General features: G+C 40.0%; 21 protein-coding genes. 9 read left to right on the top strand and 12 right to left on the bottom strand.

All coding sequences use genetic code 11. The annotated features are described in order from the left end of the window. Positions 1–110: 110 nt before the first annotated feature. A complete protein-coding gene (locus tag IEX65_RS27425) occupies positions 111–1,484 on the bottom strand; it encodes an aminopeptidase P family protein (protein ID WP_188771522.1) in 1,374 nt (457 codons plus the stop codon). A gap of 390 nt (positions 1,485–1,874) precedes the next feature. Between IEX65_RS27425 and IEX65_RS27420 the strand changes: the two genes are divergently transcribed. Beyond that, positions 1,875–2,381: a GbsR/MarR family transcriptional regulator gene (locus tag IEX65_RS27420; RefSeq protein WP_188771520.1), complete on the top strand. Its 507-nt coding sequence runs from the start codon at positions 1,875–1,877 to the stop codon at positions 2,379–2,381. A gap of 339 nt (positions 2,382–2,720) precedes the next feature. Here IEX65_RS27420 and IEX65_RS27415 read toward each other — a convergent pair whose 3' ends face one another. Both IEX65_RS27415 and arsN2 read right to left on the bottom strand, forming a co-directional pair. Next, on the bottom strand, positions 2,721–3,233 hold the full coding sequence (locus IEX65_RS27415) for a SixA phosphatase family protein (protein WP_188771518.1): 513 nt from the start codon (positions 3,231–3,233) through the stop codon (positions 2,721–2,723). A gap of 123 nt (positions 3,234–3,356) precedes the next feature. Continuing rightward, complete coding sequence (gene arsN2, locus IEX65_RS27410) at positions 3,357–3,791, bottom strand: arsenic resistance N-acetyltransferase ArsN2 (protein WP_188771516.1); 435 nt, start codon at positions 3,789–3,791, stop codon at positions 3,357–3,359. Between the two features lie 254 nt (positions 3,792–4,045). Between arsN2 and IEX65_RS27405 the strand changes: the two genes are divergently transcribed. Together IEX65_RS27405 and IEX65_RS27400 are read left to right on the top strand one after the other, a co-directional pair. Further along, positions 4,046–4,918, top strand: a complete 873-nt coding sequence (locus IEX65_RS27405) for a bestrophin family protein (RefSeq protein ID WP_188771514.1) — start codon at positions 4,046–4,048, stop codon at positions 4,916–4,918. 88 nt (positions 4,919–5,006) lie between these two features. Beyond that, positions 5,007–6,461: a S41 family peptidase gene (locus IEX65_RS27400; protein ID WP_188771512.1), complete on the top strand. Its 1,455-nt coding sequence runs from the start codon at positions 5,007–5,009 to the stop codon at positions 6,459–6,461. Positions 6,462–6,505: 44 nt separating this feature from the next. On the opposite strand, the gene IEX65_RS27395 is transcribed toward IEX65_RS27400, so the two are convergent. From IEX65_RS27395 to IEX65_RS27375, 5 genes are all read right to left on the bottom strand, one after another. Continuing rightward, positions 6,506–8,047 (bottom strand): T9SS type B sorting domain-containing protein, encoded by a 1,542-nt coding sequence (locus tag IEX65_RS27395; protein ID WP_188771510.1) that lies wholly within the window; start codon positions 8,045–8,047, stop codon positions 6,506–6,508. Between the two features lie 213 nt (positions 8,048–8,260). Further along, a complete protein-coding gene (locus tag IEX65_RS27390) occupies positions 8,261–9,097 on the bottom strand; it encodes a T9SS type A sorting domain-containing protein (protein ID WP_188771508.1) in 837 nt (278 codons plus the stop codon). A 158-nt stretch (positions 9,098–9,255) separates the two neighbouring features. Continuing rightward, positions 9,256–17,928 carry a beta strand repeat-containing protein gene (locus IEX65_RS27385; protein WP_188771506.1) on the bottom strand — a complete coding sequence of 2,891 codons (8,673 nt, stop codon included), beginning with the start codon at positions 17,926–17,928 and terminating at the stop codon, positions 9,256–9,258. 100 nt (positions 17,929–18,028) lie between these two features. Next, positions 18,029–29,023 carry a beta strand repeat-containing protein gene (locus IEX65_RS27380; RefSeq protein ID WP_188771504.1) on the bottom strand — a complete coding sequence of 3,665 codons (10,995 nt, stop codon included), beginning with the start codon at positions 29,021–29,023 and terminating at the stop codon, positions 18,029–18,031. A gap of 197 nt (positions 29,024–29,220) precedes the next feature. Further along, positions 29,221–34,386 carry a beta strand repeat-containing protein gene (locus IEX65_RS27375; protein ID WP_188771502.1) on the bottom strand — a complete coding sequence of 1,722 codons (5,166 nt, stop codon included), beginning with the start codon at positions 34,384–34,386 and terminating at the stop codon, positions 29,221–29,223. 831 nt (positions 34,387–35,217) lie between these two features. Between IEX65_RS27375 and IEX65_RS27370 the strand changes: the two genes are divergently transcribed. Then, positions 35,218–36,462, top strand: coding sequence for an MFS transporter (locus IEX65_RS27370; protein ID WP_188771500.1), 1,245 nt, complete (start codon positions 35,218–35,220; stop codon positions 36,460–36,462). A gap of 64 nt (positions 36,463–36,526) precedes the next feature. On the opposite strand, the gene IEX65_RS27365 is transcribed toward IEX65_RS27370, so the two are convergent. The 3 genes from IEX65_RS27365 to IEX65_RS27355 form a co-directional block, all read right to left on the bottom strand. Then, positions 36,527–37,372: a sugar phosphate nucleotidyltransferase gene (locus tag IEX65_RS27365; protein WP_188771497.1), complete on the bottom strand. Its 846-nt coding sequence runs from the start codon at positions 37,370–37,372 to the stop codon at positions 36,527–36,529. A 106-nt stretch (positions 37,373–37,478) separates the two neighbouring features. Then, entirely contained in the window at positions 37,479–39,452 is a 1,974-nt protein-coding gene (locus IEX65_RS27360; protein WP_188771496.1) for a M1 family metallopeptidase, read from the bottom strand. Between the two features lie 59 nt (positions 39,453–39,511). Continuing rightward, positions 39,512–41,854 (bottom strand): TonB-dependent receptor, encoded by a 2,343-nt coding sequence (locus IEX65_RS27355; protein WP_188771494.1) that lies wholly within the window; start codon positions 41,852–41,854, stop codon positions 39,512–39,514. 88 nt (positions 41,855–41,942) lie between these two features. Here IEX65_RS27355 and IEX65_RS27350 point away from each other — a divergent pair, with 88 nt between their 5' ends. Further along, positions 41,943–42,581, top strand: a complete 639-nt coding sequence (locus IEX65_RS27350; RefSeq protein ID WP_188771492.1) for a hypothetical protein — start codon at positions 41,943–41,945, stop codon at positions 42,579–42,581. Positions 42,582–42,664: 83 nt separating this feature from the next. Here the strand turns inward: IEX65_RS27350 and IEX65_RS27345 are convergent, their stop codons facing one another. Continuing rightward, positions 42,665–43,384 carry a head GIN domain-containing protein gene (locus IEX65_RS27345; RefSeq protein ID WP_188771491.1) on the bottom strand — a complete coding sequence of 240 codons (720 nt, stop codon included), beginning with the start codon at positions 43,382–43,384 and terminating at the stop codon, positions 42,665–42,667. A 267-nt stretch (positions 43,385–43,651) separates the two neighbouring features. Here IEX65_RS27345 and IEX65_RS27340 point away from each other — a divergent pair, with 267 nt between their 5' ends. The 4 genes from IEX65_RS27340 (at position 43,652) to IEX65_RS27325 (ending at position 47,692) form a co-directional block, all read left to right on the top strand. Beyond that, positions 43,652–44,218: an RNA polymerase sigma-70 factor gene (locus IEX65_RS27340; RefSeq protein ID WP_188771490.1), complete on the top strand. Its 567-nt coding sequence runs from the start codon at positions 43,652–43,654 to the stop codon at positions 44,216–44,218. After that, entirely contained in the window at positions 44,219–44,581 is a 363-nt protein-coding gene (locus tag IEX65_RS27335; RefSeq protein ID WP_188771488.1) for a YybH family protein, read from the top strand. 3 nt (positions 44,582–44,584) lie between these two features. Beyond that, entirely contained in the window at positions 44,585–45,598 is a 1,014-nt protein-coding gene (locus tag IEX65_RS27330) for a FecR family protein (RefSeq protein ID WP_188771486.1), read from the top strand. A 108-nt stretch (positions 45,599–45,706) separates the two neighbouring features. After that, complete coding sequence (locus IEX65_RS27325; protein WP_188771485.1) at positions 45,707–47,692, top strand: STN and carboxypeptidase regulatory-like domain-containing protein; 1,986 nt, start codon at positions 45,707–45,709, stop codon at positions 47,690–47,692. Positions 47,693–47,768: the final 76 nt, after the last annotated feature.

The raw sequence follows: 47,768 nt of genomic DNA, 5'->3' as shown, positions 1-47,768 counted from the left end.
AAAGGACAACTCCATTTCGCCTTAATAGGGTTCAACCCTACTTCGCTCGGCACATGAAACGTCTCTACTTTTTTTATCGAGAAGATACAGTCAATGGCAAACTATTACCACTACCCTCTCAAAGCCTCAACTTCCTCAACAGTTTTCGGAATTGGATTTCCGAGCGTTTTGCTACCCGTTTCCGTAACCAAACAGTTATCTTCAATTCTGACTCCGCCAAAATCACGATAAGCATCGAGTTTTGAGTAGTTGACAAAATTCGTAAACTTGTTCTCTGATTTCCATTTATCTATTAATTCTGGAATAAAATAAATACCTGGCTCAACCGTCAGTACAAAACCCGCTTCGAGTTCTTTTGCCATACGAAGCGATTTAAGTCCCAGTTGCGTGCTTCGTTCCAGCCCATCACGATAACCCACATATTTTTCGCCCAAATCTTCCATATCATGCACATCAAGGCCGATTGCGTGGCCTAAACCATGTGGCATGAAAAGTCCTTGTACGCCTAAAGTGAGCATTTCTTCCACATCGCCATTCAAAAAGCCTAAATCTTTCATACCTTCAAGCATAATTCTATTGGCAGAAAGGTGGATTTCTCGGTATTGAATATTTGGTCGGAGTGCTGCAATCGACTCCGTTTCCATTTTCAAAACCAAATTATAGATTTCCTTTTGTTTTTCGGTAAAGCGTTTGCTGACTGGAATCGTGCGAGTAATGTCACCAGCATAAAACATCGTATTTTCAGCTCCCGAATCGTTGATAGCCAAACGTCCTTCGGTCATTGTGTTTCCGTGATAATGGTTGTGTAGCGTTTGCCCATTTACCGAAAAGATAATCGGATAAGCCAAATCTCCGCCACCTTCACGAGCCTTGGCATGAATAGCCGCCGCAATTTTGTATTCTTTTTTGCCAGCCGCAGTGAGTTGCATGGCCGTAATGTGCATTTCACGCGTGATATTCACGGCATCTTCCATCTGCACGATTTCCTCTTCGGTCTTGATTGAGCGTATAGCCACAATTCCCTTTATCAACTCAACCGATGCTTTTTCTTTTAATTGGGTAGTCGGAATACTCAGCCACTCACTCATACGAATCATATTATCGAAGCGATACGGTGGCGTAAAGTGTACTTTTGAAGATTTCTTGAGTCTTTCTGGCAATTTTGAAGGCTCTTCTGTGCGATATACCCCCACCATACGGGCTTGCTCGGCCAATGTTGGCTGCGGTCCTACCCAAATAATATCATCCATCGTAAATTCATGTCCGAAGATAATTTCTTCACCCGAATCTACATCAATGATGGCAGCTAACCCAGCTTGGCTAATACCAAAAAAATATAAAAAATTGCTATCTTGACGAAAACGATAAGTATTGTCGTGGTAATTCATGGGAGCTTCTTCATTGCCCATTATCAAAATTAAGCCACTTCCAACTGCTTTTTTTAGTGCGTTACGACGCTCGGTGTAGGTCTGTACTGAAAACATGGTTTGTTGATTTTTTTATACCACGAAATAAAGAAAAGATAGGCAATTTGTCATTATAAATTTAGGTTTATTATTCATTTTTGTGTCAAAACAAACTTATTTTTTTAATACTCCAAAAAACCTTTTTATGATATTTTTAAGTTTTTTTTATCTTTTTCGACAGGTTTATTTCCATCCAAATTACACACAAAATGTATTGATGATTAGGCTGTTATACTCTAAATAACTATAAATCAAAGAGTTACCTTTTGATGCCACTCAATAAGTTCAAGAAAATAAATACAAAAAAACTTTCAGAATATTTTGAAAATTCAAAAAGGTTATTTTACTTTGGGGTACAAATACACTTACGTGCTTATATATAAAAGTTAAAAAACTAAAATGTCATTAATGGAATTAAAAGAAGCAAAAGACAAGTTTATCCATACATGGGGTACGCTGGCCACGCAGTGGGGTATAAACCGCACGATGGCTCAGATACACGCATTGCTTTTGCTTTCGTCTAAGTCTATGAATGCTGATGAAATCATGGCCGACCTACAAATTTCGAGAGGGAATGTGAACATGAACCTCAGAGATTTGATGGATTGGGGTTTGATTTACAAACAACTCCTACCAGGCGAAAGAAAGGAGTACTTCATAGCAGAGAAGGACATTTGGAAAGTTGCCAAGCAAATTGCTAAAGAGCGACGACGCCGAGAAATCGGACCATTAATCGAGGCAATGGAAGATATCAAGGAGGGAATTCAACCCGATACTGCCGAGAAAGAAGAATTCCTGAAGATAGTAAACGACATCAGTAAGGTTTCGGTGTTTGCCGATAATACTATGACTTCTTTGCTAAAATCAGATGAAAATTGGTTGATAAATAATTTTATAAAAATCTTTAATAAATAGTAACATGACTATCACGGTCATGGTTTTTTGGAGTTTTTGGGGTCAAGCAGTAATTTTCTCATAGATAGAGAATTACTGCTTTTTTTTACATCAAAAAAAGAAACGTTGGTACGTTCCCTTTTTAAAATGACTTCTCAATATTCTTTTTCTTATTCCACGGTGCGGTGGTTTGGCGAGACATATCATACAAAAAATATATGACTATCGCCAAAAAAATCAGGAAAATGATGCGAAAAAGGCTTCGATTTCGATTATTTGAACTATTATTTTGTGACATGATAAATACTTTTTTCTGAACTCTTTTAAAACACTACTTCGACTAAAAGAGTTTTGGATATTTTATGAATGAGTGATATTTTGTGGCGAATGATAACCCAAAAACTTAGCCATTTTGCTTGATACCTCAGCCCATTTGATGTCATCAAACTCCAAAATCACTACGCTTGCTTTATCCATTGAGCCACCAATATCTGCACGAGTAAGATACTCAGCAAAAAAAGTAATATCAGGATTATGACCAAAAACGGCCACGAAGCTAACCGATTCGTCTAATTGATTGACAGCGGCCAAATAACTGCGTGGACCACCGCCATAAATGGCATCATCAATTACAATGGCATCGGCATCGTAGTGTAGTTGTTCAGCAAAAATCTTTGCGGTGGCTTTTGCACGTTCGGCGGCACTACTCACAATAAGGTCGAACTTAATGCCCTTCGCTTCTAAAAACTTACCCATACGAGCCGACTCAATGATGCCCGTCGAGGTTAGTTCACGGTCAAAATCACGAAACATTGGAGTGTTTCCGCCATCTTCAGCAGTAGCATGACGAATTAAGTAAAGGGTTTTGTTCATATTTTCGATGGTTTTGGCACGAATATACAAGCATTGCTGAAAAAAAACTTAATTTTTACTGAAATTTTATTGAACTTACTTTCAAAACTTTCATCCCAAAAACTAAATTATTGAATACCAATACTATATGTTTTTTTTCATCACTACCGCTGATGCCGGGCATACTGATGAAAATTGTTGGCTATGCTGAATTTCAAGCGGAACATTCATTCGTTCAACCACTTCATAATTACACTTTTGTTCAAAAAATTCTTTTGCACTTGTTGTTAAAAGGTAAAGTTGTTTGATATGCTGGGTTTTGGCATAAGCTTCCAGCTCTTGGGCTATCAACTGCCCATACCCTTTTCCTTTTTGATTTTGAAGTACGCTAACCGAACGTAATAGCCCAAACTTATCTTTTATTTCTAAGCCTGCTGTTGCTATCACTTGTTCGTTTGCTTCTAAAAAAAATAATTCGACGCCTTCATCAATATCATTCGTTGGCAAATTTGCGGCTGTCAGGAGAGCCAAAACTTCCGAAACTTTTTCGGAAGTTACTTTTTTTAATAGGACATTCATTATTAGTAATCTAAGAATAAGTACATTATCAAGAATCTCTCATTCTACAATAATGCAATGAATATTTTATACTCCATAAAGAAATTATAAAAAGTTTATCTTTGTTGTTTCAAAATCAAAAAATAGTCAATAGTCGAAAAGTCCACAGTAAGGCAATTAACTAATAAACAGTTATTTAGCTGTATGCAAAATTGTTGATTATATTTATCCAATTACCTAAAAGCCAAGCTAAAAGCACTTCTAACATCAATTTTATGCTCATTTATAACCCAAAAGATTGGTGGAAACTTATTTTTTATTTCCACAAAGCCGATACATTCCGTAAACTTTTACCTGCTATGCTGGGCGTAATGGCCTATACGGCATTCATATCGTATCTCGAAAATGATATTTTTCATTTTTTACCTCTTAAAAATCCACTGGCTATACACTCTTTGGTAGGTTTTGTGCTTTCACTTTTATTAGTTTTCCGAACCAATAGTTCGTATGACCGCTGGTGGGAAGGCCGCAAGATTTGGGGAGGTTTCACAAATAATTCTCGAAATTTAGCCTTAAAACTTAGTGCAATACTACCAGAAGGACATGACAGTAAAGAAATTTTTAGAGTTTTGATTGGAAACTACATTCATGCCGTAAAAGACCACCTCCGAGGAAATGTCAATCATAAACATTTAGAGTATATAGCCAACTATGATGAAGCTTTTTACGTAAATTATAAACACACCCCCAACCGAATTGGACAAGCCATTTATTTGGAAATCAATCGTTTGTATAAATCTGGTGTTATCAATGCCGAGCAATTATTGATTTTGAATAATGAATTAAGCTCGTTTACCGACAATTTAGGGGCTTGTGAGCGAATCCGCAATACGCCTATTCCGTCGTCTTATAATATTTTTATCAAAAAAATGATATTTTTGTATGTCTTTACGATGCCGTTTGGTTTTGTATTAGAATTTAAACATTGGGCAGCACCAATCGTTACGCTTATATTCTATGCGTTTGCAGGCATAGAAATGATTGCCGAAGAAATTGAAGACCCATTTGGTACTGATAATAATGATTTACAGCTTGACTCTATTGTTAAGAATGTAAAAGGAAATTTAGTCGAAATATTTCGTTCCTAAAAATTCATTCATTTTATCAATAACAAAAACATTTATCGCAACCTATCGTTTATAACTTACGTCATTATAATCAACAAATATTAAAATCATGAAGGCCAAATTAAGTAAGTTTTTATTGTCAATTTTGGTTATTGGGGCTATTTCTTGTAAAAAAGATACATTAGAACCTACCACTACAACGACAGGTACAACAACTAACACAACTACCAGCCCCAATGCAGCTGCTAATAGTTGGGTTTATGACCAGCTCAAAGAATGGTATTTATGGTCAGATAAATTACCCGCTAAAGATAAAACTGACCTAACACTTGTAACAGGTAAAGACGGTGAAGATGATATTAAGAAGTATTATTTTTATTCTCTTTTGTATGATTATCCTAACACCGACCGTTTTTCGTGGATTCGTGAAAACATCACCGACCTAACAAACTCATTGAGTGGTGTAAGTACCTCATTTGGTTTTTCTCGCACAGCAGTTTATCTTGATAATACTCAGACTAACGTAGTATTTTTTATTTCTAATGTTATTACTAACAGTCCAGCCGACAAAGCAGGTCTGAAACGTGGCGATATTGTTTTGACCGTAAATGGTACACAAATAAACGGCACAAATTACGCAACATTGATTAGTAGTAACGAAACAGCTACTTTTGGTCTTGCTGAATACAAAAACGGTACTTATGTTTTATCGGGAAAAACGGTTACAGCAACCAAAGCGGTTGTACAAAACGACCCAGTGCAGTATTGGAAAGTAATCGAAAAAGGCAATAAAAAAATCGGTTATTTGCTCTACACGCAGTTTTTGGGTGCTTATGACGATAAACTTAAACAAGTTTTTGCTGAGTTTAAAACCAAAGGTGTAAACGAATTAGTGCTTGATTTGAGACTCAATGGCGGTGGTTTGATTTCATCGGCCGATTTGCTTTCATCATTGATTGTAAAGAATCCGAGTGCTAATAATGTAATTCACCAAGATGAATGGAATGCAAATGTGAAAGCTAAGTATCCAACGGTTTCAAATCCAACGAAGTTTACGGTTCAAACTAATAACCTCAATCTCGACCGCTTAGTAGTGCTTACTTCAAACGGCACAGCCTCAGCCAGTGAGCTGGTTATCAACAGTTTACGCCCATACATGGATGTGGTGATTGTTGGACAAAACACTTACGGTAAAAATGTAGGTTCTATAACCATCAAAGACGACCAAACCCCTGCTCGTTGGGCTTGGGGTATGCAACCAATTGTGTTGCGTACTGTAAATTCAAAAGGAGAATCGGCTTATGGCACAAAAACAGGCTTTACGCCTAACTATACGGTATCTGATAATGTATATCCGTTCAAGCCTTGGGGCGATGAAAGCGAAACATTATTGAAGAAGGCTTTAGAAGTAATTACAGGTGTGGTTATTCCGGCCGAAGCGTCAGCATCTACCAATCGTTCGTATCGAACAATTGATAAAGCGGCAATACTTGAAGAAAACATATCTGATAACCCTGCCGATAATCGGAAGGATATGTTTGCAACTTTGCCTAAGTCAAAATAAGAGTTAAAGAGATTGAAGCTGCCCAAAGGCAGCTTCTTTTTTGTTTACCTAAGCACAGTCACGATTCCACGATAAGTCTTAAACTTGGTTTTGATAACATACGAATAAGAGGCAGCATCAATTCCCGAGGCGTCCCAAGCAGTTGAATAACCTTTTGAGTAGAAAATAGTATTACCCCAACGATTGAAAACTTCTACTGTAGCATCTGTATAAAAACTTAGGTTTTCGAGTTTCCAAGTATCGTTTAATCCATCATTATCGGGTGAAAAAGCATTAGGAATATAAATAGCAGGCAACACATTAATCGTTACGCTTGCTGTTGAAGGACAACCCGAATCGTTATTAGCTGTGAGGGTATATTTGGTCGTTTCTAAAGGCCGTGCGATTGGCTGTTGAATCGTGGCATCGGATAAATCGTTAGCGGGAGTCCAACTAAAATAGAGAGCATTAGTACTATTGGCCTTGAGTTTTACTGCTTCACCAGCCAAAATGGTTGTGTCACTGCCCGCACTAAGACTTATTTTATCTGCATCGCCAACTCCAGCTATTTTTTGGACACTTGATGTAATCACGCACCCATTTTTTGTGATTTTTACTGTATAATTACCACTTTTCTTTACTTCAAGCGTATTTTTTGTTTCGTTCAATAAATCATTTCCGTTTTCTTGCCATTGATATTGAGCAGATACATCGCTTTTGACTGAAATAGTTGTTGGTAAAAGCATACAATCACTTCCTGCAAAAGCAATCTTATTATCGGGTATGCCTTTCACATTGATTTTCAAAGCCTTTCTGGCACTGTACGCATCACAAGGGTTTGTTACAGACTCCAATAACTTAACTGTAACATTGGGCTGAGAATCTGTGTTTTGTTTTGGCGGAGAATACTTAAAAACTGGACTACTACTTGGCGAACCTTGTGGTTTATCATCGACATACCATTGATAATAATAATTACCACTAATGGTAGGAGCGGCCGTAAAAACTACCTCATTGCCAGCACATGGGTTAATATCATCGACACTCAGATTCACTAATGTTTGTGGTACTTGATTCCCTCCATAAGCGTTTCCACCCGCTCCAAACACTGATATACTATTACCAGGGTTTATACCCAGCGAATTAGGAAATAAAAATGGGTCATTCTGATTATTGAAGTTGTAAACTCGGCCTGCACATTGGCTTGTGCGTTTGAATGTAAAAAGAACTATTTCTTGATTTGCGATAATATCGAATTTCACTGGAGGCGAAACCGAATTATTGAAACTAAAAAACAAATAGTCGTAATCAGGGTTTTCGGCGGGAGCATCGGCTCTACCCGAAAAAAGCCATTTCATATTCGAAATTGGCGAACTAATATTTGATAGTTGAAAATAATTATTGCCACTTCCGTGTGGCACTACGAGTGTAATCTGTGAAGAACCAATGTACGAACCACTACCCGTAAAACTTCTATCCGAAACCATCGAAACTTTATAGGTCACGCCATCGGGTTCTAAGGTCGTTTTTATGGTTATTTGCGAAAATGCTATTTTAGGCAAGCATGCCAAAGCAGCAATCATCCAAAAAAAACGCAAAAATCTCATGGCACAAACAAGTGTTTTTTATGAAAAAATGATTCGGTGGTATCATTCATTCACATTTTTATTAGGAAAAGCATTATAGACCAAGACTATTGATAATCAAGGTATTATTAATGTTTTTATAGCAAAAACCTCACCAAAACAAGAAGAGGTGTTCATGAAATTTTATTCACGAGCACCTCTATCTCCTACTTTTTGTTTGGTTACGTATGCATCTTATTTCACGACCATCAGCTTTTGAGCCGAACCGATGCGTAAACCATCTTTTTCGATATGAACCAAATAACTGCCTTCGGTCAAATCTTCGAGAGATAAATCAATGCTAAACTCTCCTGCTCCCATTTTTACTTTCTTGCGTACAAGTTCTCGTGAACTTCTCGAATCTATGATTGTTAAGAATAAATCCCCGGCCGTTTCGTCCAACAGGTTTTCATAAACTACTGTCGTTCTATCAACCGCTGGGTTAGGGAATACCTTCTGAATACGAAGTTTCTTGGCTACTTCCTCAGGATTCATCAACGAACCGGCATTGCCCGAATAAGCATTTCTGTGTCCAAAACCTAAAACACTGATATGATTTTTTACGTTGAACTCCGCTCCGTGAGTTTTGATTAGTTCATCATTACTATTATCTATCAACTCTACATTGGCATCGAGCTGCTCTCCTGCATTTTGAAAAGAAAACAACTCCACTTCTTGACCTTCGGTAAATGTGAAGGCTTTCGTCCCAACGTTTTTCAAGTTGATTGATACATAATCGTAATCCCCCGCTCCATCGGGTGACTTCATGGCAGCTCCCGTTTGCCACTCGGCCTCTTGGTTTGCCGACTTCAAGTTATTCAAGATAAATGCTTTATCCGACTTCACTCGAAGCGTCACTTGGGCCGTTCCAATAGTATTTTTTGCTCCTTTCAAGGTTTGTTCTGGCAACATACTCACCACATACGTCTTTAGGTCGTCTTTGCGAGTAATTTTAAACTTAACCTGAGCTTGAGCGTTTATCGCTGCTCCTGCCAATAAAGCAACTAATGCCAATTTTGATAGTTTTTTCATTGTATTATTTGCGGTTCGTCGCCACGAGTTTAATGTTATTTTTTTAGCCCTACCCCTGCCCTCCCCATCGGGGAGGCAGAAGTAGTAGAGTATTCTTTATTAAATTGTTTGTTATACTAATCAACCGCATCGGCGGTCCGACAGTAACTAATCAACAACTAAGGTATCTGTTGCCAGATAATATAGTTGGCCAAGAAACCTGGGTTCTCTGAGTGCATCAATACATTGAAGAAGATAATATCTACTTCATTATCAGGCCCTTGGAAAACAGTCTTACCGTCCATATTCACATCTGACTGACTGTAGCCTTTGTAAATAAAGTTCGATATAACCTGCGTATTCAATGGGTCGCTGATGATGGTGAAGAATATCATATCAACATCATTGTTTGGTCCTTGGAAGATAACTTGGTTGTTGAATGCCGCATTACCCGCCCAAAGCATCGCTTTACTACCCGATACAAACTGAGGGTAATTGCTCGACGTTACACCCGTTAGCTTATAGGCTGGTTGGGCCGAGTTGGTCAAATCTACCGTTGCCGTGGTTGTTCCCAAAGTCACTGGATTGGCACTCATGGCTCCCAAATGATTACGGTGACGAATAGACACATAGTAACTACCCACTGGAATACCCGTGAATTGTAGTGGAGAAGTTCCATCGGCTGGACTTACCACATCGCCATCACGTTGTATCAAACCTGCTTTGGTTGCCACAATCAGACTTGGATTAGCTGCACTTCGCAACTCAATCAATACCCAGTCAACGATGGCGTTGGTGCCACCTACCGACAAAATAGTCGATGTAGTTGTCTCGGTGCCACTTCCTACTTGGGTAAAGCCCGCCAATAAACTGTAAGGATTCGACAATGGAATCAGGTTTTTAACCCTCAAACTATCGTGCATCATGCCCGCCGAAGCAACGTAAGGCCCTTGTAAAATGGCTTTTACCGCCACATTGAAGTTGAGCTGTTGGTTGATGATGATTGGGCCAGTTGGGCTAATCGAACAACCAATACACGGTGCCGAACCTTTGATGGTTAGGGTCATACCACCACCCGAAATATAGGCTTGGTGATAAATCGTTCCTGTAAGCGTCGGATTCACCGTCAAACTATAAGAGGCAGAAGCATTGCTTGACAATACGCCACTATAAGTAGCCACGATGATATCGTTGCCTTGGGCATCTACCCCTACTTTATTGATTGTCCAGCCAAGACCCGTTCCTGAAACGAATTTCAAGCCGTATCTTAATGTATCTCTTACCGTGATGGTGCCAGTTGTTGATGCCAACAGGCTACTATTATATGCCAAGTAGTTCAATGTAAATGGCGTATTTTGGTAGTAAGTAAGCGATTGGTTGTAGCTCAATACCAAATTAAGGTTTGGAATCGTATTCGGATTCACAATCACTGGTACACTGACATTCAAAGTATAGAAGTTATTGATAACATTCAACTCCCCTACAATCGTATTGACATTCACCACCAAATTCAACAATGAACCTACGGCACTATTGCTTGGCATAAGCTGAACCGTAAAGGCACTTGTTCCACCCGAAACCAAACCACTGGTATTAGGGTTTGTACAGGTTACTACCTGCCCAGCTACATTACACGTCCACGCTCCACTCGTGAAGCTCGACGTTGCAATACTAAAGTTGGCAGGTAATGTAAACGAAGCCGTTAATTGTCCGTTGGCCGTTGCACTACCGATGTTCTGAACCGTCACCGTGATTGTCGAACTCTGACCGGCCGTCAAGGCTGGTGATGGTTGCGACACTTGAACGGTCAAGTCCGGTGCCGATGAGCCTACAATCGCTGGATTGATGACATAAATAAAGGTATTGTTATTGGTGATTATTTCACCCACTACTTGATTAACATTGATAGTAATCGAAGGTGTTGTACCTATTAAAGTAGTACTTGGAATAATCGGCAACAAGAAAATATTCGTTCCGCCTGCTGCTAAACCTGTAGTGTTCGGGTGTGTACATGTCATGGTCTGACCACTCATCGTACACGTCCATCCACCTTGGCTAAACGAGGTCGGTGCTGATATACCCGCTGGTAAAGTAACATTAATCGTCAATTGGCCAGTGGCACTCAACGAACCTACATTCGAGATGAATACCGGAATATAGTTGGTTTGTCCAGCAGCAATTGGTGCCAGAATAGTTCCTACATTCACTGTAATGTTTGGTGCTGGTGCTGACGCAATCGGCGATGTAAACGTGTAAATATAAGGAACTGTTCCTCCGTTGATGTAAATATTGATTGGACCTGGAGTAGTTCCGGCCGTACCAGCATTTGGCGTCATTGGAAGGATGATATTCAATATTGAATTCGGTTGTAAACCACCCGTATTCGGATTCGTACAGTTCAAAGTCTGTCCGATTAAGTTACATGTCCAACCATTACTTGTAAACGACGAAGGTACCGAAACACCACTCGGCAATACAATGTTGGTAACCAATGTTCCCGTTTGGATGATTGTACCAGTATTGATGTAGTTGATTGTCAGATTTGAGGTCTGACCAACTGTCAACGATGGAATAATCGCATTGATGTTTACTGTAATGTTAGGTACTGAATTGCCTAATACTGGATTCGACGAAATAAAGTAGAATACATTATCTACCGTTGCTATTTCGTTTGGTACTTGGCCAATATTGAAGACAAACATCGATGGAACATTCCCTACCAAAACTGTTGCAGGAATGACTGGCACTTGAATGTTCAGAATATTGGCTGGTGCGAAACCAGTAGTATTCGGATGAGTCAATGTAACGGTTTGTCCGTTAGTTGTACCCGTCCAACCATTCGATGAGAATGAACTTGGAGCCGAGAAACCACTTGGTAAGGTAATCGTAGTGGTCAAAGTTCCAGTGGCTGATACCACACCCGTATTCACTACATAGACATTAAAAGTAGAGATTTGACCCGCTACAAAATTATTGTTCAATACCGCATAAATTGTCAAGTTGGGCACTCCTGTCGTTGTTACACTCATACTGGTTGACAAGACCGCCGTATTATTAAAGGCATTCGACTCATTGGCTACTGTGCTTACAATACCCACAAAGGTTGGCTGCGTATTAATAATCGTCGAACTTGGCGTCAGCGTCACCGCAAAGTTCGTTGTACCGCCCGAAGCTAAACCAGTTGTATTTGGATGGTTTGCCGTCAGGATTCCTCCATTGACCGTCAAAGTCCAACCATTCGATGTTCCCGAAGAAGCAGTCACTCCATTCGGAATCGACATCGTTACGGTCAACTGACCAGTCGCTGCTCCTAATCCAAGATTCGATACCACTACATTCATCGTAGAATTTTGTCCTACTACTAAATTACTTTGTGGTTGGTTCAAGCTAATAGTCAAATCTGGTACCAATGGAGCTCCTACTGGACTGATAATAACCAAAGTAGCACTATTATTAGTCGTATTTGATTCTCCACTGAATGGCAATACATTCACTGTAATCGTTGGCGTTGTACCGACAAGGATTGTTTGTGGGGTTACAATCAAGTTAAGCAGAATGTTACCACCCACTGGGATACCCGATGTATTGGGGTTAGTACAAGTAACTGTTTGTCCACTGGTCGTACAAGTCCAGCTTCCACTTGTAAAGGTGGTTGGCATCGTAATACCTACTGGTAATACAATACTCGTAGTCAAAGCCGTGGTAATGGCCGTTCCGCCAATATTGTTGACCGTAATCACGATTGTCGAAGCCTGACCTGCGATTAAAACTGGGCTTGGTTGCGAAATCGTTACGGTTGCATCGGGTGATGGTTGGACAAATACACCAGTGATGCCGTTGGCACAAGTATTACAAGGTGCCGATGGTTTGGCTACTGTCGAACTGGCTCCACCACCACTAATATAAGCAATATTACTGGCTGTTACGGCCAATGTAGGATTCACTCGTACAGTAAACATACTGAAGTTACCGCCATTAGCTAAGTGAGTAGCAGTAGTTGTACACTGTACAATGTCATTGTTTTGGGCATCAACACCCAACTTCGCACAAGTCCAATTACTGCTTGATGACGTCACGAATTTTAAACCGTTACGAAGCGTATCTTTCACAGTAATTGTACCTGATGAATTTGAACCTCCAACATTGCTCACCGTAAAGGTAAAATCAAAAGGAGTGCCTTGTAAAGCCAACGGTGTCGCTGTTTTCACCAGTTTCAAGTTGGGTTCAGAAATTAACTGACCCGTTCCCGTTGTTGAATTATCATTCAAATTGCTTTCACCCGAAATCGCTGTTACGTTCGCTACAATCGTTACGATTTGACCATTCGTTGCATTGGCTGGAGTAGTCACTGGAATCGTAATCGTTGAACTCGCACTCGGAGCTAAGCCACTGCTATTTGGATTCGTACAAGTAATCACCTGACCAAGCGTTGTGCATGACCATGCTCCACTACTGAAGGTAGCGGGTGCCGTTGCCCCTCCTGGAAGCGTAATGGTGCTTGTCAATGCTCCAGTAGCATTCACACTGCCACTGTTTACCACATTTACTACTACATTCGATGCTTGTCCAGCATAGAGCGTAAACGCTGGCATATTGATAGAAAGATTCGGTGCCGTAACGGCAGCAGCGGTAATCAAGGTAGCCGTATTATTGCTCGTACTTGATTCTGTTCCTGCCAAAGCAACCACAAAGTTGAAAGTCAGAATCTGACCAGCCACTGTACTGGCGGGTACTACTGGAATACCTACCGAAATACTTGAATTTTGCGTCAAGCCACTGGTGTTTGGATGCGTGCATGTTACTGTTTGTCCAACAGTCGTGCATGACCATCCACTTACACTAAAGCTGTTAGATGGTGTACTAACACCCGTGGGAAGTGTTACTGTTAAAGTAATTTGTCCACTCGTAGTGTTTGAAAGGTTTGTCACAGTCACATTGATACTTGAGGTTTGACCAACCGACAAGCCCGGTACTGGTTGAGCAGCCGAAACTGTCAAATCAGCGGGCAATGTACATGGTAAAGCACAAGTATAATTACATTTCCACGCATTGGCCGTGCCATTGCCCAAAATTGTCATCTGATTACCAGGATTTAAACTCTGGAAGCCTGCTTGGAATGGGTCGGTGGTTTCCCACAGACCAACTGTACCACTACAGGTATTCAAATTCTGGAAACTAAACAATGGGTATTCTACATTCGCCACAATATCAAATAATGCTGGGCTGGATGCTTGGCTGAAACCAAAGAAAATATAATCGTTGTTTGGGTCAATCGAAGGGGCATCTACTCGGCTACTTGTGTTCGTAGTCCAGTTCATGCTGCCAGTTGCAGTAAAGCTCGAAATATTGCTTGGTAAGAAACGGTTTCCGCCAGTACCATGTGGTACTTTAAGCGTAACCTGAGCCGTTCCGATACGGGCCGCTCCACCAGTAAAGGTGTTGGCTGACTTCATGTAAACTGTATATGTCTTGCCATCAGCTCCTAATTTGACGCCATATCTTACCCCAATACCGCAATCTCCTGCTGTACATGGTTGGCTACCACTATTAGTAATCGTGATTGGAGTTCCTGCTACGTTCGCATTTCCTCCCGAAATACCATTACCCGATAACACACCCGTTGGGGTAAATACCAATGGTTGGGTAGCTACATATTGAATATCTAATGGAACTGATGCTCCATTGGATAGTGAAATCGGATTCGTACAAGTCAATGCTTGGCCAGTTTGTGTACAAGTCCAACCACTATTGACTGACGAGAAATTAACGCCAGTTGGGAATGTAGTGGTGTAAGTCAATGGGCCAGTTGCTGGTACAGTACCAATATTCCCAATCACTACTGATTGCGTAAATGGTACATTGGTTGTAGCAGTAGCTGGATTGGATACTGAACTTACTACAATATTGGGCTGTCCTATATTAACTGGAGAAATCACTGTATTGACCAATGAACTGAAAGAGGTATTGGCTCCGCCACCAGTGGTATAACCAAAAGCACTCATTGTTCCAGTTATCGTCGGATTAACCGAAATACTTAAAGAACTACTTGAACCATTGGCTATTGGATTAGGGTTCGTACAAGTCACAAATGTGGTTTGTGGAACACAAGTCCAGCCCGTACCAGTTACCGATACGTAATTCACGCCAGTCGGCAGTGCCAATGTAAAGGTGGTTGTACCAACGGTTGGACCAGTACCAGTATTAGCAATCGTTGCTGAATAATTGTAAGGTACATTTTGTGTCCCAGTTGATGGGGCAGTCAATGTTAGACCCAAAATTGGATTAACGGCCGAAGGATTCACTGTAATTGGATAAGGCGTAGCTGTTACTGGATTAGTCAAACCGCCACCATTGACAGTCGGAGTGATATTAATTGTACCAGTCTGCGTCGGTGTAAAGGTCAAACCCAAGGTACTTGTACCACCATTAGCAGCCAATGTATTAGGATTGGTACAAACAACATTACTACTCACTTGAGTACAAGTCCAGCCCGTACCAGTTGAACCCGTAAAGGTGGTTCCAGCAGGAATAGGAGTTGTTACTGTCAACTGAGAAGTGGTTGGGCCGGTTCCCGTATTGGTCAAATTGACATTCAACGTCACTGGTGTTCCTACTGTCGTTGATGTTGGGCCTGTAACACTTACAGTCACATTCGGTGAAGCTACTGCTGGACAAGCAGCGGCTGAACCATAGTTACCGCACCATTTATTGCCAGGGCCTGCTCCATTGATGGAAATTTGATTACCAACATTGAAGTTGAGAGCATTGGGTACTTGGAAAGCATCGGTTGTTGCCCACAAATTTAATGGTCCATAACAAGTACCCGTGTTTTTGAAAGTAAACAACGGAATTTCAACGCCTGCATTCAAATCAAACACCGTCGAACTGGCCGCTTGGCTGAAACTAAAGACTGCATAGAAATAGTTAGGCTGAGAAACTTGCTGAGAAGTATTCGTTGACCAACCCATGCTATTGAAGCTCGTTAAGTTGGTAATCGTTGGTGTCACGCCACCCGATGGCAAAGGAAACACCACCGTTACTTGAGCCGTTCCGATGGTTGCCGCCGTCCCTGTGAAGGTAGTATTCGGACGCATCCATACTTTATAAGAACCATCCGCCTCAGTTGTGATTTTATATTCTACTAAACATGTTGGTGTGGTAGCATTCACCGTATAATTCACTGGCGTTGATGTCGATGGGGTTACATCTCCACCACCCGATACGGTTGATGAAATACTGCTTGTTCCTGTCTGTGTAGGTGTAAATGTAAGGCTATATGGGCTGCTTCCCGCTACTGCAATCGAGTTTGGATTTGTACATACTACATTACTTGATACTTGCGAACATGTCCACCCCGTACCAGACGAGCTGACGTAAGTCAAACCCGCAGGAATTGGTGTGGTTACGGTGGTTGTGCCAGTACTCGGAGCAGTACCAATATTACTTACGTTTACATTAAAAACAGCGGGTGTGTTTTGGGTAATAATTGCCGGTGGGGTCATACTCACAACCAAATCGGGAGCTAACGGAGCATTAACTGTATAGTTAACAGGTGTCGATGTCGATGGAGTTGAATCTCCACCGCCTGAAACTGTTGAAGAGAGGCTACCCGTTCCTGTTTGTGTTGGAGTGAATGTCAAACTGTAAGGACTATTACCTGCTACTGCAATCGAATTCGGGTTCGTACAAACTACATCGCTTGATACCAGTGAGCAAGTCCACCCTGTACCAGATGCACTTGTGTAGGTCATGCCACTTGGAATCGGTGTTGTAACAGTCGTTGTACCGCTACTGGCTGCCGTACCTACATTACTTACATTGATATTAAATACCGCTGGCGAATTCTGTGTTAATGTGGCAGGCGGCGTTACTGTTACTATCAAATTAGGTGTTAATGGTACACCCACCGAATAATTCGCTGGACTTGAAGTAGATGGGGTCGCATCTCCCCCACCCGATACGGTGCTTGAGATACTGCCCGTTCCCGTTTGAGTGGGTGTGAGTGTAATACTAAATGGACTGCTACCAGATGCTGGAATAGAATTTGGATTCGTACAAACTACATCACTTGATACTTGCGAGCAAGTCCAACCAGTACCCGCCGAACCTGTATAGGTCATTCCGGCTGGAATCGGTGTGGTTACTGTAGTTGTTCCCGAAGAAGGGCCAGTACCGATATTACTTACATTTACATTAAATACCGCTGGTGAATTTTGGGTCAATGAGGCTGGTGGCGTAATTGTCACAACCAAGTCTGGATTCGTGGGCGGAGCATTACACGCCACTGGACTTGTGCCGTAATTACTATTCCACTTATTACCAAAACCCGCACCAAAGATGGTTATCTGATTACCAACATTAAAGTTCTCATTATTCGGTACTTGAAGTGGGTCGCTTGAAGTCCAAAGAGCCACTGGCCCAATACAATTATTACTGTTTTTAAAACTGAATAAAAGTATATCTTGGTTGGCTGCAATATCAAAAAGTACATTACCTGGTTGAGTAAAACCAAACACGATATAATCTGAGTTGGTTGGCGTACCACTAACCGATGGATTATTCAAACGAGTTTGAGCACTCGTTGACCATGACATACTATTATTGCCGCTCAAATTACTGACTGTAAACTGGTTCTGCCCGGTACCGGTGGGTACTACCAAAGTAACTTGGGCGGTACCGATACGTGCATTCGTACTGGTATAAGCTGTAATTGACTTCATCCAAACCTTGTAGGTTCCGTCGGACTCAAGTGTCAATTTATATTGCACTGGTTGGGTGGAAGTCTGTGCAAAACTCTGAAAAGCTAAAGCTATCAGAAACTGCACGTATAGGAGTATATGTTTCCTTTTCATGAACTTATTATTAAAGAAAATGACAAAATGATTTTCGAAAATGACCCTTTCATCGCTTCTCTCTCATTCAGCAGAGAGAGAAGCATGAAAGTGGTCTCTTTTATGGCAATTGCTGCCAAATGATATAGTTCAAGAATTGACTTGTATTACTTGGATGAGTCAGTACCTCGAAGAAAATTAAATCAACTTCGTTGTTAGGTCCTTGGAAGATTACTCGTCCATCCATATCTACGTCAGCGTTGTCATAGACACTGTTACGAATAAAGTTGGTGAAACTACTTACATTCGTAGGGTCGGTCATTACACTAAAGAAGATAGCATCTACATCATTATCAGGTCCTTGGAAAATCACTTTATCGTCACGATAAGCATTACCAGCCCATAGCATATTCTTACCGCTATCAGTTACTTGAGGGCTTGTATTGCGTTTCAAGTTACCTGTTGGGTAAACATAGTTGGCGACACTTGTACTGGTGAAGTCAACCACTGGAGTGGTAGCAGAAATAGCTACTGGACTCGCTGTCATGACCCCTAAGTGGTTACGGTGACGTACCGAAATGTAATAGTTACCAGCAGTAAGGTTATTGAACGAAACTGCCGATGTACCATTCACATCAACAATATCGCCATCACGTTGAATCAAGGCCGAACGAGTGGCTACTACCGTTGATGGTGTTGTTGAGTTACGAAGTTCAACCATTACCCAGTCAACAATCGCATCATTGCCCGTGGCAGTCAATACCGATGGTGCTACCGTTTCTGTACCTCCACCATTGACGTGCGTATAACCGTTGGTAGTAGTATAAGGCTGAGACGCAGGAATCAAACCTTTCACACGTAAATCATCACGCATTAAGCCACCTGTTCCGTTTACGGCTGCACCTTGTAAGAAGGCCTTCACACTAACTTTCAAAGATGGTGAGCTGATAGGCGTTGGTACTACCACTACACTTATGTTATTAGTGAGTACAGTCTCGCCAGTAACTGCTGTAACCGAACCATTTAAGATAACCGACTGACCAGCAGTGTTGGCATTTGGAGTCAATTGAATATTAAATGTAGTTGTTGCCGCTTGAGCTAAACCTGTTGCATTTGGATTTGCACAAGTAAGAATCGCACCCGAAGCATTACATGTCCAACCATTTCCTGCACTGTACGATAATGGGCTGGTAGTATTATTCGGAATATTGAATGTCACTACTAATTGTCCACTCGCCGATGCAGTACCTACGTTTGTTACAGTTACTGGAATCGTAGAAGATACATTTTCTATCAATACTGGTGTTGGTGTGCCAAATACTATTATCAAATCAGGGTGTGTACCTGATTGAATTGGAGCAGTTGGCGTCATCGTACCTGTATTGTTAGCAGTTGTTGTTTCTGTCGGCACTGGAGTTGTTGTTCCTGTTACCGAAGGCGTTGTTCCTGCTGTTCCTACCGCTGGTGTAATCGGAATATTAAATGACGTACTCGCTGTCGGTGCTAATCCAGTTGTGTTTGGTGTTGTACAAGTCACTGTTTGACCAGATGTTGTACAAGTCCATCCACCATTCGAGAATGATGCTGGGGCTGTCAAGCCATTGGCCAATGTAGTTGTAAACGTCAATGGACCTGTGGCTGGTGCTGTACCTACACTTGTTACTATTACAGGAATCAACGATGTTACACCTTCTGTCAATGCTGGACTTGGTTGACCAATTGTTGTAACCAAATCTGGACGTAAAACTGCAGCGATTGGCGTTGTAGGTATCATCGAGCCAGAGTTATTACCTGTTGCGGTTTCGTTAGGTGATGGGCTGGTTGTTCCACCTATTGTTGGAGTTGTACCTGCTGTGCCTACCGCTGGCGTTATCGGAATATTAAACGTTGTACTCGCTGTCGGTGCCAATCCAGTTGTATTTGGCGTTGTACAAGTCACCGTTTGACCAGATGTTGTACAAGTCCATCCGCCATTTGAGAATGACGCTGGAGCTGTCAAGCCATTTGGTAATGTAGTTGTAAACGTCAATGGGCCTGTGGCTGTGGCTGTACCATTATTAGTCACAGTTACTGGAATTTGCGAAGTAACACCTTCAGTTAATACTGGCGATGGCTGACCGATTGTTGTTATCAAATCTGGGCGTAACATTGATACAATTGGTGCAGTTGGGGTCATCGTACCTGTATTATTTGGAGTTACTATCTCATTTAATACTGGCGATACGGTTCCTGTTACTGTTGGAGTTGTACCTGCTGAACCAGCTATTGAAGTAACTGGAATTTCAAAGGTCATACTTCCCGATGGTATCAATCCTGTTGCATTTGGTGTTGTACAAGTTACAGTTTGACTCGAAGTTGTACATGACCATCCATTATTTGAGAATGACGTTGGAGCTGTCAAACTATTTGGTAATGTAGTTGTAAATGTCAACGAGCCTGCGGCTGAAGCATTACCGACATTTGTTATTGTTACTGGAAGCAATGATGTGATTCCTTCTTGCAATGCTGGCAATGGTTGACCAATACTTACTAATAAATCAGGGCGAAGCATAGACACAATCGGTGCTGTTGGTGTCATCGTACCTGTATTATTTGCAGTTATTGCCTCAGTTGGTACTGGTGTTAATGTACCCGATATTGTCGGAGTTGTATTAGCCGTACCAACAGCGGACGTAACTGGAATATTAAACACTGTCGATGTTGAAGGTACTAAACCTGCCGTATTTCCATTGATACAAATTACTGTTTGACCAGTCGTCGAGCAAACCCAAGAACCATCCGTAAATGCAGCTGGGGCTGTCAAACCATTTGGTAATGTAGTAGTAAATGTCAATGGACCTGTTGCCGCTGCATTACCAATATTTGCTATTGTTACAGGAATCATCGATGTAATTCCTTCTTGTAATGCTGGCGTTGGATAGCCAATAGTTGTAACCAAATCTGGACGCAACATAGCTGCAATAGGAGCAGTTGGCACCATCGAACCTGTATTATTAGGTGTCGTTGTTTCGTTTGGTGCTGGTGCTACCGTACCCGTAATTGTTGGAGTACTACCTGCTGAACCTACTGCCGGTGTAATTGGAATATTAAATGTCGTACTTGCAGTCGGAGCTAATCCAGCTGTATTTGGAGTAGAACAACTTACTGTCTGACCAGAAGTCGAACAAGTCCATCCACCATTCGAGAATGACGCTGGTGCTGTCAAGCCATTAGCCAATGTCGTTGTAAATGTCAACGGGCCTGTTGCTGGAGCAGTTCCTACACTTGTTACTGTCACTGGAATATTCGAAATTACACCTTCTGTCAATGCTGGTGATGGTTGTCCAATTGTTGTAACTAAGTCTGGACGTGCCATTGGAGCAATCGGAGCAGTTGGCGTCATTGAACCTGTATTATTAGGTGTAGTAGTCTCTGTCGGAACAGGAATACTTGTACCAGTAATTGTCGGTGTTGTTCCTGCTGTACCAACTGCTGGTGTTACAGGAATATTAAACGTTGTTGTACCAGCAGGCGACAAGCCCAATGTATTTGGCGAAGAGCATGTTACAACTTGTCCTGAAGTACTACAAGTCCAAGGGCCATCAGTAAATGATGCTGGTGCTGTCAAGCCATTCGGCAATGTTGTAGTAAAGCTCAATGGGCCTATTGCAGGGGCTGTTCCTACGTTAGTAACAGTTACAGGAATATTTGACGTTACACCTTCTGTCAATGCTGGACTTGGCTGGCCAATTGTTGTAACTAAGTCTGGGCGTGCCAATGCCGATACTGGTGACGTTGGCGTCATTGTACCTGTATTGTTTGCCAAACCTGTTTCATTAGGAACTGGAGCAGTCGTACCAGTAATTGTTGGGGTTGTACCAACAGTCGTTGAAGCTGGTGTAATTGGAATATTAAATGTTGTATTTCCGGTTGGGCTAATACCTGCCGCATTAGGGTTTGTACAAGTTACAGTCTGACCTGAAGTTGCACATGTCCAAGGGCCGTCAGTAAACGATGTCGGAGCAGAATAGCCATTTGGCAACGTCGTTGTAAATGTCAACGGGCCTGTTGCTGGAGCTGTTCCAATATTCGTAATCGTTACTGGGATATTCGATGGAGTACCTTCTTTCAAAGCTGGGCTTGGCTGACCAATAGTTGTTACTAAATCTGGACGAGCCATTGCTGCAATCGGAGAAGTCGTAATCGAAGCAGTATTATTACCTACAACCGTTTCATTTGACAAAGGTGTGCTTGTTCCTGTGATTGATGGCGTTTGACCTGCCGAACCAACAATCGGTGTCACAGGAATATTAAACGTCGTTAATCCAGTCGGAACAAGACCTGTTGCATTTGGAGTCGTACAAGTAACGGTCTGACCCGATGTTGTACAAGTCCATCCACTATTCGAGAACGAAGCTGGTGCTGTCAAACTATTCGGTAATGTCGTTGTAAATGTCAACGGGCCATTACCATTAGCATTTCCTTGATTTGTTAATGTAACTGGAATATTTGAAGTTACACCTTCTGTCAATGTTGGTGATGGTTGGCCAATCGAAGCAACAATATCTGGTCTTGCGGCAGGTAAAATTGCTTGTGTTGGTGTCATGATACCAATATTGTTGGGATATGTCGTTTCGTTTACAACTGGGGCAGTTGAACCAATCAATGTTGGTAATGTACCTGCGGTTCCTGCTTGTGGTGTTACAGGAATATTGAAAGTAGTAAGACCTACAGGAGCTAAATCGCTCGTGTTCGGATTCGTACAACTTACTGTTTGTCCTGATGTAACACAAGTCCAACCATTCTGACCAAATGTAGCTGGTGCTGTTAATCCGTTTGGCAAATTAGTTGTAAATGTCAATGGTCCTGTGGCTGGAGCATTTCCAACGTTCGTTACCGTAACTGGAATATTCGATGTTACTCCTTCTTGCAATACTGGTGATGGTTGACCGATTGTAGTTACTAAATCTGGTCTTGCACCAATTTGAATTGCTGGAGAAATCGTAATAGAAGCTGTATTATTTCCCGTTACGTTTTCATTTGGCACTACATTTACTGAACCTACAATTGAAGGAGAAGTACCTGCTGTACCAGTTACTGGCGTAATCGGAATATTAAAGTTGCTAATAGCAGTTGGAGCTAAGCCCGAAGCATTAGGGTTTGTACAAGTTACTAACTGGCCAGAAGTAGTACAAGACCAAGTACCATTCGAGAATGTTGCTGGTGCTGTGATACCATTTGGTAAATTAGTTGTAAATGTCAGCACACCTGTTGCTGCCGACGTACCTTGATTGCTAATTGAAACAGGCAAGTTAGATTGAATTCCTTCAATCATATTTGGCGTTGCTTGCCCTAAAGTCACTGCTAAATCAGGTCTTAATCCCATTGCAATTGGAGCAGATGGAGTTAAGGCAGCGATGTTATTTGGCAAAGTAGTCTCATTCGGTACTGGAGAAACCGAACCTACGATGGTAGGTGTTGTTCCACCCGTACCCAAAGCTGGCGTCACTGGAATGTTAAACGTTGTTGTTGCTGCTGGAGCTAAATCTGTTGTATTCGGATTCGTACAGCTTACTGTTTGAATCGTTGTACTACACGACCATCCGTTGATTCCAAAAGTAGCTGGAGCAGTCAAACCTGTTGGCAATGTTGTTGTAAATGTCAACGGGCCTGTTGCTGGAGCATTTCCTTGGTTTGTTAATGTAACTGGGATATTCGATGTTACACCTTCTGTCAATGCTGGCGAAGGAGTACCAATCGTAGTTACAACATCTGGTCTTGCACCAATTTGTACAGGTCCAACTTGAGTTGTAGCTGTATTATTCGGCGTAGTTGTTTCGTTTGGCACTGGTGCTGTTGTACCAGTAATAATTGGCGAAGTACCTACCGTTCCGATAGCTGGCGTTACCGGAATATTAAACGTTGTCGTTGCTGCTGGAGCTAAACCTGTTGTATTTGGAGTCGTACAACTTACAACTTGTCCCAATGTCGAGCAAGTCCAACCACCGTTTGTAAATGATGCAGGAGCAGTCAAACCAGTTGGTAAAGTAGTTGTAAACGTCAACGGGCCTGTACCGGGAGCAGTCCCTTGGTTAGTCACCGTTACAGGAATATTTGAAGTTACACCTTCTGTCAATGCTGGCGAAGGAGTACCAATCGTAGTTACTAAGTCTGGGCGAGGCATCGGTAAAATATTCGATGCAGGCACCATAGTAGCTGTATTATTCGGAATCACATTTTCGGTTGGAACTGGAGCAATTGTACCAGATACTGGCAATGCCGAGCCTGCTGTTCCTACTGCTGGTGTAATCGGAATATTAAATGTTGTACTCGCCGCCGGAGCTAAACCTGTTGTATTCGGATTCGTACAAGTTACTGTCTGAGCAGAAGTCAAACAAGTCCAACCACCTTGGTTAAATAACGCTGGAGCTGTATAGCCATTTGGCAAATTAGTTGAGAATGTCAACGGGCCTGTACCTGAAGCATTACCATTATTAGCAATCGTCACAGGAATATTGCTTGCTTGTCCTTCAACTAATGGCGTAGAAGGCTGACCGATTGTAGTTACTAAATCTGGTCTTGGAAGCGGAGCAACAGCCACACTTGGCGTTACGGTTGCCGTATTATTTGGTGTTACGTTTTCGTTCAACACAGGAGAAACAGTACCCGAAATTGGAGTTGTTGTTCCTGCTGTTCCAACTGAAGGTGTAATCGGAATATTAAATGTAGTATTGGCTGTTGGAGCAATACCCGAAGCATTCGGATTTGAACACGAAACTGTTTGACCTGAAGTCATACATGTCCAACCATTTTGTGTAAATATCGCTGGAGCAGTGTAACCATTTGGCAATGCTGATGTAAAGGTCAATGCCCCCGTTGCTGGAGCATTTCCGATATTCGAGATTGTTACAGGAATATTAGATGCTGAACCTTCTTGCAATGATGGACTCGGTTGACCTAATGTAGTTACTAAATCAGGGCGAGGCATTGCTACAATAGGTGTAGCGATTGTTACAAGCGATGTGTTATTTGGTGTAACTTGTTCGTTTAATACAGGTGTAACCGTACCAACAACTGGAGGAGTTTGTCCTGCCGAACCAATTACTGGTGTAATCGGAATATTGAAGTTATAGTTAGCCGATGGAGCTAAACCTGTTGCATTCGGATTCGTACAGCTTACTGTTTGAAGAACAGTGATACAAGTCCAACCATTATCAAGGAATGTTGCTGGAGCCGAAAGGCTATTAGGCAAGGTAGTTGTGAATGTCAACTGGCCTGTTGCAGTAGATAAACCTTGATTAGAAACCGAAACTGGCAACTGAGATACTGCATTTTCAACCAAAGTAGTAGTTGGTTGACTAAGTACAGTTACAATATCTGGAAAACCTTGTTTCAAACAGTATTTTGGAGCAGGATTTGGCGTTACTACGCTACCACCCGCAACAACTACTGGTACTGAACCAACACCCACGGACCATGTTACTGGCAAAACAGAAGTTGTTGCAATAGCACTATTAGTGATGATTAGAGTGTAAGTTCCATCTAAAATACTTGGTACAACGTAACTTCCATCAGCCTGAACTGCTGCTGATTTGATTACAGTAGCACCTTGTATTAAGTTTACGAATAAACCACTCGGAATTGGAGAAGTGATTTCTGTACCATTTTGAATACAGTCTCCGGCAGTTCCACCACCAGCACCATTATCATTATATACACTTCCAGCTACTGCGGCTATACTCGAACCACAAACTGTAAAGTTTACTGGAGCCGAAATACCTACGCAGGCACTTGCAGTTACGGCTGAGATATTTCCACCAACTGTATATGGCTTAATATCGTAGATAATCGCAACTACATTATAATTACCCGCCGGTAAACCAATGAATGTCGGAACACTACTCTCTTGCAAAATAACACCAGTTGGCGTTAATAATAAGTATTTCTGTGTCATACCCGCTCCTACTGTACCACCAGTTGGCGTTACCGAAATTGTACCGTTGATACTATCGCAAGTTGGATTTTGACGAACGCAGAATGCTGGTAATGCTGTTGGAGTAGTCAACGCACTATTTGCTACTGTAATGTTTACACTTCCAGTTCCGCTGCTCAAACTAAAGTTTGTTGGCATCGCCGAAGTCGTAGCAGTTGCAGTATTGGAGATAATTAAAGTATAAGTACCATCTAAAATACCCGATAAAACATAACTACCATCAACATTTACAGCAGTAGAGTATTTCACTAAACCACCTTGAATTAAGTTGATATATAAACCACCTGGCAAGCCTGTTGCACTTTCTGTACCATCTTTTACGCAGTTTCCTGCAAAACCACCACCAGAGCCATTATCATTATAGACGGTATTGGCTGGTGCTGATAAAGTTGCTGTACAAATATTAATTGTTACTGTCACTGGAGTACCAGAGCTATAACAACCACTTGCATTACTTTTGGCAAATACATAATAAGTACCAGAAGCAGAAACAGCTGAAGGATTCGCTACTAAACTTGATGGTAGTGTATTATTTGCATTATGCCATTCGTGTGTACGGCCATTTGGCGGTGTACCCGAAAGCGTTAATAAATTTACACTTGTAGCTGGACAAGTATTTGAAATTGTATTTACCCCTAAAATTGGTGCTGCTGGCGGAGTTGGTCCAACCAAAGTCACATCAACCGTAGGAGATGCACAACCATTAAGTGTTGCATAAATATTATTATAAACACCTGCTGTAAGGTTTGTCAAAATAATTTCACCCGCACCATCGGTTGTGAATGTACCTGTTGTTTCGGTTGTGGCAGCATCTTTATAATAACCAACAGTATAAGTCGTATTTGGAGTAAGACCTTGTAAGATAATACTACCATAAATACCATTCCCAGTACAGCTGGTTGGGTCATTTTTCAATGTCCCCGAAATATCTGGCCCAGCAGGATTACTAATAGTTGAAGTTACTGCAGGAGAAGAACATCCACCTTCAGTAGCAGTTATATTTGTGTAAGCCCCTGCACCTAAACTTGGTATAGTTACCACACCTGAAGCATTGGCAATAATTGTAGTATTAACCGCAGCTCCACCATCTTTTACATAACTAATTCCGTAACTCACTCCTGGACGAAGCCCTGAAAGTGTAATTGAGCCATCAGTAAGGCCACAAATAGTTGGAGACTGATTAGTAACAGAAGAAATTACTGGACAATATTTTAAACAGAAGCTTGGAGCAGTTGCTGGAGTGATTAAGTTACCACCCGATACTACTACAGGAATAGACCCCGTTCCGCTACTCATCGACCAGCCTGTTGGTAAGGTCACACTGGTAGCAGTTGGGGTACTTGCTATAATCATAGTATAACTTCCATTAGCCACACTGAGTAATTGGTAACTTCCATCTGGCTGAATTGGAGCAGAATAAGCAACTGTACTACCTGAAACCAAATTTACATTCAAGCCTGTTACCAATCCATTAGCACTTTCAGAGCCATCACGTACGCAGTTTCCTGCAGTACCACCACCTACGCCATTATCAACATAAATGCTATTCGCAAGAGCAAGAATATTGGTTGAACAACCAATAATATTTACTGTAACAGCAGCAGAAGCTGGACTATAACAGCCAATAGCAGAATCATAATAAAAAGCATAGTATGTACCTACACCAGCCGTTGTTGGTGTAGCATAAGCAGCCCCTGTATGTGCATTATTAGTAAACCAAACTAAACTTGCATTAGCTGGAGTAGTACTTGTAACTAAACCTACTTGATTAAGATTAACAGTAGTTGCAGAACAAACATTACTAATTGTTGTACTACTTAATGTTGGAGCTACTGCTCCCGCACTACATAATGAGGTTGCATTAAATATTAACCATGCAGAAGAAGAATATTCTGCCTGTCCTGTTGGACCAACACTCGAACACGCTGGCATGGTCACAGTTGCACATGCTCTATATGTAGTATTGGGTGTAACTGTATAATAATTAAAGTTTCTTGAACCTCCATCTAAGTTTGCACCAAGAGCAGTACCTGCTGGTGAGCAATCAGATTTTAACTTCAACGAATATGTTCTTGTAAGACCCGAGCATAGATTCGAGAAAGTTACTAAATTTCTTATCCCAATGATAGTCTCAGAAATTCCAGTTGTATAATCTGTACAAAGTTCATAACTCTGACCAGCATTATATGATAAATCAGACGCATTAAGGTCATAAGTAGAATAAGTTTGGCCATCAAAGGCTGAAAAAGCAGATGTAGAATTTGCGTATGTATTTAACCCGCAATTAACTCCACTACCACATTGACATGGGGAAGAACCCGGAGCATATTTTTCAATTACAGCATGATATACTTCTGCATTGAATAATAAACCAACCAAAGTAGTATATTCAATACTTATTTCATCAAAATCGGCAGTTGTCACAAAACCTACTGTTGCAGTACCATCTCCATTTAATAAACTACTATTAATACCTAATAAACTTGTTACAGCATTGTATGTTTCGGCTATAACACCATTATTATAAGTACGAATAATTACAGTAGAGGCAATTGTTCCGCTTAATAAGCCTGTTGTACCAATTCTAAAACCTGCAAAAGTTCCAGCAGGATATGTATCGGCGGCATCATTATCTATAACCCTAATAGTTGCTTGACCACCAATACCTGTTATACTAATTGATGCATTATCTGATGTTGTCGAATTTGTAACATTATTAACATTACTCACAGTGACAAACCTTAATGATACAGGTGCGTTATTATTTGTCTCGGAAGCCGATATGTTAGTATATGTTCCATTTACCCAAGGTGACTTTATATTAGCAGGAGCATTGGCTATCTGAGCAATAGTTGATAAGGTTACCGTTGTCAATGCCAATGTACCTACTAAATCTCGATAAGCACTTCGAGAGTAAAATCTTGAAAAAGTACGAGTAAAAAAACTATCAAAACCCTGATGTTCTTTTACTTCTATCTGTAAATTAGGTGTTTTCAAGAATACGATTTCTCGAAAATTGCCACCTATTTTCTCACTAATTTTCTCATAAAAATTAGCAATCATAGATTTTATCAGCAAGTACATTTTTACGAAAAATGCTTTCACTGATAAACTCAAGTGTGTTTTGGTATAATTTGAATTCATTGCATTAATTTGATTAATACAGCCGTTTGACTGTGTTTTCATTGCTTTGCTGGGACATCGCAATTCTCCAATCAAATTATATTTGACAACACTTACGAGGGAGGCTTTTTCTTTTTCAGGTCAAGCTGATTATTCTCTTGAATATTCATTTTGTTATATTTTTAAATTAATCCCTTGAGGAATTAATATATGTATCATTATTTATTAAGTGTTGGTAGTGTAAATACACAGTTTTTCAAGCAGAAGCTCGTAGGCGTATTTGGCGTTACAATACCATTAGCAATTGTAATCGTAACTGACCCTGTACCACTGCTCAATTCCCAACTGGTAGGCATTGCCGAACCAATAGCCGTTGGGCTTGTCGTAATCACGACAGTGTAAGTGCCATCAAAAATTCCTGAGAAAGCATAACTACCATCAGTAGCAACCACCGAAGATTTTTTCACGATACCACCTTGTACGAGATTGACCCAGAAAGTATTAGCTGGAAGAGCCGTTGTTCCTTCGTTTCCATCTTTGATACAGTTGAAGGCTGTTCCTCCACCTACTCCATTATCAACAAAGGCTGTTCCTGCTGGAGCAGAAATATTAGCTACTTGACGAATACAGAAGCTTGGAGCAGTTCCAACTAATGCACCATTAGTGATGACTACCGCAGCCGAACCAATACCCGAACTCATCGCCCAACCAAATGGCAACATAGGCGTAGTACCAATATTACTTGTAGTTAAAACTGCAGTGTATGTACCGTTTCCAATACCTGTTAAAGAATATGAACCATCAGCAGCAACTGGTGACGATTTCACTACTGTGCTTCCTGATAATAGGTTCACAAACAAACCTGTCGGAATTGCGAGAGTACCTTCGTTACCATCTTTGATACAGTTTCCTGCTACACCACCAGTACCTCCATTGTCATTGAATACTGCACCTGCCGTACCGATAACATTAGCTATTTGTTTCAAACAGAATGTTGCAGCAGTCGATGGTTGAACCGAACCTGATACTACTTGGTATGGATTAGAACCTGTTCCACTTACTAAAGCCCAACCAGCTGGCATTACAACCGAAGTTGCAGTTGCCGAATTGGTGATAATCAGTGCATAACCTGTTCCATCTGGAATATTTGTCAATGAGTAACTACCATCAGCAGCAACTGGTGACGATTTCAGAACGGTTGTTCCCGAAACCAAATTTGCATAGAATGTATTGATTGGTAATATATTAGCTGCCTCTGTACCATTAGAGATACAGTCATTGGCGATTCCACTACCTGCACCATTATCATGGAAAACCGAACCCGCTGCACCAACAATATTTGGCATTGGCGGAGTAGCTGACGTTCTCCAATATACTTGAGTTGCATTATGTGGGTAAGCTGTTAGTAAACCACCCGTTGGAATTGTAGTGGAAACATTTGAGTTAGCTGGCCCTTGAACCGCATTGTCGGTGTCAACTGCATCATCCAAACCATCATTATCAGAATCAACACCGTCAAGTGTAAGTCCACCTTCTACGGTATCCGTGCCTTGAGCATTATCAGAATCTAAATCTAAAAAGTCAGGGTTGTCAATACCGTCAGTATTTGTTGGTATAATACCAGCATTTCCTGCACCTTCGTAGGCATCATCTAAACCATCATTATCTGTATCATTTCCACTTGGAGCTACATAAGATGCAGTTGCTTGTGCTTCGATATTATCAGGAATACCATCATTATCTGAGTCGAGGTCAAGACTATTGGCAATTCCATCATTATCACTATCAACAGTCGAACAAGTAGCAGCTTTAGCTATATAAGCCCATAAGTTTGCATATAATTTATCATTATTTGATGTAACTGCAGAACCAGCTGTTATACCACCCAGTGATGTTAGGATATCAACATCACCAATTAATAAATCTTTATAAACTGCATCTCTGAAAAATACAGGTTTACCATTTGCGTCATTGGCTAAGATGGTAGTTCCACAATCATTTGGAATTCCAGAGAAAATACCTTGAAAACCTCCACCTTGAGTAAATGAAGTAACATTTCCAAAAGGCCCTTTAAAAATTGTAGTTTGAGCTCCTGCAAGAGTTGGCGAATCTGGGTTAACATTTGCATTAGCCACTGTTACTCCCCACGGTACCGCTTGAGTTTGAGTTGCCACTACAACTTTTGTATCTGCATCATCTGACCAATCTTTGATTGCGGTAAACTCACCTGCTGATAAGTACGAAACTCCCGTCCCTGGGCTATCAATTCCGCCTAAGAAAATCACATTTAAGTTAAGTCCATCTAACACAGACTTAGTAATAGTTCCAGTGATAGGGACTAATACAAAAGAAGTTTTTACAATACCTGATGGGCCGAAATTAGCAGTATTTAGTAATTTAGGCACAGAACCTGGCGTCATGTATTGTCCATCGAAAGTATAACCAGTGTCACCACTAAGGTTTCTTGCGTTAGGAATATAACCAACTCTAAGAACTCCACCCGTAAGATTACAAGCATCGTTTTCTACAACATCTAAGATACCATCGTTGTCATCATCAATATCACAACTATCAATGATACCATCATTATCTTTATCGTTTGTTTGTAAACAGAATAACAAAGGCACAGATGGAGCACCGTTAGTGATAGTACCTGTCCAAGTTTTTGTACCAAGTATATCGGTAGGAAGTGTTGCAGTAATATCGTTTAAGTCACTATTATCATCCAAAATAATTGTGTAAGTACCATTAGCAAATACAGATAAGCTAAAGCCACCATTTGTTACTGGTTTTACATCCAATGCTGATGTTGCCGATTGAGGAATTAACTTTGCATAAAGTTGGGCTGGAATATTAGTATTCACTTCCAAACCATCTTTGATACAGTTACTTGCTATACCACCAGCACCAACACCATTATCAATAAATACTGAGCCATTTTGAGCAGTTAGTGTAAAACCAAGCGGAGCTGTTGGACATCTTGCACCATCATTTGCACTACTTGTACTTGTTGTCGAAACAAGAATAGCAGCAGTACCACCAGTATTTACATTACCAATTTTATAGATTTTACCAGAACCATTATTTTGAACATATAGGTTACAAAGATTATCCATATACATTGCCCCAAAATCAACTGTTTCTGATGCGATTCCCCCACCTGTCACAGTACCAATTGTAGTTCTTACACCCGTTGTTTTATCGAACTTGTATAAAACTTTATTAATATCCATCGAGTACAAGAAATTATCTGCTGGACACGAAGCCCAATCAGCAATATTAGTTGCAGTCGTAGTTAAAGCAGGTAGTTTAGTAAGGTATGTTGGCGATGAAGGATTTAGGTCGATACGTACAAAAGAACCACTATTTTGTAAACCTAAATACATTATACCATTAGCATCAATATCTGCTAAATTATAATCACCCGTAAGACCAGCAATTGTATGAGTTGTATATTGCCAGTTGCTACCAATTCGAGCAAGTGTTCCAGCAGCTCTTTGGAATGTCCATAAGAAATTGTCTTTCGGGTTAAAACCAGCCGAAGAAGCTCCCGCATATATATCATTAGCTACGGTAGTACCTACTCCAGTAATCATATCAACCTCTATGATATCGGTTGGGGCATTCTGGAACAAATACGCTTTTGGCGAACAAGTAAAGATAGTCGGACAGCCATTTATCGCATTATTCAATGCTTTTGCTGCATAAGTAGAGGTATAGTTGATAGTTCCATTATCAGCTACTGTTTCTAAAGCATTTGCCAAACCATTTGTACCATAAGGTCCTGAGAAAGCAAAGTTATTAGTTAAATTATTAGTTGCCCCTGCTTCCACTGCATCCGAACAACCATCACCATCTGAGTCTAAATCAAATTGATTCGAGATACCATCATTATCAGTGTCGCAGAAGGGAGCATTTCTTATGATAGAAACATTATCAATTGCAAAATCATCTCCATTTGCCGTAAATCTAAAGGCCAATGTAGCTGATGCTGGTAATCCTGTTGCTGGGATATTAATTGAAAATGGTGTAAAAGTTCCTGATGTTAATGAAATAGGAAATGAGGTTGCAGAAATAGTAGCTCCATTATTGGCTGCCGCAGTTGCAGTGGTTCCTCCGTTAGGATTATTAAAGGTCGCATATACAACACCATTAAGCAAAACCTCTAATTTTGCAGTATTAGTCGAATTTATCACATTACTTATACCGTTAGTTCTAATATCCACGTTTAGAGTAATTGTTCCACTCGAAACTGTTGCAAGATTTAAATTACTTATCGTTTGACTTAATAATTGATTTGAAGCCACGTCATCATAATTACCTGCATTACCACCGCTGATACCCCATCCACCTGCAACCGTCCATCCAGTAGCAACCGAAAAATCACCATTAGTAACCAACGGACTCGAAGGACATTCTGTTACATCAAGCACCCCATCATTATCATCATCAATATCGACCGAATCAGCAATGCCATCCCCATCGAAGTCTGCACCACCCGAAACTGTAACAGTTGTCGAACAAGTTCCTGTTGCTCGGTTTGAGCTAATCGTGAGTGTACGACTACCTGGCAAACCCAATCCATCATACGCAATCGGGATAGTTACAGAAGTTTGGCCAAGAGTAGTATTTGTTGTTAATGTACCAGTAAAGTTTGCTCCTGAAACTGTAAAAGTTGTTGAACCAGGAACCGTTACGGTGATAGGAACTGTAAGTGTTCCTGTCGAAGGAATAGCTTCTTTGAAAGTTCCTGTTGAAGTAGTTGTAGTACAATTACCAAAAGCAATAACTGGCGTTGTTACAAAACCGCCATAATATCTAACCGAAGAATTTATTAAAGCTATGGCGTTAGATGCCACAGTTGTTTGGATTACGAGGATATAATCGGTATTTGGCGTTAGGCCTTCATATTCTGGGTTAAAAGTGCTACTGTAATTTGCTTTACGCAAGGCCTGAATCTCTGGCCCGATACAGTTCATCGTTGCACCATCTTTCAAATACAAACTTCCTTTTCTGGAAGCCACTGTAGTAGTTATGGCCGAAGAATTATTTACAGGATAAGTTTGGTATTGAACCGTTACTGAATTAATAATACCAACCGAACCATTGGCATCAGTTCGTACAACGGCTTTTTGAAGAAAGGTTTGATTCGGCAAAAAGTTATAGTTTGTGCCTGCTGCACCTGCTCCAGCCGATGCCAATGAACCAGTAGCATAACCTGTTGAAGCCGTTATATTAGTGGTAGTACAACTAAGGTTTTGTAATGCCAATTGGGCATTGACTTGATTTATGAAACTACTTACTAAAAAGCAAGTCCAAAACGTTAGAACCCTATACTCCCAACGTTTTTGCAATAAAAAGTTTAAATTGTAAAACTTGTCCATGACATTTTTTTTTATTTGTGAACAGCTATTCTTAGTAGCTTGAATTACTCAATTTGGAATTAAATCAGAGAGATTTTTAGCTTGAATTCATGTTTTGAAACAGATATTAAGAGCCATAAAGTATTCTAAAACCACCTTTCTATGTGATTTTTTATCTAAAAAAACACTGTCTAATACTAATATCCTCTTCTGTGATAAAAGCCATATTTTTCTTAGAAGTAATGGAAAACTTGGAAGCTTCGAAGATTTTTTATCGCCTCCACGGTAATTAATTATGACTAAAATCCACAAGTTTACAGCAGCAATAATCAACATAGTTATATTTGCGTTTTGAGTTACTTTAAAATAGGTTGTACTTAATTCATTGTATGAACTTATACATATGATGGAGCCATAAAACCTCAAGGCTTCATGTCTCAACTTTTCTTTTTTTAATGATAAACATAAGAGCAGGGAAACAAATCAACGTTAGTTTTTATCACTACGCTTAGCGGAAAAATCATGCCACCCAAAAAGTAATAATTAATTCAAAATGGCTGCTTTTATCACGATTTAAAGAAATGTATCCGCTCAATAATAATCTACCGTCACAATGGGAAGTGTTTTTTTTTTAAGCGGATACATTTTTTTTTGTGTTATAAAAACACCTTTATAAAACGCTACCGATTAATAAGAACTCAGTAAAACGGGGTTTCTATGGCATAAACTTTGTTGTGAGTTTATTACTTCAAAAATGCTTCTATTTATACCGTACCAAAAGCATTATTCTGCACGTTTTTTTTTACATTTGATTATTCAAAAAAATCCTAAAGCCCTATTTACTCAAGCCTCATGAAAATTCGACATCGAGTACTTTTCTTACTATTCCTTTTATCAATCATTACTTTTCTCGACCGTGTTTGCATGAATGTAGTAAGCAAATACGTGAAAGCTGATTTGAATCTCGATAACCAATCTTTTGGATATATTTTGGGGGCGTTTTCACTGGCTTATGCCCTTTTTGAATTGCCAACTGGTATTTTAGGTGACCGCATCGGCCCACGAAAAATCCTTACCCGTGTAGTACTTTGGTGGTCGGGTTTTACGGCACTCACTGGCACTGCTTTCGGATTTGTGTATCTACTTATTGTGCGTTTTTTATTCGGTGTGGGCGAAGCGGGAGCCTATCCAAATGCCTCAATTGTTATTTCTCGATGGTTTCCCGCTATTGAAGTTGGAAGAGCTCAATCAGTTATTTGGGCAGCAGGACGCATCGGAGGAGCCTTAACTCCTCTTTTGGTTATCCCTTTAGTGCATACATTTGGTTGGCGATATGCGTTTTTTATTCTTGGAATTGTAGGCTCAGTATGGGCATCGGTTTGGTATTTTTGGTTTCGTGATAATCCAGCCGAGCATAAGAATATTATTCCACAAGAAATCGAAGAGATAGAATCAGCTCGCCGTCAAGCACCCGTGAGTCACAAAATCAGTTGGCAAACTATTGTTAAGAATCCAAACGTTTGGATATTAATGCTGATGTGCCATTTGTTCTTTTATGCTTCTTATTTCTTCACCAACTGGTCATCGACTTACTTTCAAGAAGGCCGCCACATGAGCGAAGAACAAGCCAAAAACTTTGTTTCTTTATCTTATTTTCTCGGAGCAATTGGCTGCGTTGTAGGTGGCTTTGCCAGCGATATTTTGAGTAAAAAATTAGGTTTAAAACTGGGTCGGAGAATTGTTGGTGTACTTGGTCTTGGTTCGTCGAGTATTTGTTTTTTGGGTGCAGGTCTCACCGAAAATAACGAACTGGCAGGATATTTACTGGCACTTTGTGTGTTACTAAAAGACTTAACTTTACCCGTAGCTTTTGCGGTTTGTGTAGATATTGGTAAGCGAAATTCGGGAACTGTGACTGGAGCAATGAATTTCGCAGGACAAATGGGAGGCTTCTTTATTACAATTATTTTCGGAACAATCGTGCAGCAAACTGGTAATTTCAATTATCCGTTATTCTTGATTGCAGGTTGCTTGATTATGGCTTCGTTCCTGTGGTTCTTCATCGACCCAACCAAAGAAATCGTTGCAGTTGATTAAAACGTCGGCAAGGCTTTGAACCCACAGTGGAACTGAACTACTTGCCGACGTTATTCATACTCAATCAAATATCGTAATTCAATAAAGCCTGCACTTCGGCAATATCGCTTTTACTCGTTAGGTCTGGCAGTACGTCGGCAATCTGAATGGTATAGATTCCTTTCTGATTTTCGTTAGCCCACATACGCACAGTTACAGGAATCTCTTTTTCATTTCTTACTGGATGAAGTGGAGTTTTCTCCAAAAATGGTATTAAATCTGAGCTTGTAAAAGCAAAAATATTCCAACTAATACCTATTCTTGGCATTGTTTGCGTGATTTCTGCCCATTCTTCATCATTTGGTTTTTCGAGCAAATCAACCAAATAACCTTCCAAGTCTTTCTTAATAATGGCACAGTTCCTTACTCTATCAACCGTATAGCCTTCGGTATCCCAATCGAGCATGGCATTGGGATATGCTTCATCGAGCAGTAGTTCAAAGGCTTTTACTGGATACAAATTATCTCCATTGCACACGATAAATCGGCTACTTTTCCACGCTGGAAACTGATTGAGGGCTTGCTCAATGGCATCGGTAGTACCGAGCGGTTTCTGGCGTCCTTCGGGAATATGCTGGCGAGCAAAGCCAATTTGCAAACCCCAGTTTTTGCCTCCCTGCATCAATTTTTCATAGTGCGGTTGCGAAACAGTATCTTTAGGATTGAGCAAAAGCACAACTTCCTTGACACCCGCTACTGAAGCATTATATAATACATAGTCGAGAAATGGTCGGCCATCTTTGCCCAGCCCAATCATTGACTTCGGTAAAGTGTTGGCTTGTTCGATAAGTTTCGAGTCGAGGCTGGTACTACCTTCTAAATTCTTTTTCATGCGAGACGACATTCCGCCTGCCAGTATCAATAATTTCATTTGGTGTAGAACAACTTTCTAAGTTGTTCGGTTGGTATAAATAATCTATAAAACAACTTGAAATCGAACGGCCGAAGCGGTGGCTCTAATCGGAACGTCGATTTTTTTATTTAACAATTAATGTCTTTCCAAAATATTGGTCGTTGATGCGTAAACGCACCAAAAATGTTCCGCTTGAGAATCCGTTCAACGAAATCTGTTTGGAATAATTACCGAATATTAAATTCTCAACCGCTTCTGATTTCAGTTTTTTCCCTAATTTATCAAATATTTCAACCTCAACTTCGGCTTGTTTTGACAATCCGAAACCCACAACTACTTGATTATCAGCAGGATTTGGATAAATACTCCAACTAACTAAATTAGATTCAGGTTCATTTCCTGTCACTGCTGATGTAACTTTATTTTCGGTTACATCCTTCAATATTTTATTCTCTGGGTCGAAAATCACCTGCGAAATTACTCCTTGTGGCTTAGAAAACGTAATTTCCTGTGTTGCTTTATCAATAAATACAGTCGATAAACTCTCTGTACCATCAGCCATTATAATTTTTATATCGACTGGCATCGAAAACACAATTGGGTTTGTACCCGACGACTGAGCAATCGTAATTTTCAATTCTTTAGAAGCTTCGTTCGGATTGTAAGTGTATGTGTATTTCGGATAACCTTCGCCATAGACCCATTCCTTAAAAAAGTAATCAAGTTTCAAACCTGTCGTTTCTTCTGCCACTTTCTGAAAGTCTTCGGTAGTAGCAGCACTATAAGCCACACTTGATACCAAATAGTTTTGAAGAATCTTATAGAACTTTTCATCACCCACAATGCCTCGTAACATGTGCAGTACCATTGCTCCTTTCGAGTAAGTTCTGTTGTTATTAAAAATCTCAGATTCGTTACTAATATTTTGTACATATAAAGTGCCAACAGCACGTTTCGCACGAGTAGCGTTACCTGCTATATTTGCCTGATACCCATTTTTTCCTCCCAAAGCTTCAGCATAAATGGCTTCGCCATAAGTAGCAAAACCCTCATTAAGCCAAATATTCTCCCAATTCTTACAAGTAATCTTATCGCCAAACCACTGGTGCGTAAGTTCATGGGCAACTAAACTTCCACCATAACTATTGATAGACGTACAGGTTTGGTGTTCCATTCCTCCACCAAAATCACACTGTGCGTGTCCGTACTTTTCTTTGATAAATGGATAAAGTCCAAATTTCTCCGAAAATAATTTGAGCATAAAAGGTGTTTGGTCGAGCTGTGTTTTGGTAGCAGCCGTGAACGATTCGGGATAAACAAAATGATTAACCGTCATCGAATCTTTATCAGAGTATTTATAATAGTTTTTGTATTCGGTATAATTTGAGCAGGCTATCGAAATCAAATATTGAGCAATCGGATAACGATTCTTCCATTGATAAGTTCGTGTATTATCCTTATTATCAAGCACTTTTACTAAAGCACCATTAGATACCGATACGAAAGATACAGGCATTGTAATCCAAACATCCGAAGAATCTGCTTTATCGGCAGGGGTATCTTTACACGGAAACCAATCGGGAGCACCGTAGGGTTCACTCAAACTCCAAACAACTGGTGCATTACTACTTCCGTGCGTTGCAAACGTAAAACTACCAAACGCCGATGTATTAGGCTTTCCTTGGTAAAATACAATTACACTAAGAGCTTGCCCTTGCGGATATGATTTATCAAAAGTTAGATTTACTTTACTGGCATCTTGCACAAACGTTATTCGTTTATTATCCAATTTTACCGAATCAACTTTCAATGGGCTTCGTAAATCTAAAAAACAAGTAGATGAAGCTGATTTGAGTTTGAAAGCCACTGTAACTTCGCCTCTCAGGTATTGTTGAGCGTGCGAGATATTCAGATTTAGCTTATAGTAAGTCACATCAATTTTATCATCTCCAGGATACGCCACTCGTGCATTTCGCAAATCCCGAAAACGCTTAAAAGCCTCTTGTTTCGATTTTGAACAAATATCAGCACCATCTTCTTGGGCATAAGCGAAAAAAGATAAAAAACTGATAATAAATACTTTAAAAATATTTTTCATGATTTTTATTGTTCATATATGTCGTTACTATTGACTATCGACCATTGATAGTGGACTCATTAAAACTCCCAGCGATAGCTCAAAATCGGAATCAAGCCAAGCTGGTATTGTCTAACGATTTTATTCTGTAATATATCATAATAACTAAACGAAACATTCTGATAGTTAGCTATATTCTGGATATCCAAAGCCAGCGTACGAGAATACTTTTCCTTCGATTTTTTCAGATAAATACGAAAATCTGGTCGGAAATAATCGGGTTGTTTTACCGTAAAATCGTAAGCATCTTTGTATATCAAATTTTGTCGTGCAATAGAAATTTTCTCGTCTATTTCCCTTTCATAATATCCTCCAAGCCATACTACTCGCACACTTGCCCCCAACATTCGATTTTTGCTTCTCTCCCACTCTTTTCCAATCGTCAGATTAAAAATATGCTTTCCGTTATATCGACTGTTTCGTCTTACACCATCATTAATTGTGTAGGCACGATACAATGTGGCATTTGTAAGGGCATAAAAACCATTCGTCAGAAACTGTTGATAAGTAAATTCAATACCGTAGTTTTCGCCATCACCTAAATTACGCAAATTGGCCGACTGATATTCTTCTATGATATTTAAAGCCGAAAAGGCAGAATTACCACTAAAAGTAGGCACATTGAATATTTTCTGGAAGTAAAGCTCGGTCTTGAAATATGAGCCTTTTTTGAAAGTATATTGATGGCTCAGTACATAGTGATGCGATTTTGTCAAACCCAAATAAGCATTGGCTAAATTATTATCGAAGAAATCGGATTGAGCAAAGTATAATTGAGCAGGCTGCAATTGGCTATGCAAACCATAAGCCACACTAATCGACTGATTATTAGACAGTTGATAACTAAGCGACAAGCGTGGTTCGAAAGACTTTGTCTTATTATAAGTATAATTGAGATAGTGTAAACCAACGTTTGCCGAAAGTTTAGGCAATGGAGATAAATGGAAGTTTAAATATGGTTGAAGTACCAATCCAGTAGCATGTCCCTCAGCTTTGAAAGTATTTTCCGAAACCGATAAAAGTTTGTCGTACTGATGCGTGACAAATACACCAACTTTCAGACTATTATTATCGTTAAGTTTATAGCTCAAACTCGTAGAAAATGAATTTTTAATTTTCTTAGAATTATCGTTGTCAGTCGGAAATTTTTCAAAAGAAGCCTTACTCAATATATAAGCATCTCTCGAACTACTCAACCCCGAAGCTACAAGTGCTGTTCTCCACAAAGTTCTTTTACCTAAATTTACACTGTGAGTCACCCCAACAGCCCCCATTTGGTTTTTGTAATTAATATCAAATCCATCTTTTTGAACAACCCATTGCGATGTATCTCTTACTGCCGCAAAAACATTGCTGCTCAAGCCACCCATTCCAAAAAGTGTGAAAGTCCCTGCTTTTTTTGTCGGAAAATTAAGATTAAAAGCTAAATCTTGGAATCGAATGTCTTCTCCGCCAAATTTTACACCCATCGTTGCCAACAAGCCCGTAAACGAATAACGATAATTGACCAAGTAACTCGCCCCATTCTTACCAATCGGGCCTTCGGCGGCCAAATCAATGCCAATTAAGCCCGCTTGTGCCGTAAATTCATGCTCTTTATCGTTTCCTTTACGCAAACGCATATCCATTACACCAGAAAGTGCATTACCATATTCAGCAGGAAAAGCACCAGTCAAAAAACTCATGTTTCCCAATAATTGGGCAGAAAGAATATTGACCCCACCCGAATTTTGTGTGATTCGGTCGCTAAATGTTCCCGCATTGCTTAAATGATTTGGATTCACGATTTCTACTCCTTCCAAACGCCACTGAACCCCGTTGGGTGAGTTTCCACGCACCACCATTCCGTTTGCCTGGTCGTTTGAATTGGCTACACCTGCGTATGCTGTTGCCAAGCGTGCGGGGTCGAGATAAGTGCCAGGATAACGAAAAATCTGCTCGGTTGAAATACTCTGAATACTCGTAACCGCTCCCGAAAGATTAGCCGATGGAGCTCTTACAACGGCCTCAGCCAATTGATTGGCAGTGGCGTGAAGTCTGATTTCCAAGACCATTTCTTTGCCCGATTCAAGCAAAAGTTCAGATATTGTTTGACTTTCATAGCCAACCGAACTTACTTGCACTTGATAACGACCGATAGGCATTTTTCCGAACGAAAAACTACCATCGGCATCGGTTTGGGTGCCTTTTTTAGAGTTTAAAAGCGTAATTGAAGCACCAACGACTGGTTGTTCGCTTACATAATCTATTATTTTTCCACGGATAGTTTGTGAAGCCGATGGGGTATTTTTTGAACTCGACTGGGCAATCACTCCAAAGCACGTGCCTATCAAAATTACGACGGTGATAAATCCTCTGTACATCAGTATATTAATTATAAGAAAACATATTTTACTGCTAAAGTCTAAACATTTAGATACCACAAAGGTTTATTTGTAAATGAATTCAGATATGATACATAGGCAGTTTGAAACCAAATTTTATGAGCAATTGGATACTTTTTTCCAATCGCACGGGTTTGGTTTTGTCCCTGACCAAAAGCAGTACCGCAAATCTACACAAAACGGATTTCAGAATATAATTTTTTCTATTTCAGAAGCACAAAATGTGTTTTGGGTAGAAGTAAACTTTGGCGTAAGATTCGAGTTTATTGAACAAATAGCACAGCAATTTCTCAATAATAGTTTTGGGTATAGGCCAGCAGCCAATACATTGGTGATTAGCATCGGGAAGTTTCTCGAAATTAAATATTTCAGATACAAAGTAGCCAACCAAGCAGATTTTGATAAAGTTACGCAGGAAATTAGAAGCTTTTTTGAAGAAAAAGGCTTTGAATTTTTGAATACAGCCGATTCTCTGAATTTTATTGAAGAGACCTTGAATGATTCGCCGACGATGCCTTGCCGATATTTGTATAATCAAGTACATCGGTGTTTTAAAGGAATAATTGCCGCAAAACTCAGCGATAACTGCAATTTTGCGACAATTACGAATATTTATCGCCATTTTCTACTAAAAAACGGCACTGACGAAGATTTACTGAGCTACGAACGTCTCATCTCATTTTTACATCATTATAATGCGAATTGATAAATAGTCCACAAACAACAGTCGATAGTCAACAGTTCAATAGAAATGTTTTCTGTTGACAATTGACTGCGGACGACGGACTATCACTCCTTCATCACCTTACTACTTCCCGAAAGGTCAGATTCTACCTTGGCATCGCCACGATAACGCACTTTACTTGCTCCGCTGGCTTTTACTTTGAGCTGCTGTGTGACACTCACACGACTATTACTTGCTCCCGAAAGATTCAATGAAGCATCAGTAGCATTCGTACTAAAGGCATTAAGGGTTGATGCACCCGATAATTCGGCGTAGATTTTATTGGCTTTCCCTTCCAATTCAAGCGTTGAAGCTCCCGATAGGTCAATATCAAACGTTTTTGCACTGGTATAAAATGTTCCTTTCGATGCTCCAGATAAATCTATTTCAAGTTCGTCGAGGTTATCGAAGCCTTTAATGCTTGATTCCGTTGCTCCCGAAAAATCAATTTCACGCAAAGTTGGCATTTCGATTTCGATACTCATTTTGTATCTACGTAATCTCCAATTATTGCGGTAATACACTTCCAGCGTACCGTTGCGTTCTTTTACAACCAAATCATCAATGTCACGGCTATCGCCCGACGCCTTTATTTTGTAATCGCTACCTTTCGTAACCGTAATCTCAAAAGCATTTCCAATTTCTAAGCCATCAAAATTCTTTATATCGAAAGTTGTCTGTTTAGCATCTTTTGGGTCAACGGTTTGTTGAAGTACATCACACGAACTCATGCTTAGGCTCAAAGCTGTTATTAATACAACAGAGGTGAATTTTAGATTTTTCATTTTTCTAATAGTTTTTTCATTGATTTGTTTGGTACTATGACAGCCCAACAAACCGTTCCCCCTATTCCTCTAAAAAAAATTTTCAAAAAATTATCTTCCCCATAGGGGAAACTTTTGGTTGAGTTGTCTTTATCTAAAAGACAGAAATTGGAGAAAATGTGTGTTTCAGAAATTCACAAATGGCCATACTTTCTGCCTTTCATCAACTTTAACCATAGAAATTTGAACATAAAACTTTATGTTTGCACAAAATATTTATAGAAATCGGTGATTTTATCGGAGCAAGAAATAATTAGTGCAATCAGAGAAGGCAATGAGCATATTTTCGAAGAAACATTTCGGAAATATTACCAAAGCCTATGCACTTATGCCAATTCGATGCTGAAAGAGATAGAAGAAGCTGAAGAGATAGTACAGAATCTATTTTTAAGTATTTGGGAGAAACGCAGTGACTTAGAAATCACTATTTCGTTGAAATCGTATCTGTACCGAGCGGTGCATAATCATTGCTTGAATCGAATCAAACATTTGAAGATTCGGGAAGAACACCAACAATACGCCATCAATTTTTATGATGCTTCGTACGAATCGGTGAGCCAGACGGTCATGAAAAACGAACTCGAACACAAAATTGAGGAGGCTATTAGGAAATTACCCGAACAATGCCAATTGATTTTCAGAATGAGTCGTTTTGAGGAATTAAAATACCACGAAATTGCCGAAAAATTAGAGCTTTCGCCCAAAACCGTAGAAAATCAGATAGGAAAAGCCCTTAAAATATTGAGAGTAGAGTTGGCAGAATATTTACCATTACTTTTATTTTTTTTGAATTAGATGATAACACTTGATTTTGCAAAAGCATTTGCCGACGAATGGATTGAATCATGGAACTCGCATGACCTCGATAGAATTTTGAGTCATTATACCGATGATTTTTCTATTACTACCCCGATGGCAGCTAAACTTTATCCGCAAAGCAACGGTATTGTGGTGGGTAAAGAGGAAGTTAGAAAATATTGGACGATTGGTTTAGAACGAATCCCAAATCTAAAGTTTGAATTAATAGAACTCTTGGTTGGTATTGATGGTATAACAATTTATTACTTAAACACTGCAACTAATAAAAGAGCCGCAGAAGTCATGACTTTTAATGAAAACTTAGAAGTTTATAAGATAAATGTTTATTATTCTGAATAAAAAATGAACACAAATCAACCAATAACCGAAGACCTTTTAGGTAAATACTTGGCTCAGGAAACTGATGCCCAAGAATCGGCATTGGTTGAAACTTGGCTCAAAAAAGATGTTGCCAATCAAAAAGAGTTCGACGATTACAGCTATATTTTGGCACAAATTGCCATTAGTAAAGCCGAAAATCCAGCCGAACAAATAAACGTAAATGTTGATGCTGCTTGGAAGAAGGTTAAATCTAAGATGCAGCCTGCTGTGATGCCACAAGTGGTAGCTATGAAGCCTACCAAGCAGATTTTCTTCACACCGATACGTATTGCAGCGAGTATCACATTACTACTGGCGGGTATTTTAGCTCTGTTTTTAAGTAGAAAAGAACCCGAAATCATTAGTCTAAAAACTACTCAAAATACATTAGAACAAACCCTACCCGACGGCTCGGTGGTTTTCTTAAATGCTAATACAAATCTAAGCTATCCTGCTGGTTTTGAAGGAGATACAAGAGAAATCAACCTTTCAGGTGAAGCTTTTTTCAAGGTTCAACGCAATGAAAGTAAGCCTTTTATCATTCACGCCAACGGCTCAGATATTCGGGTTTTGGGAACCTCTTTCAACGTAAAAGCCTACACCAAAAATGTAAAAGTGAGTGTAGAGTCTGGTAAGGTTGAGTTTAAGCACGAAAAAAAGCAGACGCTTTTGATTAAAGGCGAAGAAGCTGAATTTGAGGTCGAAAAAGATACTATCAGAAAAGCCGTAATGCTTGATAAAAATACATTTGCCTACAAAACCAAAACATTTGTGTTTGAAGATGCGAGCCTCGAACACGTAATCAATGTTTTAAGCGAAAACTATCATACGAAGATTATTCTGAAAAATAATAACATAAAAAGCTGTCGCCTAACCACTACTTTTACTAACGAAACACTACCAAATGCCCTCAACGTAATTGCTGAAACACTCAATTTGAAAGTTACGCCCGAAGGAGAAAAGTACATCATTGATGGAGATGGCTGCGAAAAATAGCGATTTTTAAAATTCAATCATTTACTAATTCGCTCATTCTATCATTTTTTTATAGGGGAAAATCAAAAGTAAAATGTCATAGCTTCAAACAACACATTTTTAGAATTTATGAAAAAGCTATTAACATTTTTTTTACTACTCTCAATCACCCAAGTTTTTGCCCAAAACCGACCACCGCTCGAACGAATCATTTCAATTAAAATCTCGAACGAGAGACTCGACAATGCACTAAAAAGCATTGCCAGTGCAGGAAACTTTAGTTTTTCGTATAATCCTGATGAATTTTCGGTCGAAAAACGAGTGTCGATTTCGGCACAAAACCAAGCTGTTAGAGAGATTTTGAGCGATATTTTTGGTAATACGGCCACTTTCAAGAACCGCAATAATTACATCATTCTAAAAAAAGCAAGCGAAGAGCCACAGAAAGATTTTTTCGTAATGGGCTACGTTTCAGACGGAGAAACGGGCTTAAAAATTGAGAAAGCGAGTATCTACGAACCCGTAACACTTGCCTCTGCCGTATCGAATCAATATGGCTACTACCGTCTAAAAATCCCGAAAGAACTGAATAACGTGAATTTGTTAGTCAGAAAACAAAACTACCAAGATGAGCGTATCTTAATTCGCTCAAAACAAGATAAAATACTTAATATCAAACTTTTAGCTACTCCAAAACTTCCAAAGGTTGATACCATCGCTCGGCTGATTTCTTTCAAAATAGATTCATTACCAAACAAAAAATTGGATAGTTTACCTGTTATTCAACCTGTAATAACTAAAATAGAACCCATCGAAACCAAAGATTCTATTATTATTGAGATTCCAAAAATAGATTACCAAGAATATTGGAATACCGCCAAACAACAGCTCCAAATTACGCAAAGACGCCTAACGGATTGGTTCATTACGACCAAACAAAATATTCATCTTGACAATATCCGTGATACCATTTATCGCCCTGCTCAGATTTCGTTTTTGCCTTTTATTGGCACTAATCACTATCTGAGCGGAAACGTCATCAACAATGTATCTGTCAACATCATCGGTGGCTATTCATTGGGCGTGCGTAGCCTTGAAATTGGTGGATTTTTTAATGCTGTTCGAGGAAAAGTTTATGGGATTCAAGCTGCTGGATTCGCCAATTTGGTTGGACAAGACGTAAAAGGAGTACAAATGGCAGGGTTTGGCAGTATAAATGGTCGTAACTTCTACGGAGTTCAAGCATCTGGATTCGGAAATCTTAATGGTGGAAGCACAGGTGGAATCCAAATGGCTGGGTTTGGTAATGCTTCGCTCAAAAACTTTTCGGGTATTCAAGCCGCAGGATTTGGTAATTTTGTCTTGCAAGATGCACATGCCAGCATTCAAGTAGCAGGTGCTGCAAATGCCACGATTGGTAATAGTAGCGGCCTACAAATTTCTGGTACTGCCAATTTTGTAGGAAAAGATTTTAAAGGAATTCAAATCGCAGGAACAGCCAATTTTGTGGGCGGAGCAATGAGTGGTTTGCAAATTTCACTCTTTAATTTTGCTCAAAAAGCAAAAAGTGGCTACCAAATTGGGCTATTCAATTTTGCTAAAGAAAGCGAAAATAGTATTCCGATTGGGCTTTTAAGTTTTGCAGGAAAAGGCGGTTATCGACGTCTCGAACTCGGTGCTGATGAAGTTAATTGGTTTAATTTAACTTTTAAAACAGGCGTAAAACGCTTCTATAATATCCTGACGGCTGGTTATAATTTTGGAATGACGGATAAACCAGACTTCTCACTCGGTTATGGTTTAGGCACAGCGTGGAAATTAAACCGTACATTTTGGCTGAATTTTGATGTAGTTTCTTCACATATTCAACAAAATGGCAATTATTGGAATGTACGCCAACATAGCAAAGCGAGTCTGGGCTTAGAAATTCATGCAACTCGACATATTGCTTTGTTTGTTTCTCCGACACTCAATTTCTTAGCGAGCAAAGATGAAGGAATTGATTTAGGTAAACTAAACAACTGGAAGATTTCAGAAAAACAAGGATATTATTTTGGTGAAAGAGCTACTCTTACTTCTTGGGTGGGTATTCAAGGTGGAATTAGGATATTTTAAAAGCACAGGTAGAGACGTTGCATGTGCCGAGCGAAGTAGGGTTGAACCCTATTAAGGCGAAATGGAGTTGTCCTTT

The sequence above is a fragment of the Emticicia aquatilis genome (genome assembly GCF_014644295.1).
Classification (GTDB): domain Bacteria; phylum Bacteroidota; class Bacteroidia; order Cytophagales; family Spirosomataceae; genus Emticicia; species Emticicia aquatilis.
This window is presented reverse-complemented; position numbering and strand designations above follow the sequence as displayed.

Excerpts from the sequence above, each read along its gene's own strand:
- IEX65_RS27395 (WP_188771510.1), bottom strand. The coding sequence starts at position 8,047 with ATGAGATTTTTGCGTTTTTTTTGGATGATTGCTGCTTTGGCATGCTTG.
- IEX65_RS27375 (WP_188771502.1), bottom strand. The coding sequence starts at position 34,386 with ATGGACAAGTTTTACAATTTAAACTTTTTATTGCAAAAACGTTGGGAG.
- IEX65_RS27350 (WP_188771492.1), top strand. The coding sequence starts at position 41,943 with ATGATACATAGGCAGTTTGAAACCAAATTTTATGAGCAATTGGATACT.
- IEX65_RS27335 (WP_188771488.1), top strand. The coding sequence starts at position 44,219 with ATGATAACACTTGATTTTGCAAAAGCATTTGCCGACGAATGGATTGAA.
- IEX65_RS27425 (WP_188771522.1), bottom strand. The coding sequence starts at position 1,484 with ATGTTTTCAGTACAGACCTACACCGAGCGTCGTAACGCACTAAAAAAA.
- IEX65_RS27380 (WP_188771504.1), bottom strand. The coding sequence starts at position 29,023 with ATGAATTCAAATTATACCAAAACACACTTGAGTTTATCAGTGAAAGCA.
- IEX65_RS27345 (WP_188771491.1), bottom strand. The coding sequence starts at position 43,384 with ATGAAAAATCTAAAATTCACCTCTGTTGTATTAATAACAGCTTTGAGC.
- IEX65_RS27420 (WP_188771520.1), top strand. The coding sequence starts at position 1,875 with ATGGAATTAAAAGAAGCAAAAGACAAGTTTATCCATACATGGGGTACG.
- IEX65_RS27415 (WP_188771518.1), bottom strand. The coding sequence starts at position 3,233 with ATGAACAAAACCCTTTACTTAATTCGTCATGCTACTGCTGAAGATGGC.
- IEX65_RS27400 (WP_188771512.1), top strand. The coding sequence starts at position 5,007 with ATGAAGGCCAAATTAAGTAAGTTTTTATTGTCAATTTTGGTTATTGGG.
- IEX65_RS27390 (WP_188771508.1), bottom strand. The coding sequence starts at position 9,097 with ATGAAAAAACTATCAAAATTGGCATTAGTTGCTTTATTGGCAGGAGCA.
- arsN2 (WP_188771516.1), bottom strand. The coding sequence starts at position 3,791 with ATGAATGTCCTATTAAAAAAAGTAACTTCCGAAAAAGTTTCGGAAGTT.
- IEX65_RS27365 (WP_188771497.1), bottom strand. The coding sequence starts at position 37,372 with ATGAAATTATTGATACTGGCAGGCGGAATGTCGTCTCGCATGAAAAAG.
- IEX65_RS27360 (WP_188771496.1), bottom strand. The coding sequence starts at position 39,452 with ATGAAAAATATTTTTAAAGTATTTATTATCAGTTTTTTATCTTTTTTC.
- IEX65_RS27370 (WP_188771500.1), top strand. The coding sequence starts at position 35,218 with ATGAAAATTCGACATCGAGTACTTTTCTTACTATTCCTTTTATCAATC.
- IEX65_RS27385 (WP_188771506.1), bottom strand. The coding sequence starts at position 17,928 with ATGAAAAGGAAACATATACTCCTATACGTGCAGTTTCTGATAGCTTTA.
- IEX65_RS27330 (WP_188771486.1), top strand. The coding sequence starts at position 44,585 with ATGAACACAAATCAACCAATAACCGAAGACCTTTTAGGTAAATACTTG.
- IEX65_RS27405 (WP_188771514.1), top strand. The coding sequence starts at position 4,046 with ATGCTCATTTATAACCCAAAAGATTGGTGGAAACTTATTTTTTATTTC.
- IEX65_RS27355 (WP_188771494.1), bottom strand. The coding sequence starts at position 41,854 with ATGTACAGAGGATTTATCACCGTCGTAATTTTGATAGGCACGTGCTTT.
- IEX65_RS27325 (WP_188771485.1), top strand. The coding sequence starts at position 45,707 with ATGAAAAAGCTATTAACATTTTTTTTACTACTCTCAATCACCCAAGTT.